At 59.4% G+C, this 53,508-nt stretch carries 55 protein-coding genes; 19 read left to right on the forward strand and 36 right to left on the reverse strand.

The genetic code is table 11. The annotated features are described in order from the left end of the window. Positions 1–97 precede the first annotated feature (97 nt). Positions 98–1,711 carry an NAD(P)/FAD-dependent oxidoreductase gene (locus ACSQ83_RS32625; RefSeq protein WP_436230954.1) on the forward strand — a complete coding sequence of 538 codons (1,614 nt, stop codon included), beginning with the start codon at positions 98–100 and terminating at the stop codon, positions 1,709–1,711. A 154-nt stretch (positions 1,712–1,865) separates the two neighbouring features. On the opposite strand, the gene ACSQ83_RS32630 is transcribed toward ACSQ83_RS32625, so the two are convergent. The 3 genes from ACSQ83_RS32630 to ACSQ83_RS32640 are packed head-to-tail and all read right to left on the reverse strand — an operon-like array spanning position 1,866 to position 5,577. Beyond that, entirely contained in the window at positions 1,866–3,407 is a 1,542-nt protein-coding gene (locus ACSQ83_RS32630; RefSeq protein WP_436230955.1) for a UxaA family hydrolase, read from the reverse strand. Positions 3,408–3,419: 12 nt separating this feature from the next. After that, positions 3,420–4,538 carry a mannitol dehydrogenase family protein gene (locus tag ACSQ83_RS32635; RefSeq protein ID WP_436230956.1) on the reverse strand — a complete coding sequence of 373 codons (1,119 nt, stop codon included), beginning with the start codon at positions 4,536–4,538 and terminating at the stop codon, positions 3,420–3,422. A gap of 16 nt (positions 4,539–4,554) precedes the next feature. After that, entirely contained in the window at positions 4,555–5,577 is a 1,023-nt protein-coding gene (locus ACSQ83_RS32640; RefSeq protein ID WP_436230957.1) for a zinc-binding alcohol dehydrogenase family protein, read from the reverse strand. A gap of 183 nt (positions 5,578–5,760) precedes the next feature. Between ACSQ83_RS32640 and ACSQ83_RS32645 the strand changes: the two genes are divergently transcribed. Then, positions 5,761–6,471 (forward strand): FadR/GntR family transcriptional regulator, encoded by a 711-nt coding sequence (locus tag ACSQ83_RS32645; protein WP_436230958.1) that lies wholly within the window; start codon positions 5,761–5,763, stop codon positions 6,469–6,471. 72 nt (positions 6,472–6,543) lie between these two features. Here the strand turns inward: ACSQ83_RS32645 and ACSQ83_RS32650 are convergent, their stop codons facing one another. Continuing rightward, positions 6,544–6,864: a hypothetical protein gene (locus tag ACSQ83_RS32650; RefSeq protein ID WP_031362147.1), complete on the reverse strand. Its 321-nt coding sequence runs from the start codon at positions 6,862–6,864 to the stop codon at positions 6,544–6,546. A gap of 445 nt (positions 6,865–7,309) precedes the next feature. Here ACSQ83_RS32650 and ACSQ83_RS32655 point away from each other — a divergent pair, with 445 nt between their 5' ends. After that, positions 7,310–8,209, forward strand: a complete 900-nt coding sequence (locus tag ACSQ83_RS32655; RefSeq protein WP_436230959.1) for a class I SAM-dependent methyltransferase — start codon at positions 7,310–7,312, stop codon at positions 8,207–8,209. Here the strand turns inward: ACSQ83_RS32655 and ACSQ83_RS32660 are convergent. Beyond that, positions 8,199–8,753: a DUF1415 domain-containing protein gene (locus tag ACSQ83_RS32660; RefSeq protein WP_414954167.1), complete on the reverse strand. Its 555-nt coding sequence runs from the start codon at positions 8,751–8,753 to the stop codon at positions 8,199–8,201. The two genes, ACSQ83_RS32655 and ACSQ83_RS32660, sit on opposite strands and share 11 nt — an antisense overlap. Beyond that, positions 8,750–9,337 carry a TetR/AcrR family transcriptional regulator gene (locus ACSQ83_RS32665; protein ID WP_436230993.1) on the reverse strand — a complete coding sequence of 196 codons (588 nt, stop codon included), beginning with the start codon at positions 9,335–9,337 and terminating at the stop codon, positions 8,750–8,752. Before ACSQ83_RS32665 ends, ACSQ83_RS32660 begins: the two co-directional genes overlap by 4 nt. Positions 9,338–9,530: 193 nt before the next feature. On the opposite strand from ACSQ83_RS32665, the gene ACSQ83_RS32670 reads away from it, so the two are divergent. Then, positions 9,531–10,814: an MFS transporter gene (locus tag ACSQ83_RS32670; protein ID WP_436230960.1), complete on the forward strand. Its 1,284-nt coding sequence runs from the start codon at positions 9,531–9,533 to the stop codon at positions 10,812–10,814. Between the two features lie 141 nt (positions 10,815–10,955). Continuing rightward, complete coding sequence (locus ACSQ83_RS32675) at positions 10,956–11,552, forward strand: nitroreductase family protein (protein ID WP_436230961.1); 597 nt, start codon at positions 10,956–10,958, stop codon at positions 11,550–11,552. Positions 11,553–11,622: 70 nt separating this feature from the next. On the opposite strand, the gene ACSQ83_RS32680 is transcribed toward ACSQ83_RS32675, so the two are convergent. Further along, complete coding sequence (locus ACSQ83_RS32680; protein ID WP_414954163.1) at positions 11,623–13,110, reverse strand: MFS transporter; 1,488 nt, start codon at positions 13,108–13,110, stop codon at positions 11,623–11,625. A gap of 199 nt (positions 13,111–13,309) precedes the next feature. Here ACSQ83_RS32680 and ACSQ83_RS32685 point away from each other — a divergent pair, with 199 nt between their 5' ends. Further along, positions 13,310–14,560: an Hsp70 family protein gene (locus ACSQ83_RS32685; RefSeq protein ID WP_436230962.1), complete on the forward strand. Its 1,251-nt coding sequence runs from the start codon at positions 13,310–13,312 to the stop codon at positions 14,558–14,560. Positions 14,561–14,696: 136 nt separating this feature from the next. On the opposite strand, the gene ACSQ83_RS32690 is transcribed toward ACSQ83_RS32685, so the two are convergent. Beyond that, positions 14,697–14,900 carry a cold-shock protein gene (locus ACSQ83_RS32690; protein ID WP_158937752.1) on the reverse strand — a complete coding sequence of 68 codons (204 nt, stop codon included), beginning with the start codon at positions 14,898–14,900 and terminating at the stop codon, positions 14,697–14,699. Between the two features lie 422 nt (positions 14,901–15,322). Between ACSQ83_RS32690 and ACSQ83_RS32695 the strand changes: the two genes are divergently transcribed. Further along, entirely contained in the window at positions 15,323–16,915 is a 1,593-nt protein-coding gene (locus tag ACSQ83_RS32695) for an APC family permease (RefSeq protein WP_436230963.1), read from the forward strand. Positions 16,916–17,033: 118 nt separating this feature from the next. Here ACSQ83_RS32695 and ACSQ83_RS32700 read toward each other — a convergent pair whose 3' ends face one another. From ACSQ83_RS32700 to ACSQ83_RS32730, 7 genes are all read right to left on the reverse strand, one after another. Further along, positions 17,034–17,819 (reverse strand): DODA-type extradiol aromatic ring-opening family dioxygenase, encoded by a 786-nt coding sequence (locus ACSQ83_RS32700; RefSeq protein ID WP_436230964.1) that lies wholly within the window; start codon positions 17,817–17,819, stop codon positions 17,034–17,036. A 97-nt stretch (positions 17,820–17,916) separates the two neighbouring features. Further along, on the reverse strand, positions 17,917–18,498 hold the full coding sequence (locus ACSQ83_RS32705; RefSeq protein ID WP_436230965.1) for a UbiX family flavin prenyltransferase: 582 nt from the start codon (positions 18,496–18,498) through the stop codon (positions 17,917–17,919). A 35-nt stretch (positions 18,499–18,533) separates the two neighbouring features. Further along, positions 18,534–18,845 (reverse strand): Grx4 family monothiol glutaredoxin, encoded by a 312-nt coding sequence (gene grxD / locus ACSQ83_RS32710; RefSeq protein WP_414954158.1) that lies wholly within the window; start codon positions 18,843–18,845, stop codon positions 18,534–18,536. 196 nt (positions 18,846–19,041) lie between these two features. Beyond that, positions 19,042–19,869, reverse strand: coding sequence for a peptide chain release factor N(5)-glutamine methyltransferase (prmC, locus tag ACSQ83_RS32715; RefSeq protein WP_436230966.1), 828 nt, complete (start codon positions 19,867–19,869; stop codon positions 19,042–19,044). Next, positions 19,866–20,948 (reverse strand): peptide chain release factor 1, encoded by a 1,083-nt coding sequence (gene prfA, locus ACSQ83_RS32720; RefSeq protein ID WP_436230967.1) that lies wholly within the window; start codon positions 20,946–20,948, stop codon positions 19,866–19,868. The genes prmC and prfA overlap by 4 nt, the downstream gene beginning before the upstream one ends. 98 nt (positions 20,949–21,046) lie before the next feature. Beyond that, on the reverse strand, positions 21,047–22,360 hold the full coding sequence (gene hemA / locus ACSQ83_RS32725; protein WP_436230968.1) for a glutamyl-tRNA reductase: 1,314 nt from the start codon (positions 22,358–22,360) through the stop codon (positions 21,047–21,049). A 50-nt stretch (positions 22,361–22,410) separates the two neighbouring features. Then, positions 22,411–23,004: a response regulator transcription factor gene (locus ACSQ83_RS32730; protein ID WP_436230969.1), complete on the reverse strand. Its 594-nt coding sequence runs from the start codon at positions 23,002–23,004 to the stop codon at positions 22,411–22,413. A 361-nt stretch (positions 23,005–23,365) separates the two neighbouring features. On the opposite strand from ACSQ83_RS32730, the gene ACSQ83_RS32735 reads away from it, so the two are divergent. The 3 genes from ACSQ83_RS32735 to ACSQ83_RS32745 all read left to right on the forward strand — a co-directional run bounded on the left by ACSQ83_RS32735 (position 23,366) and on the right by ACSQ83_RS32745 (position 26,160). Then, complete coding sequence (locus ACSQ83_RS32735; protein ID WP_414954153.1) at positions 23,366–23,629, forward strand: hypothetical protein; 264 nt, start codon at positions 23,366–23,368, stop codon at positions 23,627–23,629. Between the two features lie 70 nt (positions 23,630–23,699). Continuing rightward, positions 23,700–25,520: an aminopeptidase P family protein gene (locus ACSQ83_RS32740; RefSeq protein ID WP_436230970.1), complete on the forward strand. Its 1,821-nt coding sequence runs from the start codon at positions 23,700–23,702 to the stop codon at positions 25,518–25,520. 16 nt (positions 25,521–25,536) lie between these two features. Then, positions 25,537–26,160 carry an HAD family hydrolase gene (locus ACSQ83_RS32745; protein ID WP_414954151.1) on the forward strand — a complete coding sequence of 208 codons (624 nt, stop codon included), beginning with the start codon at positions 25,537–25,539 and terminating at the stop codon, positions 26,158–26,160. Here ACSQ83_RS32745 and ACSQ83_RS32750 read toward each other — a convergent pair whose 3' ends face one another. The 3 genes from ACSQ83_RS32750 to ACSQ83_RS32760 form a co-directional block, all read right to left on the reverse strand. Further along, complete coding sequence (locus ACSQ83_RS32750; RefSeq protein WP_436230971.1) at positions 26,161–27,279, reverse strand: DUF748 domain-containing protein; 1,119 nt, start codon at positions 27,277–27,279, stop codon at positions 26,161–26,163. A gap of 74 nt (positions 27,280–27,353) precedes the next feature. Further along, on the reverse strand, positions 27,354–29,021 hold the full coding sequence (gene ettA / locus ACSQ83_RS32755) for an energy-dependent translational throttle protein EttA (protein ID WP_436230972.1): 1,668 nt from the start codon (positions 29,019–29,021) through the stop codon (positions 27,354–27,356). Positions 29,022–29,371: 350 nt separating this feature from the next. Next, on the reverse strand, positions 29,372–29,593 hold the full coding sequence (locus ACSQ83_RS32760; RefSeq protein ID WP_436230973.1) for a hypothetical protein: 222 nt from the start codon (positions 29,591–29,593) through the stop codon (positions 29,372–29,374). Positions 29,594–29,706: 113 nt separating this feature from the next. Between ACSQ83_RS32760 and ACSQ83_RS32765 the strand changes: the two genes are divergently transcribed. Beyond that, the gene (locus ACSQ83_RS32765; RefSeq protein ID WP_436230974.1) at positions 29,707–29,952 is read left to right on the forward strand and encodes an Arc family DNA-binding protein; all 246 of its coding nucleotides are present in this window, start codon (positions 29,707–29,709) and stop codon (positions 29,950–29,952) included. A gap of 143 nt (positions 29,953–30,095) precedes the next feature. Next, on the forward strand, positions 30,096–30,362 hold the full coding sequence (locus ACSQ83_RS32770; protein WP_436230975.1) for a hypothetical protein: 267 nt from the start codon (positions 30,096–30,098) through the stop codon (positions 30,360–30,362). A gap of 117 nt (positions 30,363–30,479) precedes the next feature. Here the strand turns inward: ACSQ83_RS32770 and ACSQ83_RS32775 are convergent, their stop codons facing one another. The 5 genes from ACSQ83_RS32775 to ychF form a co-directional block, all read right to left on the reverse strand. After that, positions 30,480–30,782, reverse strand: a complete 303-nt coding sequence (locus ACSQ83_RS32775; RefSeq protein WP_436230976.1) for a HigA family addiction module antitoxin — start codon at positions 30,780–30,782, stop codon at positions 30,480–30,482. A gap of 16 nt (positions 30,783–30,798) precedes the next feature. Next, the gene (locus ACSQ83_RS32780; RefSeq protein ID WP_436230977.1) at positions 30,799–31,077 is read right to left on the reverse strand and encodes a type II toxin-antitoxin system RelE/ParE family toxin; all 279 of its coding nucleotides are present in this window, start codon (positions 31,075–31,077) and stop codon (positions 30,799–30,801) included. Positions 31,078–31,271: 194 nt separating this feature from the next. Then, positions 31,272–31,517 carry a tyrosine-type recombinase/integrase gene (locus ACSQ83_RS32785; protein ID WP_436230978.1) on the reverse strand — a complete coding sequence of 82 codons (246 nt, stop codon included), beginning with the start codon at positions 31,515–31,517 and terminating at the stop codon, positions 31,272–31,274. A 448-nt stretch (positions 31,518–31,965) separates the two neighbouring features. Beyond that, positions 31,966–32,301, reverse strand: coding sequence for a phage integrase central domain-containing protein (locus ACSQ83_RS32790; protein ID WP_436230979.1), 336 nt, complete (start codon positions 32,299–32,301; stop codon positions 31,966–31,968). A 335-nt stretch (positions 32,302–32,636) separates the two neighbouring features. Continuing rightward, positions 32,637–33,731, reverse strand: coding sequence for a redox-regulated ATPase YchF (ychF, locus tag ACSQ83_RS32795; RefSeq protein WP_436230980.1), 1,095 nt, complete (start codon positions 33,729–33,731; stop codon positions 32,637–32,639). Between the two features lie 263 nt (positions 33,732–33,994). Between ychF and ACSQ83_RS32800 the strand changes: the two genes are divergently transcribed. The 4 genes from ACSQ83_RS32800 to ACSQ83_RS32815 all read left to right on the forward strand — a co-directional run bounded on the left by ACSQ83_RS32800 (position 33,995) and on the right by ACSQ83_RS32815 (position 38,659). Next, the gene (locus tag ACSQ83_RS32800) at positions 33,995–35,167 is read left to right on the forward strand and encodes a UbiH/UbiF family hydroxylase (protein WP_436230981.1); all 1,173 of its coding nucleotides are present in this window, start codon (positions 33,995–33,997) and stop codon (positions 35,165–35,167) included. A 60-nt stretch (positions 35,168–35,227) separates the two neighbouring features. Beyond that, a complete protein-coding gene (locus ACSQ83_RS32805; RefSeq protein WP_436230982.1) occupies positions 35,228–35,959 on the forward strand; it encodes a DsbC family protein in 732 nt (243 codons plus the stop codon). Positions 35,960–36,115: 156 nt separating this feature from the next. Then, positions 36,116–37,915, forward strand: a complete 1,800-nt coding sequence (locus tag ACSQ83_RS32810; protein ID WP_436230983.1) for a M61 family metallopeptidase — start codon at positions 36,116–36,118, stop codon at positions 37,913–37,915. Positions 37,916–38,062: 147 nt separating this feature from the next. Beyond that, positions 38,063–38,659, forward strand: coding sequence for an FMN-dependent NADH-azoreductase (locus ACSQ83_RS32815; protein ID WP_436230984.1), 597 nt, complete (start codon positions 38,063–38,065; stop codon positions 38,657–38,659). 65 nt (positions 38,660–38,724) lie between these two features. Here the strand turns inward: ACSQ83_RS32815 and ACSQ83_RS32820 are convergent, their stop codons facing one another. The 8 genes from ACSQ83_RS32820 to rpe form a co-directional block, all read right to left on the reverse strand. Beyond that, positions 38,725–39,498 (reverse strand): uracil-DNA glycosylase, encoded by a 774-nt coding sequence (locus ACSQ83_RS32820; protein ID WP_436230985.1) that lies wholly within the window; start codon positions 39,496–39,498, stop codon positions 38,725–38,727. After that, positions 39,495–40,151: a CYTH domain-containing protein gene (locus ACSQ83_RS32825; RefSeq protein WP_436230986.1), complete on the reverse strand. Its 657-nt coding sequence runs from the start codon at positions 40,149–40,151 to the stop codon at positions 39,495–39,497. Before ACSQ83_RS32825 ends, ACSQ83_RS32820 begins: the two co-directional genes overlap by 4 nt. A 20-nt stretch (positions 40,152–40,171) precedes the next feature. Next, complete coding sequence (trpC, locus tag ACSQ83_RS32830; protein ID WP_436230987.1) at positions 40,172–40,957, reverse strand: indole-3-glycerol phosphate synthase TrpC; 786 nt, start codon at positions 40,955–40,957, stop codon at positions 40,172–40,174. A 12-nt stretch (positions 40,958–40,969) separates the two neighbouring features. Further along, positions 40,970–42,001 (reverse strand): anthranilate phosphoribosyltransferase, encoded by a 1,032-nt coding sequence (gene trpD, locus ACSQ83_RS32835; RefSeq protein ID WP_414969553.1) that lies wholly within the window; start codon positions 41,999–42,001, stop codon positions 40,970–40,972. A 14-nt stretch (positions 42,002–42,015) separates the two neighbouring features. After that, positions 42,016–42,600, reverse strand: coding sequence for an aminodeoxychorismate/anthranilate synthase component II (locus ACSQ83_RS32840; protein ID WP_414969552.1), 585 nt, complete (start codon positions 42,598–42,600; stop codon positions 42,016–42,018). 14 nt (positions 42,601–42,614) lie between these two features. After that, complete coding sequence (trpE, locus tag ACSQ83_RS32845) at positions 42,615–44,111, reverse strand: anthranilate synthase component I (protein WP_414969551.1); 1,497 nt, start codon at positions 44,109–44,111, stop codon at positions 42,615–42,617. 404 nt (positions 44,112–44,515) lie between these two features. Next, positions 44,516–45,265, reverse strand: a complete 750-nt coding sequence (locus ACSQ83_RS32850) for a phosphoglycolate phosphatase (protein WP_414954131.1) — start codon at positions 45,263–45,265, stop codon at positions 44,516–44,518. Continuing rightward, entirely contained in the window at positions 45,262–45,957 is a 696-nt protein-coding gene (gene rpe / locus ACSQ83_RS32855) for a ribulose-phosphate 3-epimerase (protein ID WP_414954130.1), read from the reverse strand. Before rpe ends, ACSQ83_RS32850 begins: the two co-directional genes overlap by 4 nt. 291 nt (positions 45,958–46,248) lie before the next feature. Here rpe and apaG point away from each other — a divergent pair, with 291 nt between their 5' ends. Continuing rightward, positions 46,249–46,623 carry a Co2+/Mg2+ efflux protein ApaG gene (gene apaG / locus ACSQ83_RS32860; protein WP_299719001.1) on the forward strand — a complete coding sequence of 125 codons (375 nt, stop codon included), beginning with the start codon at positions 46,249–46,251 and terminating at the stop codon, positions 46,621–46,623. A 55-nt stretch (positions 46,624–46,678) separates the two neighbouring features. Here apaG and ACSQ83_RS32865 read toward each other — a convergent pair whose 3' ends face one another. Next, a complete protein-coding gene (locus tag ACSQ83_RS32865; RefSeq protein ID WP_047898369.1) occupies positions 46,679–46,801 on the reverse strand; it encodes a hypothetical protein in 123 nt (40 codons plus the stop codon). Between ACSQ83_RS32865 and mltA the strand changes: the two genes are divergently transcribed. Continuing rightward, entirely contained in the window at positions 46,800–47,966 is a 1,167-nt protein-coding gene (gene mltA / locus ACSQ83_RS32870) for a murein transglycosylase A (protein WP_414954129.1), read from the forward strand. The two genes, ACSQ83_RS32865 and mltA, sit on opposite strands and share 2 nt — an antisense overlap. Positions 47,967–48,131: 165 nt before the next feature. Here the strand turns inward: mltA and paaK are convergent, their stop codons facing one another. The 4 genes from paaK to paaN all read right to left on the reverse strand — a co-directional run bounded on the left by paaK (position 48,132) and on the right by paaN (position 52,610). Further along, positions 48,132–49,436, reverse strand: a complete 1,305-nt coding sequence (gene paaK, locus ACSQ83_RS32875; RefSeq protein ID WP_436230988.1) for a phenylacetate--CoA ligase PaaK — start codon at positions 49,434–49,436, stop codon at positions 48,132–48,134. An 81-nt stretch (positions 49,437–49,517) separates the two neighbouring features. Further along, positions 49,518–49,949, reverse strand: a complete 432-nt coding sequence (paaI, locus tag ACSQ83_RS32880) for a hydroxyphenylacetyl-CoA thioesterase PaaI (protein WP_436230989.1) — start codon at positions 49,947–49,949, stop codon at positions 49,518–49,520. Positions 49,950–49,982: 33 nt separating this feature from the next. After that, on the reverse strand, positions 49,983–50,780 hold the full coding sequence (gene paaG / locus ACSQ83_RS32885) for a 2-(1,2-epoxy-1,2-dihydrophenyl)acetyl-CoA isomerase PaaG (RefSeq protein ID WP_436230990.1): 798 nt from the start codon (positions 50,778–50,780) through the stop codon (positions 49,983–49,985). Between the two features lie 120 nt (positions 50,781–50,900). Then, complete coding sequence (gene paaN / locus ACSQ83_RS32890; protein WP_436230991.1) at positions 50,901–52,610, reverse strand: phenylacetic acid degradation protein PaaN; 1,710 nt, start codon at positions 52,608–52,610, stop codon at positions 50,901–50,903. Positions 52,611–52,741: 131 nt separating this feature from the next. Between paaN and ACSQ83_RS32895 the strand changes: the two genes are divergently transcribed. Beyond that, a partial coding sequence (locus tag ACSQ83_RS32895) for an enoyl-CoA hydratase (RefSeq protein ID WP_436230992.1) occupies positions 52,742–53,508 on the forward strand: 767 nt, incomplete at its 3' end.

Below are 53,508 nucleotides of genomic sequence, written 5' to 3' on the forward strand. Positions count from 1 at the left end.
GCTTGAACCAACCTCCGTCACACGTGTACCCCTTCTTCAACACGCTAAAATAGCGCTTTAGCCGGATGTCCTCACGGCTTTTGCAAAACAGGTCGCCATGCTACGTCTAAGCGAAATCAAGCTGCCGCTTGAGCATTCGGAAAGCGAACTCGAGTCGGCAATTCGCTCACGTCTCGCGCTTATTCACATCCCCGCTGATAGCCTGATCCGCTATACGGTATTCCGTCGTGCGCACGATGCACGCAAGCGCTCCGACATCAAACTCACGTACATCGTTGATGTCGATGTGAAGGACGAAGCTAGCGCACTTCCATACCTAAACGATCAACCGCATTGCACCGTGACGCCGGACATGGCGTACAAGTTCGTCGCGAAGGCACCTGTGTCGATGAGATCGCCGAGACCGGTTGTGATTGGCATGGGCCCATGCGGATTGTTCGCTGGATTGATTCTCGCGCAAATGGGCTTTCGCCCCATCATCCTGGAGCGCGGCAAGGCCGTTCGCGAACGAACCAAAGACACCTGGGGTTTGTGGCGCAAGAACGTGCTGAACCCGGAGTCGAATGTACAGTTCGGTGAAGGCGGTGCCGGGACGTTTTCGGACGGCAAGTTATACAGCCAGATCAAGGACCCGAAACACTACGGGCGCAAGGTGCTCGAAGAGTTCGTGCTTGCCGGCGCGCCGGAAGACATTCTTTATCTGAGCCGACCGCATATCGGTACGTTTCGACTGGTCGGAATGGTCGAGAAAATGCGTGCGACGATTCATCAACTCGGTGGTGAAGTCCGCTTCGAATCGCGGGTTGAAGACATCGAGATCGACGGCGGTAAGGTGCGAAGTCTCACGCTTTCGAATGGAGAAACGCTGCGCTGCGATCATGTCGTGTTATCGGTGGGACATAGCGCGCGGGACACGTTCGAGATGTTGCACGATCGTGGTGTCTACATGGAAGCGAAACCGTTTTCACTCGGATTCCGTATCGAGCATCCGCAAGGGCTGATTGATCGGAGCCGATTCGGCAAATTCGCGGGACATAAACTGCTCGGTGCAGCGGACTATAAAGTGGTTCATCACTGCAGCAACGGGCGCGCAGTCTATAGTTTTTGCATGTGTCCGGGTGGAACAGTAGTGGCGGCGGCGTCAGAACCGGGACGCCTCGTCACGAATGGGATGAGCCAATATTCGCGCAACGAGCGTAATGCGAACGCGGGTATTGTCGTGGGCATTACGCCGGACGATTTCCCGGGCGGGCCGCTCGCGGGAATCGCGTTTCAACGGCGCTGGGAAGAGCGGGCTTTCGAGCTTGGCGGTGGTGATTACTCCGCACCGGCGCAGTTGGTCGGTGATTTTATTGCAAGGCGGCCATCTACCGCGCTTGGGACGGTCGAGCCGTCGTACAAACCTGGCGTTCGTATGACCGATTTGACCAGCGCGTTACCTGAGTATGTGGTCGAGGCGATTCGCGAAGCATTGCCGCAAATCGACAAGAAGATTCCCGGATTCGCCATGCACGACGCGGTGCTGACGGGCGTCGAGACGCGCACGTCGTCGCCAATACGAGTTCGTCGAAAAGACGATTATCAAAGCGTGAATGTTGACGGGCTTTACCCAGCGGGCGAAGGCGCAGGATATGCCGGTGGTATTTATTCGGCCGCGATCGATGGGATAGAAGTGGCCGAGGCGTTGGCGTTGAAAATCATGGCGGGTTAGGCGTCGTGCCGCGTTGGTCGGATCGGTAAGCTGCCTTAAGCGGTGGTATTTATTCGTCAGCGATCGTTCAGCTTAGACGTCGTTGGCTGAGACGCTTAAGCGGCCGTTGCACATGAGCAACGGCAACGCAGCACTTCGCGCAATTAACGCGCCATCAAGTAATCACACCCACCTGCCACGGCACGAACTCGTTCTGCCCGTAACCGTGCGCTTCGCTCTTCGATGCCACTCCCGACGCGCAATCCAGCATCATCTGAAAAATGGCTTCGCCAAGTTGATCGATGGATGCCGTTCCATCGACTACGCCGCCACAGTTGATATCGATGTCCTCTTCCTGCCGCTCCCACAACGCTGTGTTCGTGGCGAGCTTCAGCGAAGGCGAGGGCGCACAGCCGTAAGCCGAGCCGCGTCCCGTCGTAAAGCAGATCAAATTTGCGCCCGACGCAACCTGGCCCGTTGCCGAGACGGGGTCGTACCCGGGCGAATCCATGAAAACAAAACCCTTTGCATCGATGGGTTGAGCGTACTCGTAGACCTCCACGAGCTTCGTCGTGCCACCTTTTGCTACCGCGCCAAGTGATTTTTCGAGAATCGTGGTCAAGCCACCGACCTTGTTTCCCGCCGATGGATTGTTGTCCATCGCCGCACCATTTCGCGCGCAATACTCCTCCCACCACTTGATGCGCGTCAGCAGTTTCTCGCCGACTTCCCGGCTCACCGCGCGTCGCGTAAGCAGATGTTCTGCGCCGTAGACCTCGGGCGTCTCGGAGAGAATCGCCGTGCCGCCATGCTGAACCAGCCGGTCGACGGCCGCGCCCAGCGCCGGATTCGCCGAAATCCCCGAATAACCGTCCGAACCGCCGCACTGCAATCCGACCACCAAATGCGACGCCGGCACGGGTTCGCGTTGGACGCGATTGGCATCGGCGAGCAGTTCTTTCACCATCGCGATGCCGCGTTCGATGGTCTTGCGCGTGCCGCCGCTATCCTGGATCGTGAAGCTGCGCAGTTTCGCGCCGTTATCTTTTAAGCCGGCCGAACCGAGGATGCCCGAGATCTGATTCGTCTCGCAGCCGAGGCCGATGAACAGCACCGAATGGAAGTTCGGATGCACGGCGTAACCCGCGAGCGTGCGTCGCAAGATCGCGATGCCGTCGCCGAGAGAATCGATCCCGCAGCCCAGCCCATGCGTCAACGCGATCACGCCATCCACGTTCGGATAATCGGCGAGCGCTTCGGGACGGACATCGCGGCGAAAGTGATCAGCGATCGCACGCGCGACGGTTGCCGAACAATTGACACTCGTCAGGATACCGATGTAATTGCGCGTGGCCACGCGGCCGTCATCGCGACGAATACCCATGAATGTGGCGGGTTTATCGACGAAATGGGTTTCGCGCATATCGACGCCGAATTCATGTTCGCGCTCGAAATCCGCCATGCCAAGGTTGTGGACATGCACATGCTGGCCACGCGCGATGTCATTCAGCGCGACGCCGATAATCTGGTTGTAGCGCCGCACGGGTTCACCTTTGATGATGTCGCGAGTAGCGATCTTGTGGCCCGGCGGAATCAGCCCGCTCACCACGAGCGGTTCTACTTCGGTCGTAATGCGCGCGCCCGACATGAGCTGGCGCGTGGCGATCACGACATCGTCGTTGGGATGAAGGCGGATAACAGTGTGATCAGTGGACATAGCCAGTATTCCTCAGGACAGCGCAGCGCGAAGCCGGCGCTGTTCAATATTCAAGCCGAGTTGATGCGCAAGATCGACAGCCGGTTTGAAGCGGCGTTGCTTTTTCTCTGCGTGGTTACGCGCGATATCGGACAGCCGGTGATCCAGAAACGGATTCTCGAAGCGGTCCCGCACATCGACGAGATAGGCGCGTGCGGCGTCGTGCTTGCCTAACGCATCGAAGACGGGAAGCACTTCGTCGCGCCACGTCGATTCCAATACCGACCGCCAGGCTTCGTTGCGCATGGCATCGTGGACGTTGGTATCGGCTGCGGCCTGATCTGCGAGCCAAAGTTCCGCAAGCATCGTATGGCCGAGGTTGAGCAACAGGAGTTTGAGGCGTTCGTAGTGAGCGAGATCGTCGGTGAGGACAATGTCTTCGTGCTCGCACGGCAGGGCCATGCCGGGTTGGCGTTCAATCGCCCATAGCGCATAGGGCTCGGCGATGGCGCCAACGGGGTGAATCGGTTCGGAGACAATTCGGTCCACTAGCGAGTTGACCCATATGCAATCGTGTTGCAAATAGTGGGTAAACACGTTGTCTGCTCGCCACTGCTTTGCAATGCCAATAACCAGATCGCGCAAGGTGTCGCCGTTGCGCGATACCAGCTCGCAAGGCAGCAAAGTCACCGGTTCGGCGCCGGCGATAAACCGGTCATGCAGCAGGGCCGCGAGCTTGGCGGGAAATCCGCGCGGAACGGAATTTCCCTTGGGGCTTCGCGCGCTGTCCTCGGCGAACGAGGTGTACCCCGTGTCGCCGGTATTCGACACGATCACCTTGACGTCGTGACGCACGCGTTCGCGTAGCGTTGGCCAGTGGTCGGTTGCGTTGAGCGCTTCGGTGATTGCGTCGCATTGAACGGTGACGTCGATGGTCGCATCGCCTTGCCGGCCGCGAATCCGCACCGGATACACGCTCGAGGCGCGCAACGCGTCGATCCGCGCGCGGCTTTCCGCATTCGAGGTGCTTTGCACGACGGTAATCCGTCCGAGCGCCTTCGACGGCTTGCGCCTGGCCGCTTCAGCAACGAACAAATCGACGTGCGCCTGTAAAAAGCGGCTCGTGCCGAACTGGAGAATCGGATTGCTCATCGTTGATATCGGCGGGTCAGCACTCGACCAATGCTTTAATCACGCCCGCCGACGGATCGAGCAGTTTGGCAAATTCGCAGGGTAAATCGCTTAATTGGAGTGTGTGCGTGTTCAGCGCCGCCGTGGGAATCAGACCTGCGCGCATGGCGGTGAGCACGGTTTCAAAGTCGTCCGGCGTGGCGTTCCGGCTCGCGAGCAGCGTGGTTTCGCGCTTGTGAAACTCGGGATCTGCAAAAGAGATTCGATCGCTAACAATCGATATCAGCACGTATTTTCCGCCATGCGCGACGAACTCCAAGCCGCGTTCCATGGCTTTTACGTTTCCGGTGGCATCGAAGACGATGTCGAAAAACTCATTGTCCGTGAGTCCCGCCAGCTGTTTAGCATCCGCCGCGGCGCCGGTCGTGTCCAGAGGAACGATATGGTCGGCGTTCAGCTGCGTCACGCAAAACCGCAAGCGGTCCTCGCGGCCGTCCAGCACCGTCACTTCGGCACCCCGCAGTTTGGCGAAGATCACCGCGGCCATTCCTATTGGCCCGGCGCCAACCACCAACGCCCGCTGCTTCGGCTGCACATCGGCTCGTGCGACTGCGTGCGCGCCGATTGCCAGGAATTCGATCATCGCGGCCTGATCGAGCGTCACGCCGTCGGCTTTGAACACAAATGCCTGCGGTACGGCGAGTTGCTCGACCAGTCCGCCGTCGGTATGGACGCCCAAAACGCGAATATTCATGCAGCAATTCGGCTTCTTGGCGCGGCACGCGATACATTTCCCACACGCAAGATAAGGCATCACGTAAACCTGATCGCCCTTTGCGACGCGTGCTCCGGCCGGCGCCGACTCCACGATCCCCGACAGTTCGTGCCCCATCACCCGGGGATACGATAGATACGGTTGATTTCCGGTGTAGATATGCAGGTCTGTGCCGCACACGCCGACGCGCTTGATGCGGATCAACACGTCGTCAGTGCCGGGTTCGGGTGACGGGCGATCGATTAGAACGAGCGAGCCGGGTTGTTCGCAGATGACAGTTTTCATGGGGATAGAAGTGATTTTTTGGCCTTACCAGAACGCATGTTAGTTTCCTAAAACGCAACTGGTCAAGCCAATTAGCCTCGGCTAGGGGTTTGGCCTGACCATCGGGCGGCATCCGGCGGCATCGTTGTTTAGAATTCAGCCTTTCCGCCGATGCGGCCCATTTGTTCAACTTAAGGAGCCTTCGTGGCTGTCAAACCTGCCGAGACGCGTCGTCTCTATCTTCAGATCGCCGATAAACTGCGCGCGCTGATCGAAGAACAAGGCTTTGCGCCAAACGCCCGCTTGCCGTCCGAGCGTGAGTTGGCACTGATGCTGGGGGTGTCGCGGCCGTCGGTGAGGGAGGCGCTGGTGGCGTTGGAGCTGGAAGGGCGCGTCGAAATCCGGATGGGATCCGGCGTTTATATCTGTGCGCCGTCCGCGCCCGGCGCGCGCTCGAGTCTGCCGCCGGGAACGGAATTCGGCGAAAGCCTGCTAGAAATCATGACGGCACGAATGGTGATCGAGGGGGCGATCGCGGCGAATGTTGCGGCATTTGGCAAGCCGAAGGCGCTCAAGGCGCTGCGCGAGATCTACGAACGCATGGCGCTGGAAGTGGCGAAGGGGCAAATTCCGCTGGCGGCGGATCGCGCGTTTCATCTGGCGGTGGCGCAAATGTCGGGAAACGATGTGCTGGTGCGCACGGTAGCTGGACTTTTCGACGAACGGCATAGCCCGCTTTCATCGAAGCTGCGTGTGCATTTTGAAGGGGAGGAAACGTGGGCGGCCGCGTTAAGCGAGCACAAGGACATACTGGACGCGCTCGAATCGCGCGATGCGATTCAGGCGCAGGCTTCCATGCAGCGTCATTTGAAGGCGTCGTACGGCCGGTTGATGACGCGCCGCAAGCATTCATAAAGCTTCTTCAGGCCAGTCCGCAATCAACCCGGACTGGTCTCCGAACAACGTACAAGCAGCGCTAAACCAGCATCAACCAGGATATGCCTCGTCCACTTTCAGCCCGGCGAGCTTGAAGATTACGCGCAGGGTTTGCGGCGCAATCTCGCGCCGCGAGGCGAGCGTCGTCAGCACGAAATCCATCACTTTCGCGTACTTGAGCATGGTCAGGCACGTTTCCATGTCGGTTGTGCCGTCGCGCATGACTTCTGCGAGGCGCAACATTTCGCCAGAAATCTCTCGGGCCATTTCGAGTTCAAGTTGCTGTTTTTCGCTCCACTCGGGCATTGACGTGAGCTTTGCAAGCATTTCCTGAAACTGCTGTTCGGCTTTACTGTCTCGGATTGGGTCCATCGCCGTCCTCAATTTTGTTCGCGTGTTCCCCTTGGGAACGCGGCGTGTGCGTTAGGTGTTACGTAACAGACCGCGCGTCGACGTTGGCCGGTGGGTTTCACCGGCTATGACCATCGGCCTGCCGAGGTCATCGTTCGTCGCGCCTGCCTTGCTACCAGGGCGTCCAACTATAAAAGTCGCGGCTCGCGCCGCCGTAATGTGCGTCCATCCCGTTGGTTATCCCGTTCTAAATGCACGAAATGTTCCATCTGAAACCCGAGCTTTCTCAGTGCTATCTTGCGAAACCTGAAACCTCCGACAGTTACCGATGCTGCGTCATGCGGGAGCGTCTATGCGCTTTTGGGTAAACTTGCCGATTTACATCGATACAACCAGCGGTTAGCGCACACTTCGGCGTCGAAATCCCGCGCGACCCCGCCTACAGAATCACTACGGTATCCAGACGATGGCCAAGAAGTCCCGAGCGCCGAACGCGCCCATTGCATCAACGGATTCGTCCGATCTAAAGCCGAAAGCAAACTCGGCCAACCACGACATCCGTCCCGGTCAGTCCCTCGAACTTTTGAAGGAACTGCACATCTTGACGCGCGACGGCAAGATGAATCAAGACAGCCGTCGAAAGTTGAAACAGGTCTATCACCTGTTCCAGTTCATCGAACCTTTGCTTGCGGAAATTCATGCAAAAGAAGGTTCGGTGTCGCTGGTCGATCATGGAGCGGGCAAGTCTTACCTTGGCTTCATTCTCTACGATCTCTACTTCAAGACTCTGCGCGATCGGTCACATATCTTTGGTATTGAGACACGCTCGGAGCTGGTTCAAAAGTCGGAGGAATTGGCCAAACGACTGGGGTTCGAAGGCATGTCGTTCGTGAATCTATCGGTGGCCGAATCGATTACGTCAGATCGTTTGCCGGAAACGGTGGACATCGTCACGGCATTGCATGCATGCAATACGGCAACCGATGACGCGATTCATTTCGCTTTGCAGAAGAAAGCGAAAACGATTGTGGTGGTGCCGTGTTGTCAGGCTGAAGTGGCGTCGGTTCTACGCAAGAACAAAGGGCATTCGCTCTCGAAAAACGTGCTGACGGAGATGTGGCGGCATCCGCTGCATACGCGCGAATTCGGCAGCCAGATCACGAATGTGTTGCGCTGCCTGCAACTGGAATCGCACGGGTATCAGGTGAGCGTGACGGAACTCGTCGGCTGGGAGCATTCGATGAAAAACGAGTTGATCATCGCGCAATTCAAGGATCTGCCGCGCGCAAAGCCCGCGCAGCGTTTATCCGATGTGCTGGAGACGCTCGGTCTGGAAGAGATGCGCGAGCGGTTCTTTACGACTTGAACCGGGCGTCGCGTTTCATGTGCGCGAGCCAGCCGGCGTGGCCGAGGCGGCGTAGCGTAGCCATGTTGCGCTCGTAGATATCGGCGGCGTCGGGGAACGCCTCTACCGCGCGTTCAATGCTTGCCTCACGCAACAAATGGAAGATCGGATAGGGCGCGCGATTAGTGAAATTTTCGATGTCGCCAGGGTCGGCGTCATCGAATTGATAGTCCGGATGAAAGCTCGCGATCTGTAGTTCACCTTCCAGCTTCAACTGTTTCAGCAGGGTATCGGCGAAATGAAGCGCGTCGTTGTACTCGGCGAAATCAGCGAGGGCGTGCGGGACGATCAACAACGTGGTGTCGGTCTGGTTTGGATCCGTTTCAGCCAGAGACTTCAGCTCGGTTTCGATATCGGCGAGGACATCTTCGAACGTGCGCGCCTCGCTGACGGCGTAGCGGACCTGGTCCTTCACATACACGGCTTTCGCAAACGGGCACAGGTTCAGGCCAATGACCGCACGCGTAAGCCAGTGTCGCGTTGTATCGATAATCTCTTCGTTCACCGTTCAATCCTGTCTTCATCGCACACCGCTTTCACGAGCAGCGCGGCAGTGGATGGCGCTGCACGCATGGGTCCGCAACCGGGGCCGAAAGTCTGGCTCGCGGCGTAAATGCCCTCGACCAGCAACGCGAGGGAATCGGCGAGAAGTTGGGGATCGGCCGCGCCCGCCGCGGTCGACAACTCCAGCAGGCGGCTCATCAGATACTGCTTGTTGTTCGCAACAGATACCCGAGCCGGATGCTCGCGATCCGCGAATTCGCAGGCTACGTTCACGAATGGGCAGCCGCGATAATCCGGATCCGATGCCCGTTCTACAAGGTCAGTAATGCTTTGTACGAGCGCCTTGCCCGGTTGCCCCGGATGTTTCTCGATACTGCGCTCGACCCGCTCCCGAAAGCGTGCGTCCATGCGCGTGAGATACGCGACCACGAGATCGTCTTTCGACGAAAACTGGCGGTACACGCTCATCTTGTTCACGCCGGCGCGTTCGACGACCGCGTCCACGCTGATCGCCCGAATGCCATCGCGATAAAACAGCTGTTCCGCCGCGTCGAGCAATTGCTCCTGCGCGGTGGCGCCGTCCATGTGCCGGCGGACGATTTTTTTATCGGCGATAGCACCTTCATTCGATACGCGTACCACGGTTATGTCCTTTACTTCTGCAGGGATTCTTGACATGTTACCGAGCAGTCACTAAGCTCGCAACCTAAATGTGACTGAGCGGTAACGTTCGTCGACACGTTCGTTGCAAGACAATTAGAAGAAACCGGAGCGAAGGATGAATTGGGCAGCGAGGCGGCTTTCAGGCCGCATGCATTACGCGTGGATATCGGTGGGCGTTGTGTTTTTAGTATTGCTCGCGGCCGCCGGCACGCGTGCAACGCCGAGCGTCATGATGTTGCCGCTCGAGCAGCAATTCGGCTGGAGCCGCGCGACCATTTCGCTCGCGATTTCCATCAACCTGGCGTTGTATGGCCTGACCGGGCCGTTCGCCGCCGCCGCGATGCAGCGTTTCGGCGTGCGCCCCACGCTGCTTGTCGCGCTGGGCGTGTTGGCGACGGGCGTGGGGTTGTCGACGCTGATGACCGCCCCGTGGCAAATGATTTTGGTGTGGGGCGTGCTGGTGGGTGGCGCTACCGGCGTCGCCGCTATCACGCTGGCGGCGACAGTGGTGAATCGCTGGTTCACGTCGCATCGCGGGCTCGCAATGGGGATTCTCACCGCCAGCTCGGCCACCGGGCAGCTCGTGTTCCTGCCCATGCTCGCGGCCGTCACCGAGCGCTTCGGCTGGCAGCCCATGGTGCTGGTCGTCGCTGTGGCCGCTGCGGTGACCTTGCCCCTGGTTGCGTGGCTGCTGCCCGAGCGTCCGGCCGATCTCGTGCTGCGCCCGTTCGGCGAAGCGCCTGATGCGCCGCCGCCCATTCCCATCGCGCAGAAGAATCCGATCACGCTCGCTTTCGGCACGCTGGGCATGGCGAGCAAGACGCGCGATTTCTGGTTGCTGGCGGGCAGCTTTTTTATTTGCGGCGCGAGCACGAATGGGTATATCGGCACGCATTTGATCGCGATGTGCGCCGATCACGGCATGACCGAAGTGCAGGGCGCAGGCCTTCTCGCCGCCATGGGCATTTTCGATCTCGTCGGCACCACGCTGTCCGGCTGGCTGTCCGATCGCTTCAACGCTCGCGTATTGCTGTTCTGGTATTACGGCTTGCGTGGGTTGTCGCTGATGTTCCTGCCGCACGCGTTTGGCATCGACTTCTATGGTTTGCCGATCTTCGCCGTGTTCTACGGGCTGGATTGGGTCGCAACCGTGCCGCCGACTGTCCGGCTTGCTACAGACGTCTATGGCAAGGAGGCGGCGCCTATCGTATTTGGCTGGGTCGTGGCGGCGCACCAGCTTGGCGCCGCGTTTGCGGCGCTTGGGGGCGGCCTGCTGCGCGCAAGCCTCGGCACCTACACCGTCGCGACGATGATCTCCGGCAGCTTGTGTATTGTCGCGGCCGTGATGGTTTTGCGGATTAACAAAGCGCCTCGCCCGATGCAGGCAGTGGCGACCTGAGCGTGGAGCAACTGCTCGCCGGCGTGCCGGTGGCGTAGCGAATCGGATGGCGCAGCGCGGGTTTGCCAGCTTGGTTATTCTTATGGTCTCGCAGCGCGCGTGTCAGCGCGCTGTCCGGATCAACCAACCTTGGACTGCCACATGACCGAAAAGATCGCCCCTACTGAAGTCGCAATCGATGCGCTGCTGGCCGGCCGCTGGAGCCCGCGGGCGATATCGAACAAGGCGGTGAGCCGCGAGCAATTGCATAGCGTGCTGGAAGCCGCGCGCTGGGCGCCGTCGTCGTCCAACCTCCAGCCGTGGCGTTTCCTGACCTTCGATCGTAACCACGACGAAGCCGCTTTCCAGAAGGCCTTCGCCACACTGGTGCCGTTCAACCAGGCGTGGAACGCGAATGTGCCGGTGCTGATCTGCGTGCTTGCGCAGACGTTGACGCCTAAAGGCGATGTGAACCGCACCGCTGCGTACGATGCGGGCGCGGCGGCTATGTCGCTCGTGCTCCAGGCACATGCCCTTGGGCTGGTCGCGCATCAAATGGCCGGATTCGACGTCAACGCGTTCCGCGAAGCGTTCTCGCCGCCAGACGATGTTGAAGTGATCGCGATGATCTCATTGGGACATCACGGCGATCCTGCATTGCTCGAAGGAGTCTTGTTAGAGCGCGAAAACGCGCCGCGCGCACGCGTGGCGATTGGTGAAATCGCATTCGATGGCGCCTGGGGCAAAGCGTTTAAATAAGCGGCTTCGAATGCTGGATAAGCGCGGTTGTCAGATAGGCAAATAGTCAGATAGATGCCGCGCGAAACGCTCATTCCTCCGCAGATGACAACGGCCGCGCCACATCCTCCAGCGACTTGCGTTCCGCCGATACCCCCCACACTCCGGCGACCACCGCCGCCAGCACCATCAGCGCAGAACCGATCAGATAGCCCGTGAACACGGCGCCGCGCTCATGTGTGTCGATGAGGCGCCCGAACAACGCGGGCCCTACAATGCCGCCCAGCGCCGTCCCGAAGGCATAGAAAATGGCGATGGCCAGCGCGCGGATCTCGAGAGGAAAGGTTTCGCTGACCGTGAGATACGCCGAACTCGCCGCCGACGATGCAAAGAAGAAGATCACCATCCAGGAAATAGTCTGCGTTGTGCTTGTCAGCCAACCCTGCTCGAACATATATCCGCTGATGGTCAGCAGAACGCCCGACATGCCGTAGGTGAAGGCGATCATCTTGCGCCGGCCGAGGACATCGAAGAGCTTGCCGAGCGCGATCGGCCCGAGGAAATTACCGGCGGCAAAGGGCAGCACATACCAGCCGATATGATCCCCCGGCACACCGTAGAAATCCGTCAGCACCAGCGCATAGGTGAAAAATATCGCGTTATAGAAAAACGCCTGCGCGGTCATCAGCGTCAGTCCGACCAGCGAGCGGCGCCGATGCGAATGAAACAGCGAATGGAACACTTCACTGAGTTTCGTGTGATCGCGAGCGTGCAGGCGCAGCGGCTTGATGGGATCGGTGGGCAAGGTCACACCATGTTCCCGAAACTTCGCCTCGATGCCCTCTACAATGTCTTTCGCCTCGTCCACACGGTTATGCGTGATCAGCCAGCGCGGGCTTTCAGGCACCCACATGCGCATGAAAAGGATCAGCAACCCCAGAATTGCGCCGATGAGAAAGCACGCCCGCCAGCCGTAATCGGGCGGCAATAAGCCCGGATCGAGCAGCACGATCGAACCTGCCGCACCCAGTCCCGCACCCACCCAGAACGTGCCGTTGATCGCGAGGTCAGTCCAGCCGCGTACGCGAGCGGGCGTGAATTCCTGGATCGTGGAATTGATCGCGGTGTATTCGCCTCCGATCCCCGCACCGGTCAGAAAGCGAAACAGCACAAAACTCGCGAGATCCCATGAAATGGCGGTGGCCGCGGTGGCCGCCACATACAAGAACAGCGTGATAAAAAACAGTTTGCGACGTCCCAGCCTGTCCGTAAGCCAACCAAAACCCAGCGCGCCAACCACCGCGCCCGCAATGTAGGCGCTGCCAGCGAACCCGACATCGGCGTTCGAAAATTTCAGCACGTGACTGGTTTTCAACGCGCTGGCCACCGCGCCGGCGAGCGTCACCTCAAGTCCGTCGAGCAGCCACGTAATCCCGAGCGCCAACACGATCAGCGTGTGAAACCGGCCCCATGGCAGCCGGTCGAGCCTTCCGGGCAGATCGGTTTCGATGATCTCTGCCGGCGCTCCGGTTTCTCCCTTCTCTCCTTTATCTGCGCGGATCGTCGTGGTGTCGTTCATGCGTTTGGCCGGTAACGAGGGGATTGACCGGCTGCAAGCGCCTCCGGCAAAGAGCATTAATTACCGGGTTTTCGAGCAAAATCCGTTCCCCCGCCGATGTTTTTGATTGACGGTTGATGTACTGCGCGTTACGTGCTAAAAACGCGCTCCACTTTTTGTTTGCGACGTCGACGGAGTTCACGCTGCCGTCGCTCACCTCATGACCTATTGCGCGATCGATTTCGGCACGTCGAATTCAGCGGTCGCATTGCCCGACGGGGCATCGATCCGGCTCGCGCCGGTCGAAGGCAGCGCCACCACGCTGCCGACCGCTGTCTTTTTCAACACGGACGAGGACGAGCAAGCCTACGGGCGGGCCGCGCTCGAGTCTTACATCGACGGCTTCGACGGCCGCCTGATGCGCTCCATGAAGAGCATTCTCGGCTCGCCGCTGGCTGAGACGAGCACGGACCTGGGCGACGGGTCCGCGATCCGCTACGTCGACGTCATCACGCTGTTCCTGCAGCATCTGAAGCAGAAGGCGCAGGCCGTTTCCAGCACGCCGATCACGCGCGCCGTTTTAGGCCGCCCGGTATTTTTCGTCGATGACGATCCCCGCGCCGATCAACTTGCCCAAAACCAGCTCCAGGCCGCGGCGCAAGCCGTTGGCCTGACGGATATCCATTTCCAGTACGAACCGATTGCAGCCGCTTTCGACTACGAAGCGCGCCTGACGAAGGAAGGCCTGGTGCTGGTCGCGGATATCGGCGGCGGCACGTCGGACTTCTCGCTGGTGCGGGTCGGGCCGGAGCGCGCCAAGCTGCTGTCCCGAAAAGACGACGTGCTCGCGCATTACGGCGTCCACGTGGCCGGAACGGACTTCGACCGGCGCGTGGAACTCGCGACAATCCTGCGCGAGCTCGGCTACCAGTCGATGGCGCCGGAAGGCCGTGAAGTGCCGAACCGCGTTTATTTCGACCTGGCCACCTGGCATTTGATCAACACGGTCTACGGGCCGAAACGCGTCAGCGAACTGCAGTTGATGCGGCATCTCTATACCGACCAGAAACACCACGATCGGTTGATGCGCGTGGTCGAGCGCCGTCTGGGGCACGCGCTGGCATCGCACGCGGAGACCGCGAAGATCGAAGTGGCGGCGGGCGGCGAGACCACCATCGGCATGGAAGAGGTAGAAGAGGCGCTGCGGATTGGCTTTAACGAGCAGCAACTTATCGATGCAGGGCTGGAAGAGACGCGGCGAATCGTGGCGGCGGCCCGGGAAACGGTGCATCGGGCGGGCGTGGCGCCTGAGGATGTCGGCGCGGTCTACTTCACCGGCGGATCAACAGGACTCGGCTTCCTGTCGCAATCGCTTTCCAATGCGTTTCCAGAGGCGCAAGCAGTATTCGGTGACCGGCTGGCCAGTGTGGCGACCGGCCTTGGTATTTATGCTCGCCGCCTATTCGGTTGATCGGTCCTGCTGCTATTACCGTCCAGCCAATCTTTTAAAGTAGTTTCTCATTAACTGCTTATAAATCCGTGATGCAAAAGAAAAACCCCGCGAGTGCGGGGTTTTTTCTGTCTGCTATTCCAGCGGCCGATAAAATTCAGGCGGGCTTGATGTTTGCAGCTTGCTTGCCTTTCGGGCCGGTCTTCACTTCAAAGCTAACCTTTTGATTTTCCTGAAGCGTCTTGAAGCCTTCCACGCGAATTTCGGAGAAATGTGCAAACAAGTCTTCGCCGCCGCCGTCCGGCGTGATGAATCCAAAGCCCTTTGCGTCATTGAACCACTTGACGGTACCGGTTTCCATGTTACTTGTTCCTAAAAATATTGAATAAGGCCGAAGCCCGAATGTGCATGAAAATCAAGGAAGGGGCAATGGGACCAGCCGGAGTACCGTAATGGGCGAACTACGAAAGACCAATTCACTCGCCACTTGAAATCCTGCAAGACGGTTTATACGGCGAATCAAACTCAAGGTCAAATAATATCCGACTGTAAACAGGGGTTTCTTGAGTCGATTTTCGCGACGTTTGAATGTCACATTACGAAACTTTCGGTAAAAATTTTCAGCGTACGCTGAACTCACTAAACTCAGTCGTAACAGTTAGAGCATGATGCGGGCGCACCCGTTAAACTACGCGCCAAGTTGGGGCAGGGCATGAATTTAGCTGACGGTTGTGCATTAATCCGCATAAGGTATTTGAAAGTTTTATGACTGAAGGAGACGGTGTGAAAAGTTCTATTCAACGGAACATTGGGCCGGTAGCGTTGTTGCTGACCGGCCTGGGGTCCATCATCGGCTCAGGCTGGTTGTTTGGCGCCTGGAAAGCGGCCAAGATTGCAGGCCCCGCGGCAATCGTCGCGTGGGTAATTGGGGCGGTCGTTATCCTCGCCATCGCGCTCACCTATGCCGAACTCGGCGCGATGTTCCCGGAGTCAGGCGGAATGGTCCGGTATGCGCGCTATTCGCATGGCGCGCTGGTTGGATTCGTCAGCGCATGGGCAAACTGGATTGCGATTGTCTCGGTCATTCCGATTGAGGCGGAAGCATCGATTCAATACATGAGTACCTGGCCATATTCTTGGGCTCATGCGCTTTTTGTCGATGGATCATTAACGCCGGTGGGGCTAATTTTATCTGCGTTATTGGTGGTGGTCTATTTCCTATTGAATTACTGGGGCGTTAAATTATTCGCTCGCGCTAATTCGGTAATCACCGTATTCAAGTTTATTATTCCCGGTGCAACTATTCTGGGTCTCATGCTGACCGGTTTTCATAGCGAAAACTTCGGTACGAGTTCCAGTTTCGCGCCTTATGGCTGGTCCGCCGTGCTGACTGCCGTTGCTACTAGCGGTATTGTATTCAGCTTTAATGGGTTTCAGAGTCCCGTTAATCTTGCTGGAGAAGCGCGCAATCCGTCGAAGAGCATTCCTTTTGCGATAATCGGTTCAATCCTGCTCGCGCTTGTCATCTATGTATTGCTGCAAGTCGCGTATATCGGTGCAGTGAGTCCCGGCGACGTGATGAAAGGCTGGAGTCATTTCAACTTCGCGTCGCCGTTCGCCGAACTCGCGCTGGCGCTTAACCTCAACTGGTTGGCGTTTCTTCTTTACGTCGATGCATTCGTCAGCCCAAGCGGTACCGGCACGACTTATATGGCGACCACGTCGCGCATGATCTACGCGATGGAGCGCAACAACACGTTGCCGAAGATCCTCGGCCACGTTCATCCGCTCTATGGCGTGCCGCGCCCGGCGATGTTCTTCAACCTCGGCGTCGCGTTCGTCTTCATGTTCTTCTTCCGTGGCTGGAGCTCGCTCGCGGCGGTGATTTCGGTTGCGACCGTCATCTCCTACCTGACCGGCCCCGTGAGCCTGATGGCGTTGCGCCGCGCGGCCACGGACCTGCATCGGCCGCTGATGATCAAAGGCATGTCGATCATCGCGCCGTTCGCCTTCGTGTGCGCGTCTGAGGTTTTGTACTGGGCAAAATGGCCGCTGACCGGCGAAATCATCCTGTTGATGGTGGTCGCGTTGCCGGTGTATTTCTACTATCAGTCCAAAACCGGTTTCCACGAATGGAGCGATGACTTGAAAGCAGCGTGGTGGCTGATCGCGTATTTGCCAGCGATGGCCTTGATTTCACTGATCGGCAGCAAGGAATTCGGTGGGCGCGGATTATTGCCGTACGGTTGGGATATGACGTTGGTGGCCGCCATGGCGCTGGCGTTTTATTATTGGGGCGTAGGAAGCGGGTATCGGTCGCAATATCTCGACGAACGCGAAAGCCACGACGATATCCTCGCCGAAGTCGGCGCGTAATAACCAGCTCGACAATTTCCGCTATCTCATTAAAAAACCCGCTTGAGCAATCAAGCGGGTTTTTTATTTCCGTTCACGGCAAATCGCCGCATTTTGTGACGACGTTTTAAGCAACGATTCAGGCATCGCGGAAAACGTAATTTGTCATGGCCAACGTTTTCTGAAACGTTCCAAGCGACTGAATTCCCAGTTCGAAATCATCGTCGGCGGCGCCCAGCGCGCCGAAAATCGGCAGCAAATGTTCATCGGTGGGATGCATCAGCACGGCGTGCGGCGCCTGTTTCCGATAATCCAGCAACGCTTCAATGTCCCTTTTTGCCAGCCGATCCTCGAACCAGTCCGTGAATTCGGTCACGCGCGGATCGGCGTCTTCCGGCCGCGCGCTGAAATCCGCTGTCCGCAGATTGTGCGTGATCTGGCCGGAGCCCACGATCATCACGCCGTCATCTCTGAGCGCCCGCAGCGCACGACCGACGCGATAGTGGTGGGCCGGATCCAGGTGCGGTTGTATCGATAACTGCGCGACCGGGATCCTCGCATCCGGAAACATCAACAGCAGCGGCACCCACGCGCCGTGGTCGAGACCGTGCTCAGTGATCGCCGACGGAATCCCGGCTTGCGTCAGCAGCGTTGCGGCCTGCTTGCCAAGGTCCGGCGCACCCGGCGCGCGATAGTGAATCTCGTACAGAGCGCGCGGAAAGCCGTAGAAATCGTGGATGGTCTCGGGTTGCTCAGCGACGCTCGCGACCGGCTGTGCCGTGCCCCAGTGCGCGGAGAGCATGAGTATCGAACGCGGACGTTCGAAGCGCGTGGCGAAAGAGGCGAACTGGGCGGAGGGCATCGACGGGTCGATAGGCAGCGTCGGAGCACCGTGGGATATGAAAACGCTCGGGAGACGGGACATTGTGGCAACCTCGGGAAAGAGTCATTACCACGAATATATAGACGGTTGAACGGTTGATAAACAGCCGGCGAGGCAACGAATTGTGTCGCCGATGTTGTTAATCGCTCGCGTCTTTCAATCCCGGCCAAGCTGCCGCAATTGGACTTCCGAGCGCAAACATATCGATCACGCGATCGACTGTCTGATCGACCATTTCATCAATAGAAGCCGGCCGATGATAGAACGCCGGCAACGGCGGGAAAATGATGCCGCCCATTTCGGTGACCGAAGTCATATTGCGAAGATGCGCGAGATTGAACGGCGTTTCGCGCACCATCAGCACCAGGCGGCGACGTTCCTTCAACACGACATCGGCGGCGCGGGTGATCAGATTGTCCGATAGCCCGAGCGCGATGCTCGCCAGCGTTTTCATCGAACATGGCGCAACGATCATGCCGTCGGTGGCGAACGACCCCGATGCAATGCTCGCACCGACATCGCGAACGTTATGCACAACGTCCGCAAGCGCGTGGACGGCGGTTTTATCGAGATCCAGTTCGTGCTGGATGTTCAGCCAACCTGCGCTGGAGATCAGCAAATGCGTTTCTGCACCGCCCAGACGGCGCAGCGCTTCCAGCAGCCGGACGCCGTAGATTGAACCGGTTGCACCCGTGATGGCGACAATCAGCCGACGCGGCACGGGCGCTCTAGGCGAAGGACGTGCGACGGACAATCTCAGGCAGCGGCGAACAATTGCTGCAGTTCGCCCGATTCGTACATTTCCATCATGATGTCCGAGCCGCCGATGAACTCACCGTTCACGTAAAGCTGCGGAATGGTCGGCCAGTTGGAGAATTCCTTGATGCCTTGACGGACGCCTTCGTCTTCAAGGACGTTGACCGTCTTGATCTCGGTCACGCCGCAAGCCTTCAGAACCTGGATGGCGCGGCCTGAGAAACCGCACATGGGAAACTGTGCGGTGCCCTTCATGAACAGCACAACCGGTGCTCCTTCAACGATTTCTTTGATGCGTTCTTGCGTTTCCATGGTCTTTCCTGCGAGGCGTTGTAATGCGGGGTTGATTTTGGGTCCAGCGGTGACGTATGGGCCACTTGCGGGCCGCTTGCGCTACTTCAAGCGAAATTTCACACGCTAACGATTTGAAATGATAGCGGATTTCAATCCAGGCGGCTTGAGCGGGCCGGAGGGCTTTGCAGCCGGTTGACGCCATCATCTACGGGAGTCAAGCCGCGAAAAAACCGCCGCTGACACGTTCGATCCCAGCCAGATCGCGCTCCGAGCGCACGTCGGACAAACCGCGCGCCGTCAACAGGGCGCGTACATCGGCGGCCTGATCGTAGCCATGTTCCAGCCAGAGCGAGCCGCCCGTCGCCAGGAAAAACGGCGCCGTCTGGACGATTGTGCGGATCGCGGCGAGTCCGTCGGCTTCATCAGTGAGGGCGGTACGGGGTTCGAAGCGCAGATCACCTTCGGAAAGATGAGGGTCATTCTTCGCGATATACGGCGGATTGCTCACGATCACGTCGAAGCGCAGCGCGGGATCGAGCGCGCTGGTCCAATCGCTTTTCAGCAGCGTGATGTTGCGCTCGGGGCGCAGCAACCGTGACGCATTTCGTGTAGCAACTGCCAGCGCTTCGGCGGATTGATCGACCGCCCAGACGCGGGCGTTGTCGTGGGAAAAAGCAATCGCCACGGCGATCGCGCCACTGCCCGTGCCTAGATCGAGCACTCGTGGCGCTTCGATCCCGGCCAGCTTTTCAAGCGCGATTTCCACGAGCAATTCGGTCTCTGGCCGCGGAATCAGCACATCCGGCGTGACCTCGAACGCGAGCCCAAAGAACTCCCGCATCCCCACGAGTTGCGCGATCGGTTCGCCCGCCGCGCGCCGTTGGGCCAGCGCGTCGAAGCGCTCGACGCTTTCTTCAGGCAGTTCCTTGTCATCGCGCGTGATCAATTCGGTCCGTCGCCAGCCGAGCACGTGCTCGAGCAAAATCCGCGTTTCGAGCGCGGGCAGGGGAGACGCGCGCAATAACCCGGCGACCGACGTCATTCCGAATCGCCCAGCGCAGCTAGCAACTCGGCCTGATGTTCGCTGACGAGCGCGGCCACCAGGTCGTCGATATCGCCATCCATGATCGCGTCGAGCTTGTACAGCGTCAGGTTGATCCGGTGATCGGTCATTCGCCCTTGCGGAAAGTTATACGTGCGAATCCGTTCCGAACGATCGCCCGAGCCAATCAGGCTCTTGCGCGTGGCCGCTTCCTTCGCGTGCTGCTCCTGGTTCTGCTTGTCCATGATCCGCGCGGCGAGCACCTTCAGCGCGCGATCCTTGTTCTTGTGCTGCGAGCGGTCGTCCTGACATTCCACGACAATCCCCGTCGGCAAATGCGTGACACGCACGGCAGAATCGGTCTTGTTGATGTGCTGGCCGCCGGCGCCGGACGCGCGGAAGGTATCGATACGCAAGTCCGCCGGATTGATCACGACTTCGCCAACCTCGTCGGCTTCGGGCATCACCGCGACCGTGCAGGCCGACGTATGGATGCGCCCCTGCGTTTCGGTCGCGGGAACCCGCTGCACGCGATGCCCACCCGATTCGAACTTCAGCTTCGAATACACGTTCTGGCCGGCGATCCGCACGATCGCTTCTTTATAGCCGCCGAGATCGGAGACGCTCTCCGACATCATTTCGACCGTCCAGCGATTGCGCTCGGCGTATCGAAGATACATGCGCAGAAGGTCGCCTGCGAACAGCGCGGATTCATCGCCGCCCGTGCCCGCCCGGATTTCGATGAAGATATTGCGGTCATCGTTCGGATCTTTCGGCAGCAACATGGCCTGCAGATCGCGCTCGATAGCTAGCATCCGATCGCGCGCTTCGCCAATTTCTTCTTCGGCGAAATCGCGCATGGACGGGTCAGAGAGCAATTCCATGGCGGTGGTTTCGTCGTTCGACGCCTGCCGCCACAACGCGTATTGCTCCACGACCGGACCAATTTCGGCATTTTCCCGCGTGATCTTCCGATACTGATCCATATCGGCGGTCACATCTTCGCGGCTCATCAGGTCATTGAGTTCGGCCAGCCGGGTAGTCAGCTGGTCGAGCTTGTTTTGCATGCTCGTTTTCATGGAAGGCTGGAGCGAGGCTCCGAAGAAGACAGCAATCAGGAAGGCGACCGCAAAGATGCCCGCATGCGGCGCAAAGCAGAAGAGACGAGAGAGGGGCGCTAAGTTTCCGACGGATCGGACGGTTCGTTCGATCCTGACGGATGGCCGTGCTTGTAAAGCCCGCCCATCAGGTCGATGAGCTGGTCGCGATTCTCACGGCTGGCACGGCTGAGCGCGTGCGTGGGACCGTGGATCAGCTTGTTGGTCAGCGATTGCGACAGCGCTTCGAGCACCGCAGCTGGGTCGTCGCCGCGCGCGAGCATCTTGCGGGCGCGTTCGACTTCGGCGCGGCGCATTGCATCGGCTTGCGTGTGCATGTGGCGGATCACCGGCACGATGCTGCGTGCATCGAGCCATTGCATGAAGCCCTGCACACGGGTGTCGATGATCGATTCCGCTTGCGCCACCGCCGCTTGCCGCGACGCGCTGCCTTCGCGCACGATCGCGCCGAGGTCATCGACGGTATAGAGGAATACGTCCTGCAGCTTGCCCACTTCAGGTTCGATGTCGCGCGGAACCGCGAGATCGACCATGAAAATTGGCCGATGACGACGCGCCTTGACAGCCCGTTCCACCGCGCCCAATCCAATGATCGGCAACGTGGATGCCGTGCACGACACGATGATGTCGAACTCGTGCATGCGCGCGGGCAGTTCGGAAAGGGGAATGGAGCGGCCGTTGAAGCGGTCGGCGAGCTTTTCGCCGCGCTCGGCGGTGCGGTTCGCGACCACGAGCTCGCGCGGCTTTTGCGCGGCAAAGTGCGTCGCGCACAACTCGATCATTTCGCCCGCACCGATGAACAGCACGCGCTGACCCGAAATGTTTTCGAAGATGCGCTGCGCGAGACGCACGGCCGCAGCAGCCATGGAAACAGATTGCGCCCCAATTTCGGTGGTCGTGCGGACTTCCTTCGCCACGGCGAAGGTGCGTTGGAACAACTGGTTCAGATAGGTGCCGAGCGCGCCGGCTTCAGACGCCGTGCGCACCGCATCCTTCATCTGGCCGACGATCTGCGTCTCGCCGAGCACCATGGAATCAAGCCCCGAGGCGACGCGAAACGCATGCCGCACCGCTTCGGACTGCGGCAGCGCGTAGACGTGCGGCGCGAGTTCGGACACCGGCAGGTTGTGATACTTGGACAGCCAATGGATGGCGGCGTCGCGGGCGGCTTTGTCGTCGGTGGCGCAATACAGCTCCGTGCGGTTGCACGTCGACAGGATCGCTGCCTCCGGCGCTGCTTTCCCCAGCGGCCCCAGCCACAGGTCTTTCAGCGCGCCGAGCGCTGGTTTGATCTGTTCGAGCGGAAACGCCACGCGTTCGCGCAAGGCGACAGGCGCAGTGTGGTGGTTGATTCCGATCGCGAGGAGCTGCATGTTATGGGCCTGATCCGATGGCCTTGAGACCCTTGGAATTTAGCCCGATATTATAGCCTTTCGCGGATTTCTTCAGTCCCAGCCTGGAAACCCAAGCCAGACAAGCCGCCCGGGATGCCGTCAGCTTCAATCCGGTCCAGTTGGTAACCGTAGCCGTAGAGCGGGGTCAGCCGGTAACCGTTGTCCGGCCGAAGCAGCAATTTCGTGCGCAGACGGGACGCGTGGGTGTCCAGAGTCCGCGACGCCATGTCGCTTCCGCGTGGCCATACGACTTCCATGATGTGCGCCCGCGACACGGCGCGTGACAGGTTCGTGAACAGCAACCGGGCGAAGCGGAATTCCTTCGGCGTGAGCAAAACCCGCACGTCCCCGAAACTCACGCTCAATTTCGACGCGTTGAACCGATATTCGCCGAAATGCTCGGCGGCAGGCGTGCGAATCGCGCTGCGGCGTGCCAGCACCTCGACGCGAGCCGCCAGTTCGATGCATCGGACGGTTTTTGCGACGCAATCGTCGGCGCCGGCTTTCAGGCACGCGACCATATCGGCTTCGCTCTGGCTCGCCGCGATCAACACAATGGGAAGCTGCGGCGCCAGTTGCCTGACCCGTTCGATGATTTCCGCGCCGATTGTCGCGCGTTTCATTGGCGGCGATCAGCAAATCGAATGTGTCGTACCTCATCCGATCCAGCAATACGGGCGCCGTGGGGAAAAAATGGCAGAAATGGCCGTCCAGGACAAGTGTCCGGCGCATGAGTGCGGCGTGCTGAACGTCCGCGTCGATGATGGCGATTCGCATGATTTCCGACGCTGCCGCGCGCGTTGAGAACAGGCTGGGCGGCGCGGCACTTGGCACTTGCTTGCCATCGCCATTCCAGCCCCCTAAACTCATCCGCTACGCTGCAAACGCCTTCCAGACCTTCTAGGTTACAGAACCGAAAATGCTAGTTCACCAATCCGATTCAACCCATAGGTTTAGTCTTAATTCCGCTGGAACGTCCCGCTAATGGGGTGGCCAGGGATCATATTTCTCGGTTTGGTGGTGGGGCTCGCCGGATGGTGGCTGCATCCGTTGCGGCGTTTGGTCTCAAAACCACTCGGCCGGTTATGGGCGGCGGGACTCGCGGGCGTGGTAGCGGCGGCGCTCGCAAAAATGCTCGGCAATATCACTGGCGCTTTCCACGATGGCGATTCCCTCGAGTGGCTCGCGTGCGCGCTGTTGGCGCTCGTCACAGTAACCGTCACGGTAGGGCTGGCCGCGCGGAGTTGATTCGCGGTTAATGTACCGTTGATGACGTTCGACTGGTTCTATGTATCAAATAAATTCTGCAGGTGACTCTATGAACGATCGACTGAATTCCCCCGATGCCCAGACTTTCGCCGGGCGTATCGAATTGCTGCGCGGCGCGATGGCGCGTAAGGCGCTGGCCGCCGTGCTGGTGCCGTCGTCGGACCCGCATATCTCCGAGTACTTGCCGGAGCATTGGCAGGGGCGGCAATGGCTCTCAGGGTTCACGGGTTCGGTCGGAACGCTGGTCGTGACCGCCGATTTCGCCGGCGTGTGGGTCGACAGCCGTTATTGGACGATGGCCGAGGCGCAATTGGCGGGGACGGGAATCGCGCTGATGAAGATGATGGCCGGGCAGCAGTCCGCACCGCACGTGGACTGGCTCGCGGAGAACGTGGCGGCTGGCGAGACGGTCGCAGTCGATGGCGCCGTGCTCGGCGTGGCGGCGGCGCGGGCGCTGCAGGATGCGTTGACCGCACGCGGGATCGTGTTGCGCACGGACCTGGATCTGCTTGATGCCGTTTGGCCGGAGCGGCCGGGTTTGCCGTCGGAGAATGTGTACGAACACGCCGCGCCCCAGGCGAGCGTCACGCGTCCGGAGAAGCTCGCGGAAGTGCGGCGCGTGATGCGCGAGAAGGGCGCGCAGTGGCATTTCATCTCGACGCTCGACGATCTCGCGTGGCTCTTCAACCTGCGCGGCGCCGACGTCACCTATAACCCCGTGTTCGTCGCGCATGCGTTGATCGGTTTGGACGACGCGTCGCTGTTCGTCGGCGATGGCAAGATTTCCGCCGATCTCAAGGCATCGCTGGCGAAGGAGAACGTGCGCGTGGAGCCGTATTCCGCTGTGGCCAATGCTCTTGGTGCGTTGCCCGCGGGTTCCTCGCTGCTTATCGATCCGCGCCGGATCACGTTCGGTTCGCTCGAGAAAGTGCCGGCTGAAGTGAAGATTGTGGAGGCGGTGAATCCGTCGACGTTCGCCAAGTCGCGCAAGACTGCCGCCGACGCCGCGCACATCCGTTCGACGATGGAACAGGACGGCGCCGCGCTTGCCGAGTTCTTCGCATGGTTCGAAGACGCGCTCGGACGCGAGACGATCACGGAACTCACCATCGATGAAAAACTGACGGCTGCACGTGCGCGCCGGCCAGGATTCGTCACGTTGAGCTTTGCCACTATCGCCGGCTTCAACTCGAATGGCGCGATGCCGCATTACCGCGCGACCGACGCCTCGCATTCGGTGATCGAAGGCAATGGTCTACTGCTGATCGATTCAGGTGGCCAATACCTGAGCGGTACGACGGACATCACGCGCGTTGTACCTATCGGCACGATCACGTCGGAGCACAAACGCGATTTCACGATCGTGCTGAAGGGGACCATTGCGCTGTCGCGGGCGCATTTCCCGCGCGGCATTCGCTCACCCATGCTCGATGCCATCGCCCGTGCGCCGATCTGGGAAGCCGGTGCGGATTACGGACACGGCACGGGGCATGGCGTCGGGTATTTCCTGAACGTGCACGAAGGCCCACAGGTCATCTCCCACTACGCGCCGGCCGAGCCGTACACGGCGATGGAAGACGGCATGATCACGTCGATTGAACCGGGGCTTTATCGGCCAGGGAAATGGGGTATTCGCATCGAAAATCTCGTCATGAACGAACCCGCCGGCAAAACTGAATTCGGCGATTTCCTCAAGTTCGAAACGCTGACGCTGTGTCCTATCGACACACGCTGCATCGACCTGACGTTGCTGCGCGACGACGAACGCGCGTGGCTCAACGACTATCACGCGACGGTTTTCGAACGCGTCTCGCCGCATGTGTCCGGCGCGGCGAAAACGTGGCTCGAAAAACGCACGCAAGCAATCTGAACGGAGCTTTAAACGTATGGCGATCAAGGCAGTAGTGTTCGATTTCGGCGGCGTGTTGATCGACTGGAATCCGGAGTATGTGTACAGCCGGCTGATTCCCGATGCCACCGAGCGGCGCTGGTTCATGGACAACGTCGTGCATATGAACTGGGTGTTGCAGCAGGATGCGGGGCAAACCATCGCCGACGGCAATGCCGAACTGATCGCCAAATTCCCCGAACACGAAGCCCTGATCCGCGCGTTTTACGAGCGCTGGCAGGAGATGGTGGGAGGCGTGCTGGAAGATGGCGTCGCGCTGGTCGACAAGCTCGAAGCCGCGAAAGTGCCGCTGTTCGGGCTCACCAACTGGTCCGCTGAAACTTTCCCTTGGGCGTGGGAGCGGTTTCCGGTGCTGCAGCGTTTTCGCGAGGTGGTCGTGTCGGGGCGTGTGTCGGTCGCAAAACCCGATCCGGCGATTTTCGCGTTGATGTGGGCCGAGATTGAGAAGCATCTTCCGGACATTCAGCCGCAGGAAGTTGTTTTTATCGATGACAACGTGAAGAACATTCACGCTGCTACCGCGCTCGGCTGGAATGCCGTGCATCACACGAACGCCGAGCAAACCGAAGCGCGCTTGAGGGCGCTAGGTCTGCCCGTGTAATCACTTTCCGAATAGATGCTTCAGCGCGTCGCCGATGTTCTTGACCACACCGCCGGCGTTCTTGGCCACGCCTTCTGTGTTCACGCCGACAAACTTGGCGAAGCCCTCCGCGAGCTTGGTCGACAAGCTTCCGTTAAGCGAGAACTTCGGGTCGCGCAAGTCACCGTCCAGCGTGAAGTCCAGCTTGATCTGATCGTGGTTTTTCAACGCCGCGATCGCGAGCTTGGTTGGAATGCTGAGAAACGTGTCGAGCGGATTGCCGTTATCCGATAATTGCAGCCGATTCAGCACGACCGAACCCGGCGCGTGGATGCGGTAGTCGTGCACCGTGGCATCGAGCGTGAGGTCGAGCGTGCCGCCCGTGACGGTGGTCCTCGCGCCCGCTTTCCTCAGCAGATACGGATCGAGCGTAGCAATGTCGACGTTGCGCAAGGTCGTGTGCGTCTGCGAATCCTTGCTCGCAATTTTTATCCAGCCGTTGAACGCGACCGTGCCCGTGTGCGACGGCCCTTTGATCGACCCGGTCATGTCGAGCGTGGTCGGGTCCGTAAGTTCGGGAAGATGCAGGTTGTCGACGTTGGCCCGCGCGTCGGAAATCAGGATTTTGTACGGCGGCGTTTGCACGGATTGATCGAAGAACTCGATCGAGCCACGCTCGAACGTCACGTGATCGATCAGCCGGTCTTCTTGCGCATGCGCCGCCGCTTCGCTTGAACCGGCCTGGGCTTCGCGCGTCGACTGCCGGAGATTGGGCAGCAACTCGACGCGGCCATCGGCGAAACGCGCGGCAGACAGATAAAAGCCATCCACCGTCACATGGCGCAGATGCACGCGGTTGCTCAGGAGAGAGCGCATGTCGATGTTCAGCGTAACGCGCTCGGCGCGCAGCGTGTCGTCCGTGGGCCAACCCTGCGGGCCCCGCAGACGCACGCGGCTCAACGTGATGCGCGCATAACCCACGTCGATATCTTCCACGGAGCCAAGCGGCCCGAGCGTTTCAAGCACGCGCGCCTTCATTTCCTGCGCGACGAAAAACCCGCCGCCGACCACTGCCAACAGCAACACCACGATGACCACGCCCGCCCACAGCGCGACGCGTCGCGCCTTTGTACCCGCCATCCCGATGTCCCCCATCCAAGCCGCGCGCGGGCGGCGATTTGGTGCGTTGTTGTTGGCCTTGGCCGCTGCCGGCTTTATCGGACGATTGGCTTATAGCGCAGGCGCTTCGGCTTCGCCGCTTCTTCGCCCAGACGATTACGCTTGTCGGCTTCGTACTCTTGATAGTTGCCGTCGAAGAAAGTTACTTGCGAATCGCCTTCAAACGCGATGATGTGCGTCGCGATCCGGTCGAGGAACCAGCGATCGTGCGAGATCACCATCACCGATCCCGCAAATTCCAGCAACGCGTCTTCCAGCGCGCGCAAAGTTTCAACGTCCAGGTCGTTCGACGGCTCGTCTAGCAGCAGCACATTGCCGCCTTCAATCAACGTTTTCGCCAGATGCAGGCGGCCGCGTTCACCGCCTGACAACGCGCCGACCGTCTTCTGCTGATCGCCGCCCTTGAAGTTGAATCGGCCGATATACGCCCGCGACGGCGTTTCGTACTTGCCCACAGTCAGCACGTCCGCACCGCCCGAAATCTCTTCGAACACGGTCTTGTTGGCGTTGAGCGCATCGCGGCTCTGATCCACATACGCCAGCTTGACCGTCGGTCCCGTGACGATTTCGCCCGAATCCGGTTGCTCCTTGCCCGTTAGCATGCGGAACAACGTCGATTTCCCCGCGCCATTCGGCCCGATAATTCCGACAATCGCGCCGGCCGGGATCTTCATGTTGAGGTTATCGATCAGCAAACGGTCGCCATAGGCCTTGCTCACGTTCTTGAACTCGATCACTTCGTTGCCCAACCGGTCGCCGACAGGGATGAAGATTTCCTGCGTTTCATTGCGCTTCTGGTATTCCTGGCTGTTGAGTTCCTCGAAGCGAGCGATACGCGCCTTCGACTTCGCCTGGCGTCCCTTCGGGTTCTGGCGCACCCATTCCAGTTCTTTCTTCAGCGCTTTCTGACGCGCCGATTCCGTCGATTCTTCCTGCTTCAACCGATCTTGCTTCTGGTCGAGCCAGCTGCTGTAGTTGCCCTTCCACGGAATGCCGTGGCCGCGGTCGAGTTCGAGAATCCATTCGGCGGCGTTATCGAGGAAATATCGATCATGGGTGACTGCCACGACCGTGCCTGGGTAGCGCGTCAGGAATTGTTCGAGCCAATCCACCGATTCCGCGTCCAGGTGGTTGGTCGGTTCGTCGAGCAGGAGCATGTCGGGCTTTTGCAGCAGCAGTTTGCAAAGCGCCACACGACGCTTTTCGCCGCCCGACAAGTGTTCGATCTTCGCGTCCCACGGGGGCAGGCGCAGCGCGTCGGCGGCGACCTCGAGTTGTTGCTCGGGCGTGCCGCCGTCGCTGGTCGCGAGAATGGCTTCGTATTTGGCTTGCTCGGCGGCGAGGGCGTCGAAGTCAGCGTCCGGTTCCGCGTACGCCGCGTAGATGGCGTCGAGTTTTTTCTGTGCGCTGAAGACTTCGCCGAGACCGTCTTCAACGGCTTCGCGCACCGTTTGCTGCGGATCGAGTTGCGGTTCCTGCGGCAAGTAGCCGATGTTCAGGTTCGGCATCGGCGTGGCTTCGCCTTCGATTTCCTTGTCGACGCCCGCCATGATGCGGATGAGGGTCGATTTGCCGGAACCATTCAAGCCGAGCAGGCCGATCTTGGCACCGGGGAAGAACGACAGCGAGATGTCTTTCAGGATTTGGCGTTTGGGCGGCACGATCTTGCCGACGCGGTTCATGGTGAAGACGTATTGGGCCATTTGCGGATTCAGTTGTCTTGAGGTTTGCGGATGTCGGTTTTTTACGGCGTGCTTTAGCCGGGAGAATGCCGGTTTTTAAGCCTCCGCCGGGAAACCCTGGATTCAGTACGCGACGATGCGTTTCCCGCAGCACGCGGGAAGTGACGTCATTGTACTTCGATGGATATGGCTGCTTGGCGGGCGTTTATCTGCTTCGATCCGGGGCGTTCACAGCGCCAGGTTGCGACACCGCCATGGCGCGAACACGTGCCGCTGCGATGTCGGCTGCTCGTCTTTGCAGGCATCGGATAAAAGTGGCAAGACGCTTTTGCCGTCGACAAACATGAATGTTGTCAGCGCGCTGAACTGGCTCAGCGTCTTCTTGAAGTCTGCGGACGTTGGGAAGGTTTCATCCATGATGGGCCCCCCGCCTTCGCCAGGTAAGCGACCGCAATCAGCGCGGCACCGGTAATGTCGAGCGCCTCCATGTACGTCGGCGCCATTGATGCACGACGGATAGCGTCGCGGGTGATTTGATCGATCAGACTGCCTGGTATCGCGCCGGCGGCCTGCACAGCTGCTGCGGATCTCATGATTTGCTCCTTTCGAAGGGTTGGCCATGTGATTCTTTTCGGTGAGTCGTGTAATTATAATGGACCACCGTGGTTTAATTTTCAACACCGCCGTGGTCCATTAAGATGCGTAAATGACACGCGAAGACCCACAGATGAAGTTGCGCCTGCCGCCCGAGCTGAAAGATGCTCTGGCGCTGGCCGCCCAAGAAAACAACCGATCCGTCAATGCGGAGGTCGTCAAACGTCTCGAAGAGAGCATTGGACCGGCCGCGCTAGGTGGTCGGGCGACACAGATTGACGATAGGACACTCGACCTGTTTGCGGAAAAGGTCGGCAAAGTGTTGGACGATCGGGAAAAAAAACGTGCGAAGCGCTAACAACGAGGCATCGCATGCAGCTTGACCGAACCTATCAGCGAGAACTCCTGCAAAAGCTCGCAGTGCCTCTAGGTTGTTCGTGATCTGATCAACCGAGCTGCGCGGCTCAGAAAGGGGGTTGAATTGAGACGGAGGATTTCCAAATGAAAAAGATCAGCGCTTTCACTTGCTTGGCGGCTTTTGCGGTATGCCGCGTCGCATCGGCAACAACGGTTGAGGACAACATTCGAGCAAGCGCCGTCCCCGCACCGTATGAAGCCAGTACCGTCTGTCCGGCGTCTGCAAGAACTCACAATGACCAAAGGCAGAATAGTGGCGTGCCCGTGGGCGAAGCCGCTATTGCGCTTTACGAAGCAGCTAAAATCGGTGTTGGCAGCCTGCCGCCCGAACTAAAGCGTTGCCCATCCTGATCCTCTTAGCAGTGCCCGACCCGCCCGTTATACGGCGCGATTTTTTTTGATAGGTTGCGGTCGTAAAAAAGCCCGCGCGCGGCGGGCTGGTTATCGCTGAGGTCAGGTATGGTCTCTTCAAGCTTCTTCTGGTTCGAAACGAGGGATGCTGGCCAAACGGTCCGCAAGTTCGGCCTTCGCAGTAACCGTGTCGAAATCCAACTGTAACCCGGTCCAGAACTCGTCGCTGGTTCCAAAGTACCGTGACAGGCGCAGGCCCGTGTCGACAGTAATCGCACGGCGTCCATTAACGATATCTCCGATGCGCTGCTGTGGCACGCCGATATCTTTAGCAAGACGGTACATGCTGATACCCATTGGCTCCAGGAACTCCTCGGTCAAGATTTCACCTGGCGTCGGGTAGGCGACTTCGCGGTTCATAGTGCCACTCCTTTGGCTAATGGTAGTCAACGATTTCCACATCAAACGCGTTTCCAGCGTCAAATCTAAAGCATATCCGGAACTGGTCGTTGATACGGATGCTATGTGATCCAGCCCTATCCCGATCCAATGCTTTCAGGCGATTGTTAGGCGGAATCCTCAAATCATCCAGTACGGCAGCGCGGTTTAACATCGCCAGCTTTCGCATGGCAACGTTTTCGATATTGACGAAACGCGCCACTCGTTGACCACCAAAAAGGGCCTGAGTGTCGGCGCACCGGAACGTTTGGATCATGTCAAGTATGCTAATGCGCGTCGTTACTGACGTCAAACATTATTAACGGCCTGTGTACGCGAAACCTTATAGCTACTTGCCGATGCGAACGCATTTCGCTCTGCGCGAGTCATTGTTTTCCACGAGGTCGGTGTTCTTTTGCTCTTCACGCAGCCGCCTTTCGAAAGTTAGCAACTATCACGTTGTCGCCCGTCTCAAGCGCGTCGAGCAAATCCGCCCAAGCTTGCATCATCACCCCGTCGATTATCGAAATAGGTCGCCTGGTTGTAATTTCGGCGAACCTTGTTGGTGTCCTTGTGCGCCAACTGCCGCTCGATCCAGTCCGGCGAGTAACCGAGGTCGTTCAAGCGCGTGCTGCCGGTTGTGCGCGTTGCGTGCGGGCTGTATCTGCCGGCCCATCCAATCGTCTTCAGGGCCTGCCGCAGTGTCGGCAACGTCATCGGACGCTTTCGGTCATCCTATCCGGGAAGACATGGTCCCACTTGCCGGAAACGCTGCGTAGAACGGTCAGCATCTCGACTGCCTGCCGAGGAAGCGGCACCGAATGTTCCTCGCGCATTTTCATTCGGCCAAGGCCAATATTCCAAACCGCGTTTGTCTAGATCGAATTCTGTCCATGCCGCCTCCACAGACTCGCTGGGCCGGCAAAGCGTCAGCCACATAAGCTGAAATGACGCGACAGTCGTGACATTCCCCGTATAGCCGCCCATATCCCGCAACAATTGGGCGATCTCGTCCAGCTTCAATGGCCGCTTATGCTAGGTTTTGTTTTTCGGCAGGGCGTCGCGGACTGGGTACACGGGGTCGATGTCGGCGCGGAGTGTTGAAATCGCCAGCCCGAAAACGCCTGAAATTATCCGTTTCGCCTCGGCCGCGACCGTGGGCGCTTTAGGCGCGACTTTTTTTTAGCAGCGCGAGGACATGCGCCGATGTGATATCCCGCATGGGTAAATGCCCGATATGCGGGAATACGACGCGCTCAAGCGTATCGAGTCGCCGATCTTTTGTGATTTGCTCCCAGTCCTTGAGGCTGATCCACTTCTTCGCCACTGCCTCGAAAGTGATGGTGCTCTCGTGCTGCTGCCTGATCCTTTCGAGTTGCCGCTCTTGGACCGGGCTCTTGCCCTGCTTAACGTGTTCCCTGGCCCATCGGCGCTTGTCGCGCGCGTCTGTTAGCGGGACGGTCGGATAGTCGCCGATCGCGTAGACACTTTCCTTGCCCAACAACTCGAAGCGATAGCGCTAAGACTTGGTTCCGCTTGGGCTTTACTTCGAGGTAGAGGCCATTTCCTTCCGTCAACTTATAGGGGCGTTCTTTGGCTTTCGCGTTACGACACTGGGTATCGTTAAGCGGCATACAAGGGCGCAACTCACATTCATACCCGGTGTCTTGGGCAAGGTTAACTTTCCGTACCCTGTAGCATACCCGGCTATTTTCGGGCTGTGCCGATCATCGGCGGAATGTTACGGAAAACGAAAGGCCCGCTATCTGCGGGCCTCAGGAGAAATTTCGGAACGTTGAGGAAAATCTCGGTACGTCGTGGAAAAATAAAAAGCGTTCAGACGTTGAACAAGAAATTCATCACGTCGCCGTCGTGCACGACATATTCCTTGCCTTCCGCCCGCATCTTCCCGGCTTCCTTCGCGCCTTGTTCGCCCTTGAACGCGACGAAGTCATCGAACGCGATGGTCTGCGCGCGAATAAACCCGCGCTCGAAGTCCGTGTGAATAGCGCCGGCGGCCTGAGGCGCGGTGTCGCCGATATGAATCGTCCACGCTCGCACTTCCTTCACGCCCGCCGTGAAATAGGTCTGCAATCCGAGCAGCTTGTAACCCGCGCGAATCACGCGATCAAGACCCGGCTCGTCCATGCCGATATCGGCGAGAAACTCTTGCTTGTCGGCGTCGTCGAGATCCGCGATTTCCGCTTCGATCGCCGCGCACACCGCCACCACCGGCGCGCCCTCGGCCTCCGCGTGCTTGCGCACCGCGTCCAGATGCGGATTGTTCTCGAACCCGTCGTCCTTCACGTTCGCCACGTACATGGTCGGCTTGGCCGTGATCAGGCAGAGCGGCTTGATCAGCAGGAGTTCGTCTTCGCTCAGGTCCAGCGCGCGCACAGGTTTCGCCTGATCGAGTTGCGCCTGGATCTTTTCCAGCAGGGGGACGAGCTTCGCCGCTTCCTTGTCGTTGCCCGAGCGCGCCGACTTCGCGTAACGGTGATGCGCCTTCTCCACTGTCGCCAGATCCGCCAGCGCCAGTTCCGTATTGATGACTTCGATGTCCGCGAGCGGGTCGATCTTGTTCGCGACGTGAATCACGTTTTCGTCTTCGAAGCAGCGCACGACGTGCGTGATGGCGTCAGTTTCGCGAATGTTCGCGAGGAACTTGTTGCCCAGGCCTTCGCCCTTGCTCGCGCCGGCCACGAGGCCAGCGATATCGACGAATTCGACAATGGCCGGGACCACGCGCTCGGGATTGACGATTCCCGAGAGTGCGGCCAGCCGCGGATCCGGTACTTCGACCACGCCGACATTCGGCTCGATCGTGCAGAACGGATAGTTTTCGGCGGCGATACCGGCCTTGGTCAGTGCATTGAACAGTGTGGACTTGCCGACGTTAGGCAAGCCGACGATGCCGCATTGGAGGCTCATGGAATCCTTCGAACTGGTGAAACGGCGTGCGCCGCGTGGTTCAACGCTGGATGCGCGTGTCGCGGGTTTCAAAAAACCGCAGGTCCTGCGCGCATAGCGGGCGGCCACGTCGTGCGGGCCGGAAAAACCGCTATTGTAGCGCCACGGCTGGGTCGGCTGGGCAGGCGGGAAGGTCGCTGCCGGGCAGGTCCGGGCTGTCTCACCCGCTGAAACACCGCATTGCGCATCGAATCTCGAAATACCCCGGCAGCTATAATGGATCCATGACTGTCCACTCAAGAAATTTTCATGCGGTTGTGGTCGGCGGCGGCCTTGTCGGCAAGACGGCGGCGCTTGCGCTGACGCAATCCGGCCTACGCACGGCGCTGCTGGCAACGCCGGCTGCAGCCGCGCCCGCCGCCGACAGCTTCGATTCCCGCATCTACGCGCTTTCATCGAGTTCGCAGGCGCTGCTGGAGCGGCTGCGCGTCTGGCAGGCGCTGGATCGCGACAAACTCGGGCCAGTGCTGGACATGCGTGTTTTCGGCGATGCTTTCGCCGAGCTGCATTTCTCCGCATTCCAGGCAGCTGTGCCGCAATTGGCGTGGATCGTGGAATCGTCGTTGATCGAACGGTCTTTAGATGCCGCGTTGCGTTTCCAGCCGAACCTCACGTGGTTCGATTCGCGCGCCCAAGGCCTGACCATCCACGATGACGCCGCTCATCTGACCCTTGCAAACGGCGACACGCTCGAAGCGGATCTGGTGGTGGGCGCGGACGGCGCGCATTCCTGGGTGCGGGCGCAGACGGGCGCGAAGATGCAGCGCCGGGATTATCGGCAGACCGGTGTGGTGGCGAACTTCAAGTGCGAAAAGCCACACGGCGAGACGGCGTACCAGTGGTTTCGCGATGGCGAGATCATCGCGTTATTGCCGTTGCCCGGCGATCACGTTTCGCTCGTGTGGTCCGCTAAAACCGAACACGCCGATACCCTCCTGCAGCTCGATCCCGCCCAACTCGCGGCGGAGGTTGAAAAGGCCACGCAAAACATGCTCGGCGCGCTCGAATGTGTGACGCCGGCGCAGGGCTTTCCGCTCGCGCTGCAAACCGTGGACCGCTTGATCGGCCCACGTGTGGCGCTGGTTGGCGACGCCGCCCATCTGATTCATCCATTGGCGGGCCAGGGCATGAACCTGGGTTTGCGCGATGTCGGCGCGCTGGCCGAAACCCTCGCCAACAAGGAAGCATTTCGTTCGGCCGGCGACCCCGTTTTATTGCGCCGATACGAACGCACCCGTCGCGAGGACATCCAGAAACTCACGCTCGCCTGCGACGGCCTGCAGAGACTCTTCGCCATGCCAGGCACGCTCGCTCGCGGGCTGCGCAACACTGGCATGGCGCTCGTGGGTGCACAACCGCTTGTCAAACGCTGGCTTGTGTCCGCAGCGCTTGGTTAAGCCCGGCCAAGAGACTTGCCCAAGAACGTCCCACTTACTTCAAGATTGACGGAAACTCGAATGAAAATCACTCTTCGCCGCGCTCTGGTCGCTGCTGCCACGCTGGCCGCGGTGTTTGGTATCGGCATCGCGGCTCAAGCCGATCAGACCACCGACAAGATCAAATCCACGCTGCAATCGCGCATTGGCGACGCTGACATCAAAAGCGTCGCGAAGTCGCCGGTTCCTGGCCTCTACGAAGTCAACCTCGGCGCGCAGATCGTCTACACGGACGCCACCGGCAACTATCTTCTGATGGGCGATCTGGTGGACACGCGCACGCGCACGAACATCACGGAAGCGCGTCTGGCGGAAACGAACAAGATCGACTTCGCTAAGCTGCCGTTCGAGAACGCGGTCAAAGTGGTGAAGGGCACGGGCGCGCGCAAGATCGCGGTGTTCTCCGATCCGAATTGCCCGTATTGCAAGCAGTTGGAAACCACGCTCAAGTCCGTCGATAACGTCACCGTCTACACCTTCCTGTACCCGGTTTTGTCGCCGGATTCGACGCTCAAGTCGAAGTCGATCTGGTGTTCGAAGGACCGCTCGGGCGCGTGGGAAGGCTGGATGCTCGACCACACGGCACCGACCGCCGCCGCTAGCTGCGACACGGCCGCCATCGACAAGAACCTGAAGCTCGGCCAGTCGATGAACGTCACCGGCACGCCGACGGTTTTCCTGGCCGACGGACGCCGTTTGCCCGGCGCGGTGCCAGCCGATCGGCTGGAGAAGGAATTGTCCGCGGTTCGCTAAACGACTGTTCGACCAACGACGAAGGAGGCGCGCGATGCGCCTCTTTCGCTTTCATGGCGTTGTGGCTCGACTCATTGCGCCATGAGCGTTTTAAAAGCCACTGCATGCCGGGCCAGACAATCACGCCCAGCAACAAGAATAAAAGGACCTCGACGCATGAACGCCATCCGTTACACCATCGTTCCGAAAAACCCCGCCGCGCATCTGTTCGAAGTGACTTTGAGCGTCGCGCAACCCGATCCGTCGGGTCAGCGTTTCGTGTTGCCTGTGTGGATTCCGGGCAGTTACATGATTCGCGAATTCGCCCGGAATATCGTGACGCTGCAGGCGTTCAACGCGGCCGGCCGCAAGCTGGCCATCGATAAAACCGACAAGCACGCGTGGGCGACCGCGCCGCACGATGGCCCGATCACGCTGCGCTACGAGGTCTACGGCTGGGACTTGTCGGTGCGGGCGGCGCATCTGGACGACACCATCGGTTTCTTCAACGGCACGAGCGTGTTCCTCGCGGTGGAAGGGCAGGCGGATGCGCCCTGCATCGTCGATATTCAAAAGCCTGCGGGCCCGCAATACGCGAACTGGCGCGTGGCGACGGCCTTGCCCGAGGCGCGCGGCACGAAGCGTTACGGCTTCGGCGCGTATGAAGCGCCGAACTACGACGCGCTGATCGATCATCCGGTGACGCTGGGCGAGTTCGCCCTCGGTTCCTTCGATGCCTACGGCGCGAAGCACGACATCGTGATCTCAGGCCGCGTGACCGGACTCGATATGCACCGCCTGGAAACCGACCTCAAGCGTGTTTGCGAATCGCAAATTGCGTTGTTCGAGCCGCGTACTAAGAAGTCGCCGGTGGATCGTTATGTGTTCATGACAGTCGCCGTCGCCGATGGTTACGGTGGCCTGGAACATCGTGCGTCGACGGCGCTGATCTGCAATCGCGCCGATCTGCCCTTTACCGGACGCCCGGATGTGACGGAGGGTTATCGGACGTATCTGGGTCTTTGCAGCCACGAATATTTCCATACGTGGAACGTGAAGCGGATCAAACCCGCTGCGTTCGCGCCGTACGATTTATCGCAGGAAAATTACACGTCGTTGCTGTGGCTGTTCGAAGGTTTCACGTCGTACTACGACGACCTGATGCTGGTGCGCAGCGGCCTCATCAGCGCGAGCGAGTATTTTTCGCTCTTGGGCAAGACACTCGGCGGTGTGTTGCGCGGGTCGGGCCGGTTCAAGCAGACCGTGGCTGAAAGTTCGTTCGATGCGTGGGTCAAATATTATCGGCAGGACGAAAACGCGGCGAACGCGATCGTCAGCTATTACCAGAAGGGTTCGCTCGTCGCGCTCGCTTTCGACCTGTCGATCCGCGCGCAAACCGAAGGCAAGAAGTCACTCGACGACGTCATGCGACTCTTGTGGCAACGTTACGGCCGCGATTTTTATCACGGCAAGGCGCGGGGTATCGAAGAAAGCGAAGTGGAAGCCTTGTTTGCCGAAGCTACTGGCGCAGACCTGAAAAAGCTGTTCCGCGAGGGCGTTCACGGCACGCGCGATCTGCCGCTCGATACTCTGTTCGAGCCCTTCGGCATCACGTTCGCGCCCGACGTGGCGACCAACGGCACGGCGGCGAAACCGTCGTTCGGCGCGCGGATTCGCAACGGCGCGGACTGCGTGCTCGCAGCCGTCCACGAGAACAGTGCGGCGCAGAAGGCGGGTTTGTCGGCGGGTGACGTGCTGGTTGCTATCGACGGCTTGCGCGTCACGGGATCGAATCTCGATACGCTTCTTGCGCGCTATTTGCCCGGCGCGAAGGTGGAGGTGCACGCATTCCGGCGCGACGAACTGCGCGTCGCACAGGTCAAACTCGATCCGCCAGAAGTATCGCGTTATGTGCTGTCCACTGCCGATGGGCGTGGTCCGTCGAAGCAATGGCGCGAACGCTGGCTGAAAGGGTGAACGCCAAAAGCAGCACCAAAGGCGGATTGTTCTATTGCTGCAACAATCCGTCACGAGTGCACAGCTTGTTCCTGGCGTCGTAAAAAAGAAGAATGCGTCCTGTCAGAGCGCGATCCGTGCTCGAACTCAACAGACACAGGAATCATCATGACGACCATTCTTCAAATCAATTCCGCTGCACGCTCGCAAGGCGCCCAATCCACGTTGCTGGCTGACGAAGTGTCGGCGAAGCTGCAGCAAGCGCATCCGGGTGCGAAGCTTGTCGTGCGCAATCTTCTCTCCGACAACCTCCCCCACCTCGACGATGCCACGCTCGGCGCATTCTTCACGCCCGCCGACGCGCGCACGCCTGAGCAGAACGCCATCCACGCGAAGAGCGAAGCGCTGATCGCCGAACTGCAAGCAGCTGACGTGGTCGTGATCGCAGCGCCGATGTACAACTTCGGCATTTCGTCGCAATTGAAGGCTTACTTCGACTGGATCGCGCGCGCAGGCATCACGTTCAAGTACGGCGCGAACGGCCCGGAAGGTCTGGTAACGGGCAAGAAGGTGATTGTTGTATCGGCACGCGGCGGCAAGTACAGCGGCACGCCGAACGATTCGCAAACGCCGTATCTGAAGTCGTTCCTCGGTTTCCTGGGCATGACCGACGTCAGCTTCATCTTTGCCGAAGGCCTGGCAATGGGCCCGGACGCTGCCGGCGCTGCTTTGGCTACGGCCCGCGACTCGATCGCCGCGCTGTAAGCTTGCGAAGTAGCTCTGGACCGTTGTAAAAAACCCGCCGTGTCGTGAGACATCGGCGGGTTTTTTTATGCGAGAGCGCCAGGTAATCGCCAGTCAATGGCCGGTCGTCCGTGTTGCTCCAGATACGTATTCGCTGCCACAAAATGTCCGCAACCCAGAAAACCGCGATGTGCTGACAGCGGCGAAGGGTGGGGCGCCTCCAGCACGCAATGCGCTTTCCCGGACGCCACCGCCGACACGATCAACCCCCGTTTCGCCTGTGCATGCGCCCCCCAAAGCATGAACACGAGATGTTCATGCCGAAGGGCAAGCTCGTGAATCAGCGTGTCGGTGCAATGCTCCCAGCCGCGCTTGGCGTGACTGCCGGCTTTATCGCGTTCCACCGTCAACGATGTGTTCAGCAACAGCACGCCTTGTTGCGCCCAGGCATCGAGGCAACCGTGAGCAGGCGCTGCAAAGCCCAAGCTGGCGTTGATTTCCTTGAAGATATTTTTCAACGATGGCGGCGGCCGAACCGGCGCCGGCACCGAAAACGCCAGGCCGTGAGCTTGTGGCGCGCCACGATCTTCGCCGTGATACGGATCTTGTCCGAGGATCACGACCTTCACGTCGCCGGGACGCGTCAGGCGCAAGGCGCGGAAGACATCGGCGGGATATACGGTCTTACCGGCCGCGCGCTCGGCATCGACGAACGCACACAACGCGGCGCAATGCGGACTTTCGATGAACGTCTTCAGATGTTTGCGCCAGTCCGCCGGCAATGCGTCGAACTGACTTTCCAACGACGCAAACGGCCGGGCTTTCGATGCCTCAGCTTCAAAGAGTGACGCCTGACTCATTTGACGCCGCCGTTGGAGCCGGGCGCTTTGGGCTCGCACAGGTCGTAGCCGCGGCGCGCCTTGCTGGCATCTTCAGGCTGGAGATACAGGAATGCGCCACGCATTTGTGCCGCGAGCGAGTTCAATGCTTCCTCGTTGCCGGATTTCAGCTCTAGCTCGAGTTCGCTGATCGGCGTGGTCAGGCGCTCGCCGTCTACCTCAGCCACGACCTCACCAAGGTCCAGCGCCGCTTCGATCTTCGCACCGTCAATTTCAACATCCCAGATCACGCGTGAGAAATCAGTGCGGAACAGGGCGATCAATTCGGGCGCGGCATTGCTGAGCGCGTTGGCAGCTTGTTCGTCGTCGCAGATTTCAAGCAAGGCGGGGATTTCCAGGGCCGCGCCAGCGACGGGCTGTTCCCATTCATGCCGGTTATGCAAACCGCCCGCTGATTCTCCCGCCGTCTTGTACGTTTGCAGCCACTGATCCGGTGTACCGCGCAGACGCACTGCACTTTTGGCTTTTGCGAGCGCACGGCCGGGGGTGTCGAAGTAGACGTTGGTCAGCTCAATCTTGCGGCCTTCCTGACCCGTGCGTTTCGTCAGGTCCTTCGCTATCTCGCCGTGTTCGGACGTTGGTAGCGCCAGTTTGATCTCGCGTTCAATACCCAAAATAAACTCCCTGCACAGCATCAGAAGAACATTCGCGCCAGTTCGGTACCGGGATCGTCTGCGCGCATGAACGCTTCGCCGACCAGGAAGGTTTGCACGTCCATGGCGCGTAGCCGGTCGACATCGACACGGCTCAGAATGCCCGATTCGGTCACCACTATACGGTCTTCGGGAACCACGTCCAGCATGCCGATGGTCGTTTCAATCGACGTTTCGAACGTGCGAAGGTTGCGATTATTGACCCCGATTAACGGCGTCTTCAAGGTGAGCGATTGTTCCAGTTCGTCGCGATCGTGAACCTCCACGAGCACCGCCAACCCGAGCGAGTGCGCGTACGCTTCCAGATCCTGCATTTGCGAAGTCTGCAGCGCGGCGGCGATCAGCAGGATGCAATCGGCGCCCATCGCGCGGGCTTCCAGGACCTGATACGGATCGACCATGAAGTCCTTGCGCAGAACCGGCAGGCTGCACGCGGCGCGCGCTTCTTCAAGATAAGCAACGCTGCCCTTGAAGAACTGCACGTCGGTCAGCACCGACAAACACGCGGCGCCGCCTTTTTCATACGATTGCGCGATCTCGGCGGGGACGAAGTTTTCGCGAATCACGCCCTTCGACGGGCTCGCTTTCTTCACTTCCGCGATGATCGCCGGTTTCCCCTCAGCATGCTTCGCGCGCAAGGCGCCGACGAAGTCGCGCGAGTCGCGCGCGCTCGCCTGCAAACGCAGTTCTTCCAGCGAGACGCTTTCCTGCGCCATGCGAACTTCGCTGCGTTTGACTTCAATGATGCGATCGAGAATGTCACTCATTTCCAGGTCTCTCTATTTGGCGAATTGCTGCGTGAAGCGCACGAGTTCATCGACTTTTTCACGCGCTTGCCCGCTCGCGATCACCTCTTTCGCGAGGGCCATGCCGGCTTCAATCGATTCCGCCACGTTGGCCGCGTATAGCGCCGTGCCCGCATTCAACGTCACGATTTCGCGCGCGACGCACGGCTTGTTGTTCAGCGCGCCGAGCAGCATGGTCTTCGATTCCTGCGCGTCGGCCACCTTCAACGTCCGGTTCGACACCATCTGCAGGCCGAAGTCTTCCGGGTGAATTTCATACTCGCGCACTTCGCCGTTGCGCAATTCGCCCACCACCGTTGCCGCACCCAGCGATACCTCGTCCATGCCGTCCTTGCCGTACACGACCAGCACGTGCTTGGCGCCCAGGCGTTGCATCACGCGTACCTGAATGCCGACGAGATCTTCATGGAACACGCCCATCAACTGATTCGGTGCGCCGGCCGGATTGGTCAGCGGACCGAGAATGTTGAAAATCGTCCGCACGCCGAGTTCTCGACGCACCGGCGCGATGTTTTTCATCGCCGGATGATGGTTCGGCGCAAACATGAAACCCATGCCCGTTTCGGCAATGGATTGCGCCACTTGTTCCGGCTGCAGATCGATATTCACGCCCAGCGCCTCAAGCACATCCGCGCTGCCCGATTTACTCGATACCCCGCGATTACCGTGCTTCGCGACTTTCGCGCCCGCGGCCGCCGTGACAAACATGGTGGCCGTCGAGATGTTGAAAGTGTGCGAACCGTCGCCGCCCGTTCCCACGATATCGACGAGATTGTCGCTGTCCGGCACGCTCACGTGATTCGCAAACTCGCGCATCACGGTGGCCGCCGCCGCGATCTCCCCGATGGTTTCCTTCTTCACGCGCAACCCCGTGATGATCGCGGCGGACATCACCGGCGACATCTCGCCGCGCATGATCATGCGCATCAGGTGCAGCATTTCGTCGTGGAAAATCTCGCGATGCTCGATCGTCCGTTGCAACGCTTCCTGGGCCGTAATAGTCATGATCGGATCTCGGTTCACGCGCGAATGCCTTGCGCCGGGCTCTTGACAAAGTTTTCGAGCAGCGCGTGGCCGTGCTCGGACAAGATCGATTCCGGGTGGAATTGCACGCCCTCGACCGCGAGTTCCTTGTGGCGCACGCCCATGATTTCACCGTCAGGTGTCCACGCCGATATTTCCAGGCAATCCGGCAGCGATTCACGCTCGATTGCGAGCGAGTGATAACGCGTCACGCTGAAGTGTTTCGGCAGATCGGCAAACACGCCGCGGCAATCGGTTTCAATGGTGCTCACCTTGCCGTGCATGATGGTTTGCGCGCGCACCACGCGTCCGCCGAACGCCTCGCCAATCGCCTGATGGCCGAGGCAAACGCCCAGAATGGGGATTTTTCCGGAGAATTCGCGCAGCACGTCGAGTGTGATGCCCGCGTGTTGCGGATTGCTCGGCCCGGGCGAAAGGCAGATCCGCTCGGGATTCAGCTTCGCGATTTCATCGAGGGTAATTTCGTCGTTGCGGTACGTGTGTACGTCCTCACCCAGTTCGCCGAAATACTGAACCAGGTTATAGGTGAACGAATCGTAGTTATCGATCATCAGCAGCATGATTTGTCTCCGGATCAGAAGTCGCTATCGAGGCCGTCTTGCACCTGCTCGGCGGCGCGCAGCACTGCTCGCGCCTTGTTCTCCGTCTCCTGCCATTCCGACTCGGGCACTGAATCCGCGACGACACCCGCTGCCGCCTGCACGTACAAATTGCCCTTGTGAATGAGACCGGTGCGGATCGCGATGGCGAGATCCATCTCGCCGGTGAACGACAGATAACCGCAAGCGCCGCCGTACAGTCCGCGTTTCACCGGCTCCAGCTCGTCGATGATTTCCATCGCACGCACTTTCGGCGCGCCCGACAACGTGCCGGCCGGGAAAGTGGCGCGCAGCACGTCGAAATTCGTCGTGCCGGGTTTCAGCTTGCCTTCAACCGAACTCACAATATGCTGGACGTGAGAGTACTTTTCGATCGCCAGCTTGTCCGTCACCACGACCGATCCCGTTTGCGCAATCCGGCCGACGTCGTTACGCGCCAGGTCGATCAGCATCACGTGTTCGGCTACTTCCTTCGGGTCATTCAGCAATTCGGTCGCGAGTTCGGCATCGCGTTCGGGCGTGTTGCCGCGCGGCCGCGTTCCAGCGAGCGGGCGAATTGTGACGATGCGTTCGTCGCCGCGCTTTTCCTGACGCACCAGAATTTCCGGCGATGCCCCCACCACATGGAATTCGCCGCCGAAGTTGTAGTAATACATATACGGCGATGGATTCAGCGAGCGCAACGCCCGATACAGCGAGAGCGGGTTATCGCGGAATGGCTTCACGAGCCGCTGGCCCACCTGAACCTGCATCAATTCGCCCGCCGCGATGTATTCCTTCGCCTTGCGCACCGCGTTCAGGTAATCGTCCTTCGCAAACTCTCGATACGTCTCCGTGCGCACGCTCGCCGACGTCACCGGCGGTTGCACAGTCGTGCGCAAACGCGCGCGCAATTCGCGCAGACGCTGTTTAGCTTTGGTAAAAGCTTCGGGCGCGGTTGGATCGGCGTAGACGATCAGATAAAGCTTGCCGGCGAGGTTATCGATAACCGCCATTTCCTCGGTCAGCAACAACTGGATATCGGGCAGGCCGAGATCGTCGCGCGGAGCCGAATGGGCCAGCTTCTTTTCGATATAACGCACGGCGTCATAACCGAAATACCCGGCCAGGCCGCCGCAAAAACGGGGCAGTCCCGGGCGCTGCGCAATCTTGAAGCGCTTCTGAAATTCTTCGATAAATGTCAGCGGATCAGCTTCGCTCGTTTCGATGACATTGCCGTCCTTTACGACTTCGGACACGCCGTTTTGCACGCGAATCATGGTGCGGGCCGGCAAGCCGATAAACGAGTAACGCCCGAAGCGTTCGCCGCCCACCACTGATTCCAGCAGGAACGAGTTGGCGCCGTTGCGCTCGGTTTGAGCCAGCTTGAGATAAAGCGAAAGCGGCGTTTCGAGGTCGGCAAGCGCCTCGGCGATTAGCGGAATGCGGTTGAAACCTTCATTCGCCAGCGATTGGAATTCGAGTTCGGTCATGTTCTGATCCTTTACGTGTCGCTTGTTGGATTTGGCGACATCGAGCACACACTGGGCGTTGCGGACAATTTACCGCACGGCGCGAATTTCGCTTTCATCGCTTTCATTTGTGCATTGCCGGAAGCTTCACGCGCTGTCCCGATCGTTCCGACTGTAGCCGCGTTCGCACACGTACGGCCACAAAACGAACTTTGGGCATAGCGAATGATGCGGCTCAGGCCAGGCATCAACGTAAAAACTCGGCGGGATCGGCGCGCGGAATGCGCAGCGAAACAAAAAACGGTTGCCGAAGATGAGCTTCAGCGACCCTCGGGCGAGGTTAGCGCGACCAGCGACGCCAGGGCCAGGCTCCCCGGTCGATGCTGCTCAGACTCCGTTTTTTGTTCAGAAACATGAGGATTGAACTAGTCAGTCGATGTTGTCGCGCCGGGTGCAGCGGGCGCGGCCATGGTTGCTGCTATTGCCTGTGCGGCGGCTAGCAGGGAAGAAACTATACCATCGGATTTCACCAGATGCACAGGTTTGCCGTGGTTATAACCGTAAGGCACCGTCAGCGTCGCCATGCCCGCGGCACGCCCCGCCAGCGCGTCATTCTCCGAGTCGCCAATGGCTACAGCTTCGCGCGGCAGCACGTCCAGCCGCTCGCAGGCAATCAGCATAGGCGTCGGATCCGGCTTTTTTTGCGGGACGGAATCGCCGCCGAGCACGACCTTGAAGTATTCGGCCAGACCGAATTTCGTCAGCAATTCGACCGCGAACCGATGCGGCTTGTTTGTCACGCAGGCCAACGGCAATCCCAGATCCCGCAGCGCTTTCAGGCCTTCCGTGACTTCGGGAAACAGGCTGGAATGCTGGCCGTTGATGCGTGCGTATTCCGTCTGATAGATCGCGATCGCGTCGTCGAACTTCGTGCTTGCTTCCAGTGCTGAAAACCGCACGGCCAGCACGCAGCGGATAAGGTTCTCCGACCCCTTGCCGATATAGCCAATGACTTCGTCGCGATCCGTGGCCTTCGTGCCAAGCCGCGCCAGCATGCCGTTGAGAGCCGCGACGAAATCGTCGGCGGTGTCGACCATCGTGCCGTCGAGATCAATGATCGCCGCGCGCAGCGTTTTGTTCGTGAACGCGGGCAGCTCTGCCGTCAGTTCGCTCATCGCGCTTCCCCCGTGTTCACTTTGGCCAGTTCAGCGCGCATTTGCGCAATCACGTCGTGATAATTGTGATGACCGAAAATGGCGGAGCCGGCCACAAAGGTGTCCGCGCCGGCTTCCGCAATTTCCCGGATGTTGTCAATTTTGACGCCGCCGTCCACTTCGAGATGAATCTCGCGCCCGGTCCGCTCGCGGTATTCGTCGATACGCCGACGCGCCTCGCGCAGCTTGTTAAGCGCTTCCGGAATGAACGACTGTCCGCCAAAGCCCGGATTTACCGACATGATCAGCACCAGGTCAACCTTGTCCATCACGTGGTCAAGATGATTGAGCGACGTGGCCGGGTTGAAGACAAGGCCTGCCTTGCAGCCGTGGTCGCGGATCAGCGAAAGCGTGCGATCGATATGATCCGAACCTTGTGGGTGAAAGCTGATCACATTAGCACCGGCTTTCGCGAAATCCGGCACGATGCGATCGACCGGCCGCACCATCAGATGCACGTCGATAGGAACATCTGTATGCGGTCGCAGCGCCTCGCAGACCATGGGGCCGATCGTCAGGTTCGGAACGTAATGGTTGTCCATCACGTCGAAATGAATCCAGTCTGCGCCAGCGGCGACCACATTGCGGACCTCTTCGCCGAGAATGGCGAAGTCGGCGGACAAGATACTGGGGGACAGGCGAAATTGCGTCATGACGTCGGCCGGTTGCGAGCGGAAATTGCATTTTACAGCGTGATGGCGTTTTTGACCGCTGACCGAATGGCCTACGTCCCGTCCTGTGTCTTGTCCTGTGGCCTTCCGCGGGCGTTTTGCGCGGGTGGCAAAGACCTTGTGCACGGTGGCGTTCTGTTGCGGGCACCGGCTGCATCAAGCAGAATGCGTCACCTGCGTTCACGCAAACAAATTCGCGCAACCCGCGCCGGTCCTCTGTCCTCAAGGGGGTAGGGGCGAACCCGCGCAGCACATTTTTGAATTGGAAAAGCGATGAGCCAGTATGAATTCAGCGTATCCGTCCAGACGCAATATCTTCCCGAACAATCGGAACCGGACGCGCACCAGTTTGCGTTCGCCTACACCCTGACCATCCGCAACACCGGCCAGGTCGCGGCTCAACTGATCTCGCGCCACTGGATCATCACGGATAGCGACGACGTGGTTCAGGAAGTAAAGGGACTTGGCGTGGTCGGCAATCAGCCACTGCTGCCGCCGGGCGAGAAATTCGAGTACACAAGCTGGGCCGTCATTGCAACGCCCGTTGGCACCATGCGCGGTTCGTATTTTTGCGTAGCCGAAGACGGCGAGCGTTTCGAAGCGCCAGTTGCCGAGTTTTCGTTGCACATGCCGCGTACGCTGCATTGAACCGGGTTGAACCAGTATTGCTGAAGCACGTGCTGTGATGGCGCTTGCGTTCTCCCTAGCGCCTATTTTTCTTCTTGCCCGACGCCGTCCACACGACGATAAAGATCAGCAGAAGCAGCGCCACGAGAGACTCAAGCGCAAAAATAAGCATTGGGTATTCGTCGAATAGATCAGACATGGCGGTTCTCATCAAGAACGAACATTGTATGCGTTTCACTCGCTCGCTCGCCGGATTGGCGGGTTGGGCGGCGTCGATCACAGCAGCCGTCCTGCTCGCTTCGTGCGGAGGCGGCGGCGCTATCAAGTCCGGGTCTCTTGCGCCGCCGACCGGCGCCCCGATCATCACGGGACAACGCGCGGCTAATCGCCTGACCGCGGTGAGCTGGCAGCAGGTGCCCGGCTGGCAGGACGATTCGCTCCTTGGCGCAACCGCCGCGATGCGCCAGAACTGCAGCCGTCTCGCTCAACAGCCCGCGTGGCGCCGAGCGTGCGCAGCGGCGCAGCGGCTTGACGATCTAGACATGAACGCCGCCCGCGAATTCTTCGAGGCGTATTTCACGCCATTTCAGTTGGCCAACACCGACGGTACGCTCGATGGTCTCGTGACCGGTTACTACGAGCCGTTACTGCGCGGTTCGCGTTCGCGTCACGGGCCTTATCAGTACGCTCTGTATCGATGGCCGTATCGCTTCAAACCTGGCGCGGCACTGCCGACGCGCGCCCAGCTTGAAAGTTCGGGTGCGTTAAACGGCAACGAACTTGTGTGGGTCGATGATCCTATCGAAGCGTTCTTCCTGCAGATCCAGGGCTCGGGACAAGTCGTGATGGAAGACGGGACCACGATGCGCGTTGGTTTTGGCGGGACTAACAATCAGCCGTACAAATCGATCGGTCGTGAATTGCTGGACCGGCGTGAACTCACGCCTGCACAGGCCACCATGCAAGGTATCAAGGCGTGGGCGAAAGCGAATCCGTCGCGTGTCGATGCATTGCTCGACGTCAATCCGCGCTTTGTGTTTTTCCGCGAGATGCCGGGCACGGAAACGCTGGCGGCTGGGGTGGGAACCGGGCCGGTAGGTGCGCTGGGGGTGCCGCTTACACCCGAACGTTCGATCGCCGTCGATCCGTCCTCCATCCCGCTCGGCACCCCGGTTTTCTTGCAGACCACCCGGCCGTTAAGCAATTCGCCGATGAATCGGCTGGTGTTCGCCCAGGACACGGGCAGCGCGATCAAGGGCGGCGTGCGCGCGGACTATTTCTGGGGTTTGGGCGACGATGCCGGTGATCTCGCTGGCCGGATGAAGCAGGCCGGCAGGATGTGGCTGCTGCTGCCGAATTCGTAGACGGGTTGTTTCGTTTTGTTTTGTTTGGAGCCGTCGCAACGAAAATTGAAAGCGCCGGCTTTGCGCCGGCGCTTACGCAATCAGTTCGCTGCTTTCGGCGGATCGATCAATCGCGAGTGGACCGAATACAGATTCAAGCTTCGAGTATGAGCGCCGCTTGCAAAGTCAGCTTGCTACTTTTCGCCGATCGATCACGCGCCGCGCTTTTCCAACCGACCTCTCAATACCGTTCACACCCAGCACCTGAACCACTGCGCTCACACCGATCAACGCCTTGATGTCATAAGTGAGCGCGGCTTTGGCCTGATCGAGAACACTCGTATCCGGGGCCGTTTCAGGACAGGGTTCGACATTCAGCGTGAGCACATCGAGCGGTCCTTCCTTCGTCAGCACAATCTGATAGTGCGGTGCGAGTGCGTGTTGTTTGAGCAGTAACTCTTCAATCTGCGTGGGAAAAACATTCACGCCGCGCACGATCATCATGTCGTCCGAGCGCCCCGTAATCTTTTCCATCCGGCGCATGGTTCGCGCGCTGCCGGGCAAAAGCCGTGTGAGATCGCGAGTCCGATAGCGGACGATTGGCAGCGCTTCCTTGGTCAGTGAAGTGAATACGAGTTCACCCAGCTCGCCGTCTGGCAAGACCTCGCCGGTCTCAGGGTCGATGATCTCAGGATAGAAATGATCTTCCCAGATCGTTGGGCCGTCCTTCGTCTCGACACACTCCGACGCCACCCCCGGTCCCATTACTTCCGATAGTCCGTATATATCGACAGCGTCAATGCCCATCCGCTTCTCGATCGCTGTGCGCATGTCGTTCGTCCAGGGCTCGGCGCCGAAGATCCCGATGCGCAGCGAGCAATCAGCAGGATGAACGCCCTGGCGTTCGAGTTCGTCGGCGATCGACAGCATGTAGCTGGGCGTCACCATGATGATGTCGGGACGGAAATCCTGAATTAGTTGCACTTGCTTTTCAGTCTGGCCGCCACCGAACGGGATCACGGTCAATCCCGCGCGCTCGGCGCCGTAGTGAGCGCCGAGGCCGCCCGTGAATAAACCATAGCCGTAACTGACGTGAACTTTGTCTCCACGGCGGGCGCCCGCAGCCCGGATGGAACGCGCGACGAGATTTGCCCAGGTGTCGATGTCCTTCGCCGTGTAGCCAACCACGGTCGGCTTGCCCGTTGTTCCCGACGATGCGTGGATTCGCGAAATCTGGTCGTGCGGAACGGCGAACATGCCGTACGGATAGTTATCGCGGAGATCCTTCTTTGTCGTGAACGGGAAGCGCGCCAAGTCGGCCAGGGTTTTGATGTCATCCGGATGCACGCCCGCTTCGTCGAACTTGCGTCGGTACACCGGCGAATTTTCATACGCGTGGGCAAGCGACCACTTGAGGCGTTCGAGTTGCAGCGCCATTAGTTCGTCGCGGCTGGCCGTCTCGATCGGGTCCAGCGGAAGCGCGGTGTTCATCGAATGTCTCCTTTCTTGATCGTCAGTCAATGGCCCGAATCGAGTTCGTCTGGGCGCTGTATTTTGTAGAGTGAATCAGGATCAGGATTCCACGGGCACCAGGGTGCCCTTTATCTGCGATGACTTGCCGCGGAACATGGCGACCGTTTCGCCTTCACGGTTCGTGACGCGAATGTCGTAGATCCCGGTTCGCCCGGTCAGCGATTGTTCGACCGCTTCTGCCGACAAGCGGTCGCCGCCCTTCACTGCACGCAGAAATTCGATCGAACAGCCTGCCGCGACCGTATTGATGTTGTACGAGTTGCAGGCAAACGCAAACGTGGAGTCGGCAAGCGTGAAAATGAGTCCGCCGTGGCAGATGCCATGACCGTTCAGGAAGTCATCACGGACGTTCATCTGCATGCGCGCGTACCCCGGGCGAACTTCCTTGAGTTCGAGGCCGAGTGCGCGGCTGCATGCATCGGCTTCGTACATGGCTTGCGCGGTCGCGTTGGCGAGTTCTTCAGGCGTCATTGCTGCGTTCTCCCGGAGTTTTCTGTTTGCGTTTCAAAGGCCGTCGAAGCGGGGAGCACGTTTTTCCTTGAAGGCGGCGACACCCTCGGCATAGTCGTGCGAGTCACCCAGTTCGCGTTGAACGTCGCGCTCCAGATCGAGCTGCTGATCGAGCGTGTTGTTCGCGGCGGCGCGGATCGAGTGCTTGATCGCAGCGATGGCCTTGGCGGGTTGTTGCGCAAGTTGCGTAGCAAGCTTCAGCGTCGCGCTCTGCAATTGCTCGTCGTCGACCACTTTCCATACCAATCCCCACGCTTCAGCTTGTTCGGCACCCAACTTGTCGCCAGTCAACGCAAGGCCCAGCGCCCGTGCTTCACCAACGCGCCGTGGCAAAAGCCACGTGCCGCCGGAATCCGGCACCAGTCCGATCTTCACAAAAGCCTGGACGAAACTCGCTGAACGCGCCGCTACGATCAGGTCGCACGCCATGGCGAGATTCGCTCCCGCACCGGCCGCTATACCGTTGACGGCGGCAATCACGGGCAGCGGCGACGCCTGCAGGCGACGCACGAGCGGATTGAAGTAACGCTCGATCAGCGCTCCCAGGTTGGTCATCGCTCCAGGCGTGAAATCAAGATCCGCGAGATCCTGGCCCGCGCAAAAACCGCGGCCTGCGCCCATGATCACCAATGCTCGGGCGTTACTTCCTTCTACCTGATCGAGCGCTTTGCTCAGTTCTTCATGCATCGTCCGTGTGAAGCTGTTCAGCTTGTCGGGACGGTTCAGCGTCAACGTAGCGACGTGCGTGCTGGCGTCGATATGAATAACGATTGAATTGCCGTTGTCGGACATGGTGTCTCCTTGCTCGCTACGTTGTGCAAATACGCATGCCTTCGATACTAGCCGCGCCTGCCGCCGCTTTCCATTCGGCCAGATGGCCTAAGTCTCCGGGCGACGTTGCGCTCTGGGCACCTATGCCGTTTGGCCAGCTGTTGCGGGCGCGGTCTTCGGTGCAACATGCACCCTGCTTTGGACCACGCGGAAGCGGTTCGCCACGTACGCTGCATCGGACAACGCGGAGTTCGCTGCGGGATTAGCGCCGGTGCCGTGGAAGTCCGAATACGCCGCCGTCTGGTTGACGAACACGCCACCCGTCAAGTTGATCGAGAGCGCGACGCCGCCGCGAATCGCTGCATCGTAGGCTGCTTCGATTACTGCATCGTCGGTGCTGTACACGGAGAGCGTGAGCGCGCCGTGTTCGGCGGCAATCGATCCTGCCAGATCGAGTGACTGTGCCGTCGAGTCCGTAGCAATGACAAACGAGATTGGGCCAAACCATTCCTGCGTGAATTTTGCTGCGTCGGCGCGAACGTCCATTTTCAACATGAGGGGAGTCCGTACGTGAGCATCAGGGAACGCGGGATGAGCAAGCGATTGACTATCCGTCAGCACTTCACCGAGTTGCAGGGCGTCGGCAATGCGAGCCATTACGCCATCATTCTGAATGGCGCCTGTCAATTCGACGGCGCGGGCTGGATCGGAGACCAGCTTTTCGACGGCAGCCGCGAGCGTCTTCGCGACGTCGTCGAAGCTCATGTGGCCTTCGGCTGTGTGGATGCCGTCGCGTGGCACATAGATGTTTTGCGGCGCCGTGCACATTTGCCCGGAGTACAACGTCAAGGAAAATGCGATATTTCCGGCAACAGCTTTGAGGTTATCGACGGAATCAATCACGATCTGATTGACGCCGGCCTTCTCCGTATAAACCTGCGCCTGATGCGCATTGCGCTCGAGCCAGTTGCCGTTTTGCGTGCTGCCGGTGAAATCGATCAGCTTGACTTCGGGGCGCAGCGCAAGATCTTGAACGAGGGCGCCGTCATTGGCTTCGGTCGCAAGCAGCGTGACCACGCTCGGATCGAATCCGGCTTCACGCAGAACGTCGCGAGCGATGCGCACGGTAATAGCCAGCGGCAAGATCGCGCCCGGATGCGGTTTGACGATGACCGTGTTACCCGTAGCCAGATCGGCGAACATACCCGGATAGCCATTCCACGTCGGGAATGTGCAGCAACCGAGGACGACACCTGTGCCGCGTGGCACGACGGTGAAACGCTTGTGCATCGCGAGCGGAGGATTTTTGCCTTGGGGCTTTTCCCAATAAGCGTCGGCGGGAATTCGGCGAAGCTCATCCCATGCGTAGGCCACCGCTTCGAGCGCGCGATCCTGCGCATGCGGGCCGCCTGCCTGGAAGGCCATCATGAAGGCTTGTCCGGTCGTGTGCATGACGCTATAGCCGATCTCGAAGCTCGCCTTGTTCAGTCGGGTCAATATTTCGAGACTTACGCCCACCCACGCGTCAGGACCTGCCGCACGCCACTGACTTTGAGCCGCGACGGATGCGGCCAGCAGCGTGTCGACGCTCACCTTGGGATAACGAATCCCAAGCGCGATTCCAAAGGGAGAACGTTCATTGCCAACCGTTTCGCCGCTGGTCGGCTGGTCCAGATCGAATGTCCGGTTCAGGTGTGCTTTGAAGGCGGCCTCGCCGTCCGGATTTGCTGTTTCGCCGTACACTTTGGGACTTGGCATTTCGGGAAACGGTGTCCAGTAGGCACGGGTTGCAATGGCGGCAAGCGCTTGATTGAGCGTTGCTTCGTGCTTCGTGAATAGTGGATGTGTCATGGGCGGCAAGGGAAAAGTGACGATGATGGACCCTCGGTCAATTAATTGACCGACCGGTTGGTTTGCGAATGTTAGCATTTCGAGATGCGTGCGCGAAGCGTTTTTCGCGCGAGTTCACATAGGAGGAATGGATGGCTTACGAGAATCTATTGACTGAAGTCCGCGGACGAGTCGGCTTGATCACGCTGAACCGGCCTAAGGCGCTGAACGCGCTAAACGATGCCCTGATGGATGAGCTCGGCATCGTGCTGAAGCAATTCGATGCCGACGAGAACATCGGCGCGATCGTGCTGACCGGCAGCGAAAAGGCGTTCGCAGCGGGAGCGGATATCGGGATGATGGCCGGCTATTCCTATATGGACACGTTCAAGGGCGACTACATCACGCGCAATTGGGAAACGGTGCGCACTATTCGCAAGCCAATCATTGCCGCTGTGTCAGGCTTCGCGCTGGGTGGGGGATGTGAGCTAGCCATGATGTGCGACATCATCATTGCCGCGGATACCGCCAAGTTCGGTCAACCTGAGATCAAGCTTGGCGTGATTCCAGGCGCCGGCGGCACGCAGCGTCTGCCGCGTGCAGTGTCGAAAGCGAAGGCAATGGACATGTGCCTGACCGCGCGCATGATGGGCGCCGAGGAGGCGGAGCGCGCAGGGTTGGTATCCCGCGTTGTTCCGGCGGCAAGCTTATTAGATGAAGCAATGGAAGCTGCATCGACAATCGCGAGCTTCTCACTGCCAGCGGTAATGATGGCAAAAGAGTCTGTTAATCGCGCATACGAATCGACGTTGGCAGAAGGAGTTCACTTCGAGCGGCGCATGTTTCATTCGCTCTTCGCTACTGAAGATCAGAAGGAAGGAATGGCCGCGTTTGTCGAAAAGCGCAAACCGGTTTTTAA

It is taken from the genome of Caballeronia sp. LjRoot29 (assembly GCF_964252755.1).
Lineage (GTDB): Bacteria > Pseudomonadota > Gammaproteobacteria > Burkholderiales > Burkholderiaceae > Caballeronia.

Coding starts and splice junctions, on each gene's coding strand:
- ACSQ83_RS32770 (WP_436230975.1), top strand. CDS start 30,096: ATGAAAAAGATCAGCGCTTTCACTTGCTTGGCGGCTTTTGCGGTATGC.
- ACSQ83_RS32740 (WP_436230970.1), top strand. CDS start 23,700: ATGAACGATCGACTGAATTCCCCCGATGCCCAGACTTTCGCCGGGCGT.
- paaI (WP_436230989.1), bottom strand. CDS start 49,949: ATGACGCCTGAAGAACTCGCCAACGCGACCGCGCAAGCCATGTACGAA.
- ACSQ83_RS32640 (WP_436230957.1), bottom strand. CDS start 5,577: ATGAAAACTGTCATCTGCGAACAACCCGGCTCGCTCGTTCTAATCGAT.
- paaN (WP_436230991.1), bottom strand. CDS start 52,610: ATGACACATCCACTATTCACGAAGCACGAAGCAACGCTCAATCAAGCG.
- ACSQ83_RS32865 (WP_047898369.1), bottom strand. CDS start 46,801: ATGTCTGATCTATTCGACGAATACCCAATGCTTATTTTTGCGCTTGAG.
- paaG (WP_436230990.1), bottom strand. CDS start 50,780: ATGTCCGACAACGGCAATTCAATCGTTATTCATATCGACGCCAGCACG.
- ychF (WP_436230980.1), bottom strand. CDS start 33,731: ATGAGCCTCCAATGCGGCATCGTCGGCTTGCCTAACGTCGGCAAGTCC.
- ACSQ83_RS32680 (WP_414954163.1), bottom strand. CDS start 13,110: ATGAACGACACCACGACGATCCGCGCAGATAAAGGAGAGAAGGGAGAA.
- ACSQ83_RS32745 (WP_414954151.1), top strand. CDS start 25,537: ATGGCGATCAAGGCAGTAGTGTTCGATTTCGGCGGCGTGTTGATCGAC.
- apaG (WP_299719001.1), top strand. CDS start 46,249: ATGAGCCAGTATGAATTCAGCGTATCCGTCCAGACGCAATATCTTCCC.
- ACSQ83_RS32765 (WP_436230974.1), top strand. CDS start 29,707: ATGACACGCGAAGACCCACAGATGAAGTTGCGCCTGCCGCCCGAGCTG.
- trpC (WP_436230987.1), bottom strand. CDS start 40,957: ATGAGTGACATTCTCGATCGCATCATTGAAGTCAAACGCAGCGAAGTT.
- ACSQ83_RS32805 (WP_436230982.1), top strand. CDS start 35,228: ATGAAAATCACTCTTCGCCGCGCTCTGGTCGCTGCTGCCACGCTGGCC.
- ACSQ83_RS32685 (WP_436230962.1), top strand. CDS start 13,310: ATGACCTATTGCGCGATCGATTTCGGCACGTCGAATTCAGCGGTCGCA.
- ACSQ83_RS32850 (WP_414954131.1), bottom strand. CDS start 45,265: ATGAGCGAACTGACGGCAGAGCTGCCCGCGTTCACGAACAAAACGCTG.
- ACSQ83_RS32730 (WP_436230969.1), bottom strand. CDS start 23,004: ATGAAACGCGCGACAATCGGCGCGGAAATCATCGAACGGGTCAGGCAA.
- ACSQ83_RS32635 (WP_436230956.1), bottom strand. CDS start 4,538: ATGAGCAATCCGATTCTCCAGTTCGGCACGAGCCGCTTTTTACAGGCG.
- ACSQ83_RS32735 (WP_414954153.1), top strand. CDS start 23,366: ATGGGGTGGCCAGGGATCATATTTCTCGGTTTGGTGGTGGGGCTCGCC.
- ACSQ83_RS32800 (WP_436230981.1), top strand. CDS start 33,995: ATGACTGTCCACTCAAGAAATTTTCATGCGGTTGTGGTCGGCGGCGGC.
- ACSQ83_RS32750 (WP_436230971.1), bottom strand. CDS start 27,279: ATGGCGGGTACAAAGGCGCGACGCGTCGCGCTGTGGGCGGGCGTGGTC.
- ACSQ83_RS32820 (WP_436230985.1), bottom strand. CDS start 39,498: ATGAGTCAGGCGTCACTCTTTGAAGCTGAGGCATCGAAAGCCCGGCCG.
- grxD (WP_414954158.1), bottom strand. CDS start 18,845: ATGGAAACGCAAGAACGCATCAAAGAAATCGTTGAAGGAGCACCGGTT.
- ACSQ83_RS32665 (WP_436230993.1), bottom strand. CDS start 9,337: ATGGACGGCGCCACCGCGCAGGAGCAATTGCTCGACGCGGCGGAACAG.
- ACSQ83_RS32840 (WP_414969552.1), bottom strand. CDS start 42,600: ATGCTGCTGATGATCGATAACTACGATTCGTTCACCTATAACCTGGTT.
- ACSQ83_RS32670 (WP_436230960.1), top strand. CDS start 9,531: ATGAATTGGGCAGCGAGGCGGCTTTCAGGCCGCATGCATTACGCGTGG.
- ACSQ83_RS32810 (WP_436230983.1), top strand. CDS start 36,116: ATGAACGCCATCCGTTACACCATCGTTCCGAAAAACCCCGCCGCGCAT.
- ACSQ83_RS32630 (WP_436230955.1), bottom strand. CDS start 3,407: ATGTCCACTGATCACACTGTTATCCGCCTTCATCCCAACGACGATGTC.
- rpe (WP_414954130.1), bottom strand. CDS start 45,957: ATGACGCAATTTCGCCTGTCCCCCAGTATCTTGTCCGCCGACTTCGCC.
- ACSQ83_RS32655 (WP_436230959.1), top strand. CDS start 7,310: ATGGCCAAGAAGTCCCGAGCGCCGAACGCGCCCATTGCATCAACGGAT.
- prmC (WP_436230966.1), bottom strand. CDS start 19,869: ATGACGTCGGTCGCCGGGTTATTGCGCGCGTCTCCCCTGCCCGCGCTC.
- ACSQ83_RS32700 (WP_436230964.1), bottom strand. CDS start 17,819: ATGTCCCGTCTCCCGAGCGTTTTCATATCCCACGGTGCTCCGACGCTG.
- paaK (WP_436230988.1), bottom strand. CDS start 49,436: ATGAACACCGCGCTTCCGCTGGACCCGATCGAGACGGCCAGCCGCGAC.
- ACSQ83_RS32815 (WP_436230984.1), top strand. CDS start 38,063: ATGACGACCATTCTTCAAATCAATTCCGCTGCACGCTCGCAAGGCGCC.
- mltA (WP_414954129.1), top strand. CDS start 46,800: ATGGCGGTTCTCATCAAGAACGAACATTGTATGCGTTTCACTCGCTCG.
- ACSQ83_RS32675 (WP_436230961.1), top strand. CDS start 10,956: ATGACCGAAAAGATCGCCCCTACTGAAGTCGCAATCGATGCGCTGCTG.
- ettA (WP_436230972.1), bottom strand. CDS start 29,021: ATGGCCCAATACGTCTTCACCATGAACCGCGTCGGCAAGATCGTGCCG.
- trpD (WP_414969553.1), bottom strand. CDS start 42,001: ATGACTATTACGGCCCAGGAAGCGTTGCAACGGACGATCGAGCATCGC.
- ACSQ83_RS32690 (WP_158937752.1), bottom strand. CDS start 14,900: ATGGAAACCGGTACCGTCAAGTGGTTCAATGACGCAAAGGGCTTTGGA.
- ACSQ83_RS32650 (WP_031362147.1), bottom strand. CDS start 6,864: ATGGACCCAATCCGAGACAGTAAAGCCGAACAGCAGTTTCAGGAAATG.
- ACSQ83_RS32625 (WP_436230954.1), top strand. CDS start 98: ATGCTACGTCTAAGCGAAATCAAGCTGCCGCTTGAGCATTCGGAAAGC.
- ACSQ83_RS32775 (WP_436230976.1), bottom strand. CDS start 30,782: ATGAACCGCGAAGTCGCCTACCCGACGCCAGGTGAAATCTTGACCGAG.
- trpE (WP_414969551.1), bottom strand. CDS start 44,111: ATGACCGAACTCGAATTCCAATCGCTGGCGAATGAAGGTTTCAACCGC.
- ACSQ83_RS32760 (WP_436230973.1), bottom strand. CDS start 29,593: ATGAGATCCGCAGCAGCTGTGCAGGCCGCCGGCGCGATACCAGGCAGT.
- hemA (WP_436230968.1), bottom strand. CDS start 22,360: ATGCAGCTCCTCGCGATCGGAATCAACCACCACACTGCGCCTGTCGCC.
- ACSQ83_RS32780 (WP_436230977.1), bottom strand. CDS start 31,077: ATGATCCAAACGTTCCGGTGCGCCGACACTCAGGCCCTTTTTGGTGGT.
- prfA (WP_436230967.1), bottom strand. CDS start 20,948: ATGAAAACGAGCATGCAAAACAAGCTCGACCAGCTGACTACCCGGCTG.
- ACSQ83_RS32785 (WP_436230978.1), bottom strand. CDS start 31,517: ATGACGTTGCCGACACTGCGGCAGGCCCTGAAGACGATTGGATGGGCC.